This is a genomic window from Rathayibacter festucae DSM 15932, from assembly GCF_004011135.1.
Classification (GTDB): Bacteria; Actinomycetota; Actinomycetes; order Actinomycetales; family Microbacteriaceae; genus Rathayibacter; species Rathayibacter festucae.
Genome location: NZ_CP028137.1, coordinates 2485700 through 2543221, shown reverse-complemented (window position 1 = coordinate 2543221; position 57522 = coordinate 2485700). Strand labels below are relative to the sequence as shown.

Genomic DNA, 57522 nt, shown 5'->3' with positions numbered 1-57522 from the left:
CGCCGCTCGCTCCGGTGAAGTCGCTCGCGGTGCCGAGGACGTACCAGCCGGAGGCGGCCGGGCTCTGCGCGGGGTCGCGGGTGTCGGTGACCGTGACGGTGGGCAGGGCGCCGAGGAACCGCCGGCGCAGGGGGGTGGAGCCGGACTCGACGAGCGTGGCGGGCGAGTCGGCGACGGTCATCGAGAGGGCTCCGGGAGCGGTCGGCGGGTCGATGCTGACGCCCACGTCGACGCCGCCGGCGTCCTGCTGCTCGGGGAGGCGCTCGGGGTCCTGGGGCGCGGGAGTCGCGGTGGGGGTGGCGCCGTCGGAGGAGACGTCCGGGTCGTCGTCCTCCACCGGTGCGGCGGTGGCGGCGGTGCTCTCGGCCGGCGGGACCGTGCAGCAGGCGGTCGCCGCGTCCGTGTCGGAGTCGCGGCCGCTGCGCGTGGCGGACGACGGCCACGGCAGCGTCGTCGAGGAGGCGGTCGCCGTCGGGACGGGGACGGGCGCGGAGGTCGGCGTGCTCTCCGGTGCGTTGACCGCCTCCGGAGCGAGGGCCGCCGTGGCGAGGAGGACGCTCAGCGCGAGGGCGGCGGTGGGGACCGCGGTCGCGAGGACGGCGCGGGTGGTGCGGATCACTGAGGTTCCCGTTCTGCCGGCCGCGGCGGTGCGCCGACTCGAGATTCCTATCAGTGCGGGGACGGCGGGGGAGACCCCGCTTCCGGGTGCAGCCGGTGGGTGGGTCTCGATGCGCCGCGTGCCGCGGCTAATCGACCAGCATGGGTCCATGCTGATCGAGTAGCCCGCGGAGCGGGCGTACCGAGATCCACCACCGTCAGAACGCGAGTCTGCAGACCCGCCCTGTTGAGGGCGGTGGGTCTCGATACGCCCCTGCAGGGCTGCTCGACCAGCATGAGGGGCGCCGCTGCGCGGCTGCTCGACCAGCATGCGAGTGGGCTGCGGCTCAGCAGGCGAGGGCGGCAGTTCATGCTGATCGAGTAGCCCGCAGAGCGGGCGTATCGAGATCCACGCGCGTCAGCAGGACGAGTCTGCAGGCCTGCCTGTTAAGGGCGGTGGGTCTCGATACGCCGCTGCGCGGCTACTCGACCAGCATGGATGGGGCCGCTGCGCGGCTACTCGACCAGCATGGACGGGGCCGCTGCGCGGCTACTCGACCAGCATGCAAGCGGGCCGTCAGCAGGTGCGGGCCGGGTAGCTCACCTTCTGCTCGAGGGTGGACGGGCCGGACGTCGCGGTGACGGTGACCTCGCCGGACGGCATCGACGCCTGGCGGGTGGTCCAGCTGTGGCTGGCGTTCGCGCCCGCCGCGACGCTCGCGAAGGTCTTCTGCCCGTACGCCGACGAGACGGTGACGCCGATCGGCGCGGTCTCGCCGTTGGTCGCCGTCACCGACAGCACCGCCTTGCCGGCGATGCAGCGCGAGGACACGACGGCCGGGACCTTCAGAGCGGGAGCGGCCGCCTCGGGCACGACGATCTCGGTGATCTTCAAGTACGAGTTCGGCGTCGAGAAGCTGAGCTTCAGCCCCGTGGCGTCGACCGCGGTGAAGGGGATCGTCGTCAGCGCGCCGTTCGCCGCCGGAGCGACGTTCTGCGCGGACGTCGGGCGCCAGACGCCGTCGGTGCCGCGGTACGCGATGCTCACCGAGGCGAGCGTGCCCTCGGTGTTCGTGAACGACAGCCCGGCGACGCGGTGCGCCTCCGTGGTGGTCAGCGTGAAGTCCGCACTGCCGGCGAACGCCTGGTCGGTCCAGGTCGACCACGCCGTCGCGACGCTCCCGTCGCAGGCGTTGCCGGCGGGCAGGGTCGCCCACTTCGTCTGGCTGAACGACGCCGAGACGGCGGCGCCCTTCACGCGGCAGACGTTCACGGGCGGCGCGGTGCCCCAGATCTGCACCTCGGCGATCGACTGCCAGGTGTTCGCGGCGCTCGTCAGGTGCAGGCGGAGGCCGGTGGTGTCCGGCAGCGAGGACAGGTCGAGGGCGACCGTCGGCGCGGCGTCGGTCGCGGCCTGCGAGAGGGTCGCGGCGACGGTGCTCGTGGTCCAGGCGCCGTTCACCTGGTACTCGACCTCGATGCGCGAGGGCCAGGTGGCCGTCGCGCCGTCCTTGAAGGCGTGCACCGTCACCGAGTCGAGGTTCTGCGGGCTGCTCCAGGAGAAGGCGAGCCGGCTGTCGCGGGGATAGCCGGTGCCGGTCCAGTCGTCCCAGCCCTTCGCCTTCACGTTCCCGTCGATCAGCGTCGGCGCGAGGTCCGCGCGGCTCGAGACCGTCAGCGAGGCGCCGGGCGCGAGGTTCGCGATCCCGGGCTCCGCGACCTCGATCGTGCGGGTGAAGCTGCGGCCGCGCGCGAACTCGGAGTCGGCGGCGAGCGTGCCCGTCACCGTCAGCGTGCCGAGGAGTGCGGGGCCGGTCGGCGCCCAGGTGACCGCGACGTCGCGGGTGGCGGTGTCGGTCTTCACCGAGACCGTCGCGGGCAGGACGGCGGCGACGTCGGCGTTCCGGCGCACCGCATCGGGGAGGCGGTCGTCGACGACCGACCAGGTGCCGGCTCCGACGCCCTTGTCGTCCCAGTAGGACTCGTTCCAGCCCGCGGCCCAGCGCGCCGGGTCCTCGACGGCGGGGTTGCGCATCTCGAGGCGGCCGTTCTCGCCGATGGTCATCGGCAGCCAGACGTAGTTCGAGTTGGACTCGCCGTCGGCCCAGCGGTCGCCCATGTAGACGTACTTGCCGGGCGCGAGGGTGAGCACGTTGGTCGACTGCGAGCCGAAGGTGGTCTTCCGGGTGTCGCCGACGGAGAGGAGTCCGTCGCCGCCCTCGGGGATCGCGTTGTAGGCGACGTTCTCGTTGACGTCGCCCTTCTCCACTCCGCGGATCCACGAGCCGAGGATCGAGTCGGCCGTGTAGTAGGTCTGCGGGTTGGGGGCCCAGCCGGTCGCTCCGGACGCGATCGTGTAGTACTTCCCGCCGTTCGCGAAGATCGCCGGCGCCTCGAGGTGGCCGCACTCCTTCACGATCTGGAAGTCGGTGCCGCGGATCGGCGCTCCGGCCTTCCCGTCGGCGAAGACGTAGGGATACGTGCCGTCGGCCGAGTACTGGCCGGCGTCGAGGGTGTCCGTCGTGGTCGTGCGCTCGACGTTCGTGTAGTCCGCGTCGAGCTTCGCGATGTAGAGGGAGTAGTTCTCCTCGGAGGAGTAGGAGATGTACGCGGTGCCGTCCTCGTCCTGGAAGACGGTCATGTCGCGCGCCTGGCCGGGGACCGCGGAGGTGGTGCAGGCCTGGTAGTTCGAGCGGTTGTAGAGCCGGTAGACGCCCTGCATCGTGAAGGGGCCGGTCGGGCTGTCGGAGGTCGCGACTCCCGCCATCGACCGCGCGTAGGTGCTGCCGCCGGGGGTGATCCGGCCGTCGGAGTGCCACCACATGACCCACTTGCCGGTCTTCTCGTTGAAGAGCACCTTGGGCCGCTCGAAGATCGCGGTGTTCGGCGAGGACTGGGTGGTGTCCAGGTGGTAGTCGAGCTCGGCGATGCGGTCGGCGCGCGGCCGGCCGGCGTCGTCGACGGTGTCGTAGAGGGCGTCGAAGTAGGGGGATTTCAGGTCGTCGGGAGTGGCGACGCTGCGCAGCGCGACTCCCTTGTTCTCCCAGTTGTGGCCGTCGGTCGAGCGGTAGACGGCGACGCCGGGGCTGCTCCAGTAGCCCTTGGTGCGGTCCTCGCCGTACCAGTACTGCACCTCCTCGCCGTTCTCCTGCGCGGTGACGATCTGGCCGCCGTGCGCCTGGATGTGGCGCCCGTCGGTGTCGTACCAGGAGGGCTGGAAGTAGTCGGCGGCGGCGCGGCCCGGGTCCTGGATCGCGGGGTAGTCGGTGTAGACGGGCGGCGGACTCGTCCGCGGGACGCCGTCGTTCGGGTCGGTGACCACTCCGGAGGGGGCGGCCGCCGCGGGCGACACTCCCGCTCCGAGGAGGACCGCCGCGAGGAGGGCCGCCACTCCCGCCGCCACGGATCGCTGTCGAGGACTCATGCTGTGCTCCTTTGCACGCCGGACCGATGTTCACGCAAACACCGCTTCTCGACCGTACATGGCGACGTCAACATTAAGCGAGGGGTCGGCGCTGCTCCGCTGGTGGCCGTGGGTCTCGATACGCCGCTGCGGGGTTGCTCGACCAGCATGCGCGTGTGTCCCGAGGTCCGCCGACCAAGCGGCGGGGACTTCATGCTGATCGAGTAGCCCGCGGAGCGGGCGTATCGAGATCCACCACCGTCAGGGGTCGGGTCTGCAGGCCGGGGCTGCTGAGCGCGGCGGGTCCCGATACGCCCCGGCGGGGCTACTCGGCCAGCAGGGAGCGCGGGGCGCGCAGCTGCGCGAGCGGGCCGTCGTGCAGGGGCTCCGTCTCCCAGTGCGCCGCGAAGGTGCCGGCGGTGGGGTCGAGCACGAGGTGCAGGCGGTGCGGCGTCTCGAGGAAGAGCACGTCGACCAGGAGGGCCCCGCCCTCGCCGGCGCCGGCGCTCGCCGCGAACGCGTCCGTGACGGTCCACTCGCCGGAGCCGGGGGCCAGCAGCAACCGCTCCTCGCCCTCGATCAGCGCGAGGGTCCAGCCGGCCGTGTCGCCCGCGATCTCCAGCGCGGTCAGCGAGCGGATCGCCGATCCGGCCGCAGGCGAGAAGCGCCCGGGCTCGGGAGCCGTGGGCAGCGCGGGGAGCGGCGCGAGCCCGAGCGAGCCGAGGCGCTCGAGCAGTCGCGCGTCGGCCTCAGCGGTCGAGCCGAGGCCGACCGCGGGCAGCAGGTGCTCCCAGACCGCGGCGAGGAGTGCGCCGGTGTCGGTGCTCTGCCCGGTGATCGCGACGACGAGGTCGTGCTCGGGCAGGATCAGGCTGAACTGCCCGTAGGCGCCGTCGGCCCGGTAGCCGTGCAGCGAGCGCCAGAACTGGAAGCCGTAGCCCTGCTCCCAGTCGGGGGAGTCGGCCGGGGGAGTGGCGACGTGGGCGGTCGACGCCTCGGCGACCCACTCCGGCGAGAGGATCGCCGCGTCACCCCAGCGCCCGTCCTGGAGGTAGAGCTGACCGAGCGCGGCGGCCGCCTCCGTCGTGGTGTGCAGCCCGCTGAAGCCGATCTCGCGGTCGGAGGCGTCGCGGATCCAGGCGACCACGCCTATCCCCAGCGGGTCGAGCAGCCGCGGGCGGAGGTACTCGGTCAGCGGCAGACCGCTCACCCGCTGGACGATCGCGGCGGCGGCGAAGGTGCAGGGCTGGTTGTAGGCGAAGACGCTGCCCGGCTCCTGCTCCGGCGGCAGCAGCAGGAAGCCGCGCACCATGTCGACGGGATCGAGCTCTCGCGCCCGGTCGATGGTCTCGGCGGAGTGGCCGCTGGCCATCGCGAGGACGTCGCGGACGCGGATCGCCCGTGACCGCGGATCCGTGATCTCGGCCTCCAGCTCCGGGAAGAAGGAGAGGACGGTCGCGTCGAGATCGACGAGGCCCTCGCCCACCGCGAGGCCGACCGCCGCGGCGGTGAAGCTCTTGCTGAGCGAGTAGAGCAGGTGCAGCCGCTCGGCCGAGTACGGCGCCCACCAGCCCTCGGCGATCACGGCGCCGGCGTGCACGACCATCAGGCCGTGCAGCTCGACGCCGGGAGCGGCCTCGATCGCGTCGAGCAGATCGAGGACGCCACCGGCATCGAGGGCGTGGGCGGAGGGGGAGCTTCTCGGCAGTGAGGGCGTCATCCTCCGATGCTACGGCGGGCATCGACCGAGAATTCAGCTGCGCCAGTTCGCCGCGTCAAGCGATGTTTCGCGCCAAAAACCTTGAGTGGTTGCTTTGAGGACCATACGAGTATTCAATACCCGCAGGGCTGGTACGAGAAAGCCTCGGCCCACTCAGGCCGTCGAGGACGTCTTCCCCGATGGTCGACCCGTGTATGACCAGGAAGAGAGAGAAGTGTGACTGAACTGAAGATCGCCAGGCGGCGGAGCTTGTCGAAAATATGGACGGCGGTAGGCGCCTCTTTGCTAGCGATCGCGGGAGGGCTGGCGCTCAATGCGTCTCAGGCCGAAGCCGCGGGAGGTTCCGTGACCGTGACGCTCTACTACAACACTGAGACGAGCCAGTACGACTACAAGTGCGTCGGCACCGGCTTCCATCCCGTCAGGACGCGAACGTGGACATGTCGGCTCGAATCAGCTGACGGGGTGGAGCAGGAGTCTCACAGCGACACCTTCAAAGACACGTACTTCCGGACACGGCTGTTCGACTTCAAGCGAACCAACACGGTGATGTGCGTCGTCGGAACTGCGACCGGCGGCGCTTCTGATCGCAAGTGCAATTAGCGATGACTGCAGGGAAGTGGCAGTGCCATCGGGGTTTCATCCTCGGCGCGGCCGCTCTAGCTCTCCTGACGGGGTGCCTTCCGAGCCACGTCGCGGACATCGATGCAGACGTCTTCGGTTCGACCTGCGGTGCAGGCTCGCACGCTCTCACACGGACATTCGATGCTGGTTCGCAGTGGTCCCTCTGCTGGGCGGACGAGCCGATGGTCGGGCTGACGCTCTCGCGTGTCGAATTCACCGCTCCGGACGCGGATCGCCACACCGTCCTCGCCGAGGCGGCGTTAGCGCAGATCCACGTACCCTATGACGACGGAGAGCACGGCCAACTGGACATGCCCGCCTTCGGATCCCACACGGTGGATCTCCGCCCTTCAGACTGCCCGGATGGTGAGATCGAGAGCAACGGTCGACCGCTTCTCTGCGCGACGCTGATTCGAGACAATCTGCGGTACGCATGGTCCGACGATAGCTTCGACTCCGGGAATCATTCGCAGCCCGGGCAGTGTCTCGACCTTTTTACGATGACGCCGGTGGACTGGTACACCTACGTGAATCGCTGGACGCTCTGTGACGACGGCTCGATGCGTCCAAGCGTCGGAGCGGGCGGCAGACTCGCCCCGTCCTTCCTCGGCGACGATACGAACTCGGTTCCACTCGGTGAGGGTGTTAAGGACAAGCGTCTCGCCCACTTCCACAACATCTTCTGGCGCGTGCAATTCGATCTCGGTTCCCCGACTTCCCTGCGGCTGGACGAAATCAGCTATTCAATGCAAGGGTCGAAGGTAACGACGACCGCTTCGCCGATACGCGTCGAAACGGCGACGCGAAGCAGTCTGAGGCACTCCTGGCGGTTGACCAACGAGAAGGTCCTCAACTCTGATGCTCATGCGGTCGGATACGACATCGATCTGCAGAACAGGGACTCGTACCAGAGTGTCCCGGGAGCTGAATACGCGGAGCACGACCTGATCGTGACCCAGAATCGCCCGTGCGAGCTGCTGGCAGCGGGCAACACCACGCCGCACTGTGGCCGTTCTCTCATCGACTATGTGAATGAGGAGCAACTGACCGAGCCGATACTCTGGCTTCAAAGCAGCTTTCATCATCTTCCCCGCGATGAGGATCAGCCTGTCATGAACGAGCATTGGCAGGGATTGAGCTTCACTCCACGCGGATTGTCAGCGGAGAACCCGCTGACATCGGAAGGTCACGAAGCGTCGGACTCTCTCGCTTCGTCACCCGACCAGACGGGGTGATGGTTGCCGAGCTCGTCCGTTTCATGGAGGACGTAGAGCATCCGGTGGAAGAGATCCTCGAGCGCTTGACGGATGTCCATGTCGGCCGGATCTGTGACTTCCGTTCCGCCGAGGAGTCCACTGTCTCGTAGCGAGATCCTGATTCTGCCGACCGCGTGACTGTCGACGATCTCTGCCAACAGGAGCGAATGGAGAGTGTTGACGAGTCCGCGCAGTGCGAGGAGATCCTGACGGGAAAGGTTGCGGCTGCTCATGGAGTGCATTGTGCCACCTCTTGTGTATGGGTGTATCGTGGCGCGTCCCGTCTGCGTGCCGGGGACGGCAAGTGCCCAGCTCCTTCGTCGGATTCCTGCTCGCCTCGAAACCGTGATGCGAGGTGGCGAGCGCCTCTTCCTTCTTCGTATAGCGACGCCGGGTGGCTGAGCTCGAACGGGAAGAGGCTGAGCCCGAGCAGGCAAGGTCGGCCCCTGGTCAGCCGGACTGAGTGGGGAACGGCCCGAGATCGAGCAGGAAGCGAAGGATCTCGCCGGCCGGGGCGCGGACGGCGGGGCCGGAGCCGAGCGACCAGGAGGCGTCGGTCGGCACGAGCGAGCTGCCGCGGGCCGCCGCGCGGATGGCGAGCGGGGCGCGGAGGGAGCGGTCCAGCGCGACGGCGCCGGACACGCGCTCGGGGAGCACGGTCTCGGGGGCGAGGGCGAGCTCGACCCGGACCGCTTCGACCAGCTCGGCGACGCCGGTGGGGCCGCGGCCGGCGCGGCGGGCGGTGGCGAGGGCGGTGAGCGCCGCCGGCAGCGCTGCCGGGGCGGGAGGATCGGCGGCCTCGCGAGCGCCGAGGCGGGAGGCGAGCCGCTGCGTCGTGCTGCTGGAGAGCCGCACGACGAGGGCGCCGAGAAGAGGGGTGGAGACGGCACTGGCCGCCCCGCCCTCCGCGAAGGAGGGGGAGGCGGCCAGGACGGCGAGCCGGTCGAGCCGGTCCGCGACGAGCGGGCGCCAGTCGTTGCTGACCCCCGACTCGTCGACCGAGGCTCCGGAGCTGAGCGGCAGGAACCGCGACCAGTCGGCCACGACCGGAGCGGCTAGCGTCCGCCGGAGCGGCGCTTGTTGTAGACGTCGAAGGCGACCGCGAGCAGGAGCACGAGGCCCTTGACCGCCTGCTGCCACTCGATGCCGATGCCCATGATCGACATGCCGTTGTTCAGGACGCCGATGATCAGACCACCGAGGATCGCGCCGCCGATGGTGCCGACGCCGCCCTGGACGGCCGCGCCGCCGATGAACGCGGCCGAGATGGCCTCGAGCTCGAAGCCGTCGCCGGCCTTCGGGCCCGCCAGGTTGAGGCGGGCGGTGAAGACGAGGCCGGCCAGCGCCGCGAGGACGCCCATGTTGACGAACAGCCAGAAGGTGACGTTGCGCGTCTTGATGCCCGAGAGCTCCGCGGCGTGCAGGTTGCCGCCGATGGCGTAGACGTGGCGGCCGAAGACCGAGCGGTTCATCACGACGCCGTAGACGAGGACGAGGACGGCCAGGACGATCAGGGTCACCGGGATGCCCTTGAACGACGAGAGCGCGAAGGCGAACGCGGCGACGACGACGGCGATGAGGACGAGCTTGGTGACGAACCAGGCGCCGGGCTCGACACCCTGGTTGTACTTCTGGCGGCCGCGGCGGGTGCGCACCGACTGGACGGTGAACGCGACGATCGCGAGCGCGCCGACACCGAGCGACAGCGGGTCGAGACCGGTGGTCTCGCCGAACAGGTCGGTGAGGAAGCCGTTGCCCAGGGCGCGGTACTCGATCGGGAAGGAGCCGATGTTCGCGTTGCCGAGGACGACGAGCGCCAGGCCGCGGAAGATCAGCATGCCCGCCAGGGTCACGATGAACGCGGGTATCCCCACGAACGCGATCCAGAAGCCCTGCCAGGCGCCCACCAGAGCACCGATGAGCAGCGAGAGCACGATCGAGACGAACCACGGCAGGCCCATGTTGACGGCGAAGACACCGGACATGGCGCCGACGAATGCGGCGATCGAGCCGACCGAGAGGTCGATGTGCCCGGCCACGATGACCATCACCATGCCGATGGCGAGGATGAGGATGTAGCCGTTCTGGACGATCAGGTTCGAGATGTTCTGCGGACGCAGGAGGATCCCGTTGGTCATGATCTGGAACAGCAGCACCACCACGATCAGGGCGATGAAGATGCCGTTCTTGCCCAGGTCGCCCAGCACGTGGCTGAGGCGCTTGGTGAACGCGTTCTCGGTGGGGTTCACCTGCGCTCCCGCCGCCGTCGGCGGGGTGTTCTGCAGATCGGTCATCGTTGCTTCTCCTGGGTCATGAGGGTGAGGACGGCCTCGGGCGTGGCCTCGGCGATGGGCAGCTCGCCCGTGATGCGGCCCTCCGACAGCGCGTAGACGCGGTCGCAGATGCCGAGCAGCTCGGGCAGCTCGGAGGAGATGACGATGATCCCCTTTCCCTCCGCCGCGAGCTTGTTGATGATGGTGTAGATCTCGTACTTCGCACCCACGTCGATGCCGCGGGTGGGCTCGTCGAGGATCAGGACGTCCGGGTCGGAGTAGATCCACTTCGACAGGACGACCTTCTGCTGGTTGCCGCCGGAGAGCTTCCCGGTCTTGGCGAGCACGGTCGGCGACTTGATGTTCATGCTGCCGCGGTACTCGTTGGCGACCTCGAACTCGCGGTTGTCGTCGACGAGTCCGGCGCTGGACACCTTGGGCAGCGACGCGAGCGAGATGTTCCGCTTGATGTCGTCGATCAGGTTGAGGCCGTAGTGCTTGCGGTCCTCAGTCGCGTAGGCGAGGCCGTGGGCGATCGCCTCCGACACGTTGCGCATCCTGATCTCCTTGCCGGCCTTGAAGACCTGGCCGGAGATGCGGCTGCCGTAGGAGCGGCCGAAGAGGCTCATCGCGAACTCGGTGCGGCCGGCGCCCATCAGGCCCGCGATGCCGACGATCTCGCCGCGGTGCACGGTGAGGTTCACCTTGTCGACCATGACGCGGGTCGGGTCCTGCGGGTGGTGCGCGGTCCAGTCGACGACGCGGAGGATCTCCTCGCCGATGTGCGGCGTGTGGTCCGGGTAGCGGTGGTCGAGGTCGCGGCCGACCATGTCCTTGATGATCCGGTCCTCGGTCACGTCGTCGTGCGCGATCGTCTCGATCGTCTTGCCGTCCCGGATGACCGTGACGGTGTCGGCGATCTTCTTGATCTCGTTGAGCTTGTGGCTGATGATCAGCGAGGTGATGCCCTGCTCCTTGAGGTGCAGGATCAGGTCGAGCAGGTGGTCGGAGTCCTCGTCGTTGAGCGCCGCGGTGGGCTCGTCGAGGATGAGCAGCTTGACCCGCTTGGAGAGCGCCTTGGCGATCTCGACGAGCTGCTGCTTGCCGACTCCGATGTCCTGGATCTTGGTGGTGGGGTTCTCCTTCAGGCCGACCCGGGCGAGCAGCGAGGCCGCCTCCTGGTTGGTCTTGTTCCAGTCGATCAGACCGGCGAAGCCGCGGACCTCGTTGCCGAGGAAGATGTTCTCCGCGATGGAGAGGTAGGGGCTGAGGGCCAGCTCCTGGTGGATGATGACGATGCCCTTCGCCTCCGAGTCGCGGATGCTGGCGAACTGCATCACCTCGTCCTCGAAGACGATGTCGCCCTCGTACGTGCCGTGCGGGTACACGCCCGACAGCACCTTCATCAGCGTCGACTTGCCGGCGCCGTTCTCTCCGCAGATCGCGTGGACTTCGCCGCGCTCGGCGTTCAGCGTGACGTCCTGGAGCGCCTTCACGCCCGGGAACGTCTTGGTGATGCCGCGCATCTCGAGGATGTTCGTGGTCACGCGTGCCTCCCTTCCTTCGTAGTGGGGGAGGGCGCCCGATGGGCGCCCTCCCGGGGTAGTGCTGTGCGAGTGGAGGTCGGGCTTAGCCGTTGACCTCGGCGTCGGTGTAGTAGCCGCCGTCGACGAGGACCGACTGGATCTGGTCCTTGGTGACGATGACCGGCTCGAGCAGGAAGGACGGGACGACCTTCTCGCCGTTGTCGTAGGTCTCGGTGTCGTTGACCTCGGGCTCGGTGCCCTCGAGGACGGCCTGGGCCATGGAGACGGCCTCCTTGGCGAGCTCGCGGGTGTCCTTGTAGATGGTCGCGTACTGCTCACCCGAGATGATCGCCTTGACCGAGTCGAGCTCGGCGTCCTGACCGGTGATGATCGGGAAGTCGGTGCCCACGGTGTAGCCGGCATCCGTCAGCGCGGAGATGATGCCGCGGCTGAGGCCGTCGTAGGGCGAGAGGACGCCCTGGATCTTCGAGCCGTCGGAGTACGTCTTGGTGATGATGTCCTCCATGCGGCTCTGGGCGACCTCGGGGTCCCAGCGCAGCGTGGCGACGGTGTTGAACTCGGTCTCGCCCGACTTCACGACGAGGGTGCCCGCGTCGATGAAGGGCTCGAGGGTGTCCATCGCGCCGTTGAAGAAGAACGTGGCGTTGTTGTCGTCGGGGCTGCCGGCGAAGAGCTCGATGTTGAAGGGGCCGGCCGGGGCGCTCGCCGCGGCGGTGCCCTCGAGGTCGGTCAGGCCGAGGCCCGCGAGGAGCGAGGTGGCCTGCTGGACGCCGACCTTGTAGTTGTCGAACGTGGCGTAGTAGTCCACGTTCTCGGAGTCGCGGATGAGGCGGTCGTAGGCGATGACGGGGATGTCGTTCGCCGCGGCCTCCTCGAGGACGCTGGTGAGGGTGGTGCCGTCGATCGAGGCGACGATCAGGGCCTTGGCGCCCTTGGTGATCATGTTCTCGAGCTGCGAGACCTGGGTGGGGATGTCGTCCTCGGCGTACTGCAGGTCGACCTGGTAGCCGGCGTCCTCGAGCTGCGACTTGACGTTGTTGCCGTCGGCGATCCAGCGCTCGGAGGACTTGGTCGGCATCGCGACGCCGACGAGGCCGCCGTCGCCCGAGCCGGAGCCCGAGTCGCCGGAGCCGCTCGAGCAGGCGGCGAGGGAGAGGATCATCGCGCCACCGGCGATGCCGGCGATGAGAGCGCGCTTCATTGTGGTCACTGTGATTCCTTCGTCATTGAATGCAGCGGGTGCTGGGCTGCCGCGGGGTGCCAGCGGCGGCGGGACGCTCATGTGAGCGATCACATGGAGTGATGCTAGACCCGCTGGCGGCAATCGTGCCACCACGGATGTCTCGACTCGATAACGGCGCGGATCATCGGTGCGCCGCGCGCGCGGCGCTCGCGAGCGACCGGGGAACGGCGGTGGAGCCGCGGACCATCAGCTGCGGGTCGATCGGCGGGGACGCCTCGGGGCGCTCGCCCTCGATCAGGCTCAGCAGCGTGGCCACGCAGCGGCGGCCGAGCTCGGCGAAGTCCTGCCGCACGCTCGTCAGCGGCGGCCAGTAGTAGGCGGCCTCGGGGATGTCGTCGAAGCCGATGACGCTGACGTCCTCGGGGACGCGGATCCCGCGCTCGTGGAACGCGCTCATCACGCCCAGCGCCATCTGGTCGTTGGCGGCGAAGACCGCGGTGACGTCGAGGAGGCGGCTGAGCTCGAGGCCGACGTGGTGGCCGCGCTCGGCGCTCCAGTCGCCGAGGATCGGCGGGCGCAGCGGCAGGTTCCGGTCGCCGAGCTCCACGAGGTAGCCGCGCATCCTGGCCTCGGCCTCGATCCAGTCCTGCGGCCCGGAGAGGTGCACGATCTCGGTGTGGCCGAGCTCGATCAGGTGCGCGGTCGCCATCCGCGCGCCGGCCATCTGGTCGACGTAGAGCGCGTCGCCGCGCTCGGCGTCGGTGGTCTGCAGGGTGACGTTCGGGATCCGCAGCGCGACGCCGGAGAGGATGTCGAAGACGCGGATCTGCGGGGCGATGACCACCAGACCCTCGACCGCCTGGTTGAGCAGGTGCCGGATCCCGGCCTGAATGGAGTCGCCGTCGGTGCCGTCGACGTTGGCCGTGACGACGAGGTAGCCGGCGTCGCGGGCGGCGACTTCGATGGCCTGGATGCTCGACGCGGGGCCGAACTGCAGGCTCTGCGAGGAGAGCACGCCGATGGTGCGGGTGCGGCTGGTGACCAGCGCGCGGGCGGCGAGGTTGGGGCGGTAGTCGAGCTCGGCCATCACGCCGAGCACGCGCTTCTTGGTCTCGGCGCGCAGGCTCGGGTGGTCGTTGAGCACCCGGGAGACGGTCTGGTGCGACACTCCGGCGGCCCGGGCGACGTCGTAGATGCTCGGGGCCCGCGGCGCGGGCTTGTCTTCCGGCATCGGGCACCGTGGCTTCCTGTGATCGGGCGGCGCTTCGTCGCAGGGACGCGGGTGCCGCTGCGATGCGGGGCCCGCCCGTCCGCGGGCGCGTGTGAGCACACCTTACGTCTCCCGCGGGGCGGAACCCCTCTCAGGGGGACGCGGAGGCGGGCGGAGGTTCGGCTCGCGGGACGGGGTCGGGCTCGCGGGATTGTGCGGTTTCGGCGTGCCGGGGGTGGTTCCGCGTGCCGGAGGTGGGTGGGGCGGAGGTTCGGCTCGTGGGTCGTTCTGCGGCGCGGGTCCGGGGCGGGCGGCTCCTGTAGACTCCGGCTCGCCGAACGCCGTCCGGCTCGCGGGATCAGCGGGTTCCGGCGTGCCGGAGGTGTTTCCGCGTGCCGGAGGTGGGGCGTCGGAGGTTCGGCTCGCGGAACGGCGTCCGGCTCGCGGGATCGCGCGGTTCCTGCGTGCCGGAGGTGCTTCCGCGTGCCGGAGGTGCTTCCGCGTGCCGGAGGTGGGGCGTCGGAGCTTTGGCTCGTGGAACAACCTCGGGCTCGTCGTTTCGGGAGCTTTTCGCGTGCCGGAGACGGTTCCGCGTGCCGGAGGTGGGCGGGGGAGCGGCGGTGGGCGGGAGGGTAGGCGCTCGACGGCGGGATGGCCAGCACCTCGCCAGCGGAGCGGTGGTGGACCGACGATGAAGGAGCAGGCGAGACGCGCACCGGCGCACGACCGGCGCGACGGCCCGCCCGATCCGCACCGCTCCGCGTCACCGCGGGCACCGACGAGAGGACGACCGATGGGCTTCTGGGGACAGGACGACGACGACCCGCACGGCAGGCCGCGCCCGGTCGACGAGCCGCTGGGCGAGCTGGAGCTCGTGCACGAGTTCACCGAGGGGCCGATGCCGACGGGTGTGAGCGTGTCGCACACGGGCCGGATCTTCGTGAACTTCCCGAAGTGGGGCGACGAGGTGCCGGCGACGGTCGTCGAGCTGCGTGACGGCGTCGCGGTGCCGTTCCCGGACGAGGCGTGGAACTCGCCCGACGGGGACGACGACGCGGAGGCGCTGGTCTCGGTGCAGAGCATCGTGGTCGATCCGGCCGACCGGCTGTGGATCCTGGACACGGGCAGCCCGCTGTTCCAGCCGACGAAGCGCGGCGGCCCGAAGCTCGTCTGCGTCGACCTGGCGACGGACACGGTCGAGAAGGTGATCGTCCTCGAGCCGGACGTCGCGCTGCCGACGACCTACCTGAACGACATCCGCTTCGATCTGCGGCGCGGGATCGCCTACATCACCGACTCCGCCGATTCGGGGCCGAACGGGATCATCGTCGTGGACCTCGAGTCCGGCACCGCCTGGCGCCGCCTGCACGAGCACCCCAGCACCAAGGCGCTGACGCCGCCCGAGCTCGTGCCGATGGCCGAGGGTCGGGTGCTGATGAAGCGGCCGGCCGACGGCGACCCCGAGCCCGTGACGATGGGCGCGGACGGCATCGCGATCTCGGCCGACGGCGAGCGGCTCTGGTACTGCCCGCTCGCCTCACGGCGCTGGTACAGCGTGGCGACCGACGCGCTCGTCGACCGCGGCGTCTCCGACGAGGACGTCGCCGCGACGGTCGTCGACGAGGGCGACAAGGGCGGCGGGGCGGACGGACTCGAGACCGACGACCGGGGGCGGTACTACGCGACGAGCTACGAGAACAACGCGATCGTGCGCCGCCGCACCGACGGCACCCTCGAGACCCTCGTGCACGACGAGCGCCTGCTCTGGCCCGACACGATGTCGCTCGCGACCGACGGGCACCTCTACGTCACCGCCAACCAGCTGCACCGGCAGGCCGACTACCAGGGCGGGACGGACCTGCGGACGTACCCGTACTCGCTGTTCCGCCTCGCGGTCGACGCGGGGCCGGTGCTGCTGCGCTGAGCGGCGATGCGTGCCGGTCGCGGACAGGACCATGCCGGTCGCGCGCCGAACCATGCCGGTCGCGCGCCGAACCATGCTGGTCGAGTAGCCGTCCGCGGGACGGCGTATCGAGACCTCGCGTCCGCAGAACGGCGGATCTCGATACGCCCGCTGCGCGGGCTACTCGATCAGCATGAGACGCGGGCTACTCGATCAGCAGGAGGTGCGGGCTACTCGATCAGCAGGAGGCGGGCTTCTCAATGGAAGTGCCGCCTTTCATGCTGGTCGAGTAGCCCCGAAGGGGCGTATCGAGACCCCGCGTCTCCAGAAGGGTGGATCTCGATACGCCCGCTGCGCGGGCTACTCGATCAGCATGGGTGGGCCGCTGCGCGGGGTACTCGATCAGCATGGCCGGCCCGCTGCGCGGGCTGCTCGATCAGCATGAGCCGTCAGGCGACGCCGGCCGCGCGGCGCACGAGCTCGGCGACGGTCGCGCGGGTCGCGTCGTCGGCCGCGGTGAGCGCGTAGGCCGTCGGCCAGATCGTGCCGTCGTCGAGCTGCGCGCCGTCCTGGAAGCCGAGGGTCGAGTAGCGGGTGCCGAACTTGGCGCCCGGCTGGAAGAAGACGATCGCCTTGCCGTCGGCGCGCGCGTAGGCGGGGAAGCCGTACCAGGTCTTCGGCAGCAGCTCGGGGGCCTCGGCGGCCACGACCTCGTGCAGCATCTGCGCGATCGGACGCTCGACGTCCGTCATCGCCGCGATCGCCGCCTCCGCGTCGGCCTTCTCCGCGGCGGTCTTGTCGGCGCTCTTCTGGCGCTTCGCCTCCTCGCGCAGCTCGGCGGCGCGCTGCTTCATCGCGGCGCGCTCCTCTTTCGTGAAGCCGTCAGCCATGGGAGTCTCCTTCGCGCGGGCCCGGGCGGTCCGTCGGGGCTCATCGTCGCAGTCGGGGGCGATCGCGGCAACGGCGGAGGCGGCCGTCCGCCCAGCAGCCGTGTCGGCGGCCGCCGGTAGCGTGGACGGATGCGCCTCCTCCTGATCCGCCACGGCCAGACCCCCTCCAACGTCGACGGCATCCTCGACACCCGCATCCCCGGCCCCGGGCTCACCGAGCTCGGCCGCAGCCAGGCCGCGGCCCTGCCGACGACGCTCGCCGACGAGCCGATCGGCGCGCTCTTCGTCTCGACGATGAAGCGCACCCATGAGACGGCCGCGCCCCTGGCCGCCGCACTCGGGCTCGAACCGGTCGAGCGCGCGGGCATCCGCGAGATCGCGGCCGCGGGCCTGGAGATGCGCGGCGACGAGGCCGCGGTCGAGGAGTACATGGGCACGGTCTTCCGCTGGGCGGGTGGCGAGACCTCGCTGCGGCTGGCGGGCGGCGAGACCGGTGACGAGTTCGCCGCCCGCTACGACGCGGTGGTGGCGGAGGCGGAGGCGACCGGACACGACGTCGTCGCGCTCGTCAGCCACGGCGCCGCCATCCGCTGCTGGGCCGGGATGCGCTCGCTCGACCTCGACGCGGACTTCATCGCCGACCATCTGCTCGACAACACCGGCGTCGTGATCCTCGAGGGCTCGGGCTCGGAGTGGTCGCTCGTCTCCTGGGAGGGCGAGCCGATCAGCGGCGTCGGCGTCACGGCCCCGTCCGGGCCGGCGGGCGAGACGACGGACTGACGGCACCCATGCTGGTCGAGTAGCCGGCCGCAGGGCGGCGTATCGAGACCCGCCGTCTGCAGGTGGGTGGATCTCGATCCGCCCGCTGCGCGGGCTACTCGATCAGCATGAGAGGTCCGCTGCGCGGGCTGCTCGATCAGCATGCGCGGTCCGCTTGCCGTACATGCTGGTCGAGTAGCCCCGCAGGGGCGTATCGAGACCCGCCGTCATCAGCAGGGCGGGTCTGCAGACTCAGGTTCTGACGGTGGGTGGATCTCGATACGCCCGCTTCGCGGGCTACTCGATCAGCATGGGTCGTCCGCTTCGCGGGCTACTCGATCAGCATGAGGGGTCCGCTGCGCGGGCTGCTCGATCAGCATGAGGGGTCTGCTGCGCGGGCTGCTCGATCAGCATGAGGGGTCTGCTGCGCGGGCTGCTCGATCAGCATGAGAGGTCCGCTGCGCTGGCCGCTCGAACATCCGGGCGCAAGCGGGCATCCGAGGGTAACGATCGGGCAACGGTGTGGAAACCGGCCCTGACCAGCACGGACGTCACCGCATAGCCCGGCTCTGCGTCGTTGCAGAGTGCCTGATGCGAGGCCCGCCGTTTGTCCGGACGGACACCCGCGGCTACCGTGGACGGCGGTCCTCGAGACCCCGATGAATCGGTCCGCGCTCGTGCGGCGTCCTCCCCGACGTGCCGCGAGCGTACGGTCAACGGGTGCGCGAGGCGGCCCCGTGGCCGCCTCCCGGACGAACCGGAATCGCCTCCGCGCCCCCTCCGCTCACCGCGGCGGGACGCCCGCGGAGGCTGGAGAGACGGCGTCCCCCGCACCCGACCCGGCACCACGAGATGAGAGTGCAGGGATGCGTCCCTGCGCGCCGACGGAGTGCACGTGCAGCAGAATCAGCAGGACATCAGCGAGCCCGGGAACGGAGCCGCCACCGCCACCCTGGAGCGGGCCACAGCGACCCTCGAGCGGGAGGGCCCGGCCCTCGAGGCGAGGAACCTCTTCAAGGTCTTCGGCCGCCGGCCCGACGAGGTCGTGCGGCGGCTGCGCGAGGGTGCCGACCGCGCCGACCTCGCGGGCCAGGGCACCGCGGCCGTGATCGACTCCTCCTTCGAGGTGCGCCGCGGCGAGATCTTCGTCGTGATGGGGCTGTCCGGCTCCGGCAAGTCGACGCTCATCCGCATGCTCAACGGCCTGCAGGAGCCGACCGCGGGCGAGGTGCTGATCGAGGGCACCACGATCACCGGCGTCTCCGACAAGGAGCTCCGCCGCGTGCGCCGCTCCTCGATCTCGATGGTCTTCCAGCACTTCGCGCTGCTGCCGCACCGCACCGTGCTCGACAACGTGGCCTACCCGCTCGAGATCCAGGGCGTGCCGGCCGCCGAGCGCCGCGAGCGCGCGCTGCTCGCGGTCGAGCGGGCCGGCCTCGCCGGCTGGCACGAGAAGATGCCCGACGAGCTCTCCGGCGGCATGCGCCAGCGGGTCGGACTCGCCCGGGCGCTCGCCGCCGACACCGACATCGTGCTGATGGACGAGGCGTTCTCGGCGCTCGATCCGCTCATCCGCCGCGAGATGCAGGAGCAGCTGATCGAGCTGCAGCACGAGCTCGGCAAGACCATCGTCTTCATCACCCACGACCTCAACGAGGCCATGCTCCTCGGCGACCGGATCGCGGTCATGCGCGACGGCCGGATCGTCCAGATCGGCACCCCGGAGGAGATCCTCACCGACCCGGCGAACGACTACGTCGCGCAGTTCGTGCAGGACGTCGACCGCGCCCGCGTGCTCACCGCGTCCGCCGTGATGGAGCCGGCGCGCTCCGTGGTGACGCTCGCTGCCGGTCCCCGCGCCGCCCTGCGCACCATGCGCGACCAGCAGACCGCGGCGGCCTTCGTCGTCGGCGCCGGTCGCCGGCTGCTCGGCACCGTCCGCGACCGCGACGTGATCGAGCAGGTCCGCGCCGGCACCACCGACCTCTCGCTCGTCGTCACCGAGGCCGTCGTCAGCGTCGGCCCCGACACCGCGCTCAGCGAGATCATCGAGCCGGCCGTCGAGTCGGCGCTGCCGGTGGCCGTCGTCGACGAGGCGGGGCGGCTCCTCGGCGCGATCCCACGCGTGACGCTGCTCGCGGCCCTCGGCAATCTCGGCCCGCAGACCGGCGGCCTGCCGCTCGTCGAGCCGCCGGCCACGCTCCCGACCGAGCTGGTCACCGCGACCCTGCACGCGACCGGCGGCCCCGTCGACGACGCCGTGCTCGCGAGCGAGGGGGGCGTGCGATGAACCCGGACCTCCGCCTCCCGCTCGGCGCTGTCGCCGAGAACGTCGTCGACCTGCTGACGCAGACCTTCCAGCCGGTCTTCGACCTGCTCCGCACGGTCTTCGGCGCCGCCTACACCGGCGTCGACTTCGTGCTGGCGACCCCGCCGTTCTGGGTCGTCATCGCCCTGATCGCGGTGCTCGCCTACGCCGCGCGCGGCTGGGTCTTCGGGCTCGGCTCCGCGGTCGGGCTCCTGCTGATCGCGAGCGTCGACCAGTGGGACAACGCGATGGACTCGCTCGCCCTGGTGCTCGTCGCCTCCGCCGTCGCGATCGCGCTAAGCGTGCCGCTCGGGATCCTCGCGGCCCGCAACCGGACCGCTTCGATGATCCTGCGCCCGGTCCTCGACTTCATGCAGACCATGCCGGCGTTCGTGTATCTCATTCCGGCGCTGATCCTCTTCCGCGTCGGCGTCGTGCCCGGCATCGTCGCGACGATCGTCTTCGCGATGGCCCCGGGCGTCCGGCTGACCGAGCTGGGCGTCCGCGGTGTCGACTCCGAGCTGGTCGAGGCGGGCGAGTCGTTCGGCTCGTCGAAGTGGCGCATCCTCCGGCAGATCCAGCTGCCGCTCGCGCTGCCGTCGATCCTGGCCGGCCTCAACCAGGTCATCATGCTGTCGCTCTCGATGGTCGTCATCGCGGGCATGGTCGGCGCGGGCGGTCTCGGCGGGGACGTCGTGGCCAGCATCGGCCGGATCGACGTGGCGCTCGGCTTCGAAGCGGGCATCGCGGTGGTGATCCTGGCGATCATCCTCGACCGGATGACGAGCGCCCTCGGCGCCCCGTCGCCGGCCCGCGTCGCCCGGGCGAGCAGCCGCAAGGCCGTCGTCGCGACCCGCACGGCCATCGCCGCGGTGTCGGTCGGCGTCGTCGCGTCGCTCGGCGCGTCGGCCGTCGCCGGCCCGGCGACCACCGCGTCCGTCGACAACGGCGACCGCACCGACGTCACCCTCGCCGTCTTCCAGGGCTGGGACGAGGGCATCGCCGCATCGCGGCTCTGGGGCGCGGTGCTCGAGGAGGAAGGCTACGACGTGACGCTGCAGAGCATCGACGTGGCGCCCGGCTTTTCGGGCCTCGCCAGCGGCGACTACGACCTGGCGCTGGACATCTGGCTGCCGATCACCCACGGCGACTACCTCGACGAGTACGGCGACCGCATCGTCGACCTCGGCGCCTGGAACGACGACGCGAAGCTCACCATCGCGGTGAACGAGGACGCGCCGATCGACACCCTCGAGGAGCTCGCGGCGAACCCCGAGGTCGTCGGGAACCGCCTGGTCGGCATCGAGCCCGGCTCGGGGCTCAACGGGATCACGACCGATGCGGTCATCCCCGGCTACGGCCTGGAGGGCATGGAGTACCTCACCTCGTCCACGCCCGCGATGCTGCAGGAGCTCTCCAGCGCGACGGCGGCCGGCGAGAACATCGCGGTGACGCTGTGGCGCCCGCACTGGGCCTACGACGCGTTCCCGGTGAAGGACCTCGAGGACCCGAAGGGACTGCTCGGCGAGGCCGAGGGGATCCACGCCTTCGGCTCCGCGTCGTTCGACAGCGAGTTCCCGACGCTGAGCAGCTGGCTGCGCGACTTCCGCATGGACTCGGACACGCTGTACTCGCTCGAGAACGCGCTGTTCAACGAGGGCGCCGACGACCAGGACGCGGCCCTCGAGTCGTGGCTGGCGGAGAACCGGGAGTACGTCGACGGGCTGACGAGCTGACGGCGGGATCTCGATACGGGCGCTGCGCGCCCTGCTCGATCAGCATGATGCGGCTGTGCCGTCTGCGTGAGGGGAGCGGACGCCCGATGGGCGACAGCTCTCTCCCCATGCTGGTCGAGGAGCGCGCAGCGCTTATCGAGACCCACGTTCTGCAGAGGGGCGGATCTCGATACGCCCGCTGCGCGGGCTACTCGATCAGCATGGCGGACGCCCGTCGGGCGGCAGCCTTCTCATGCTGGTCGAGTAGCGCGCAGCGCGTATCGAGACCCGCCCGCTGCACGCGATTCAGGCGCGGGCCGCCGCGTACTGCTCGCGGATGACCGGGCGGTGGTCCGGCGTCGGCTCGGCGAGGGAGGTGACCTCCCAGGTCGGGCGCGCGCCGGTCAGCGCCCAGGCGGCCTGCACCGCGGCGCCGTCGGCGACGTACTCGCCGGGCGTCGGCACGACCACGGGCACATCGAAGACCTGTGAGGCCGCCAGCTGCACGGCGCTGTTCTGCGCCGCCCCGCCGATCAGCAGGATCCGCCGCGCCTCGACGCCCTGCGCCCGCACGGCGTCCAGGCCGTCGGCGAGGCCGCAGAGCATGCCCTCGATCGCCGCGCGCGCCAGATTCGGCCGCGTGGTCGACGCGATCGTCATCCCGTGCAGGCTCGCCGTCGCGTCGGGCAGGTTCGGCGTCCGCTCGCCCTCGAAGTAGGGCACGAGCACGAGGCCGCCGGAGCCCGGCTCCGCCTCGAGCGCGAGCGCCGAGAAGGCGTCGAAGTCGCTGCCGAGCAGCCCGGCCGTCGAGGCGAGCACCCGTGCCGCGTTCAGCGTCGCGACCAGCGGCAGGAACCGTCCGCTCGCGTCCGCGAATCCGGCGACGGTCCCCGACGCGTCGCGCACCGGGTCGTCCGTCACCGCGAAGACGGTGCCGCTGGTGCCGATGCTCACCACGACGTCGCCGGGCCCCGCGCCGAGCCCGAGCGCCGCGCCGGCGTTGTCGCCGGCGCCGGGACCGACGACGAGACCGCTCTCGGTCGTGCCCGCCTGCTCCGAGGGACCGAGCACGCGGGGGAGGAGCGCCCGGTGCCCGAGTGCGCGCTCGAAGAGGTCGAGGTCGTAGCCGTCGGCGCCCCAGTAAGAGGTGCCGGAGGCGTCGGAGCGGTCGGTCGTCAGCGCGTCCAGCTGCGGTCCGCGCGCGGAGTCGGGGCCGTAGCCGAGCAGGCGCCAGGTCAGCCAGTCGTGCGGGAGCGCCACGGCCGCGACGCGCGCGGCGTTCTCCGGCTCGGCGTCGCGCAGCCAGCGCAGCTTGGTGGCGGTGAAGGACGCGACCGGGACGCTGCCGGTGCGCTGGGCCCACGCCTCCGCGCCGAGCTCCTCGATCAGGTCGCGCGCCGCGCCGGCGCTGCGGGTGTCGTTCCAGAGCAGCGCGGGCCGGACGACCTGCCCGTCGGCGTCGAGCACGACCATGCCGTGCTGCTGCCCGCCGACCGAGATCGCGGCGACGTCGTCGAGTCCGCCCGCGTCCGCGAGCGCGATCTGCAGCGCCTCCCACCACGCGGCCGGGTCGACCTCGGTCCGGTCCGGGTGCGAGGCGCGGCCGGTGCGGACCACGGCTCCCGTGTCGAGGTCGCGGACGACCACCTTGCAGCTCTGGGTGGACGAGTCGATCCCTGCGACGAGCGTCATCGCCGTCTCCGTTCGTTGTGGCGGGTGCGGAGGCGCGGCCTCCGCTGAAGTCGGGGTGCGGTGGCGGTGCCACCGTCGAGTGGAAGGGCGGGGGCGGTGCCTCCGCGAAGGAGAGGCGGGGGGGCCGGAGCCGTCACCCCGGCATGCGAGAACGGACGAGACCCCCTGCCGAGGCAGAGGATCCCGTCCGTCTCAGGACGTCCCGCGGCGCACCGCGGGAGCGGCCGGGTGGGTCAGCCGCGCGCGCCGAGCAGGTGCTCGGTCGCGAGCTGCTGCAGGCGGACGAAGCCGAAGCCCTTGCCGCCGAGGTACGCGTCGGTGTCGAACGACTCGTAGGAGGCGGTGTCCGCGAGCAGGTCGTCGTAGGACTCGCCCTCGTTCAGCGTCGGGGTCGACAGCTCGCCGACCTTCGACGCCGCGAGCGCCTCCTGGACCTCGGGGTCGGCGCGGAAGGCCGCGGCGCGCTCCTTGAGCAGCAGGTAGGTGCGCATGTTGGCGGCGGCCGAGTCCCAGACTCCGGTCTCGTCCTCGGTGCGCGAGGGCTTGTAGTCGAAGTGGCGCGGGCCGTCGTAGGCCGGGACGCCGCCGGGGCCGCCGTTCTCCAGCAGGTCGACGAGCGAGAACGCGTTGTGCAGGTCGCCGTGACCGAAGACGAGGTCCTGGTCGTACTTGATGCCGCGCTGGCCGTTGAGGTCGATGTGGAAGAGCTTGCCGTGGTACAGCGCCTGGGCGATGCCGGCCGTGAAGTTCAGGCCCGCCATCTGCTCGTGGCCGACCTCGGGGTTCACGCCGACGAGCTCGGGGCGCTCGAGCGAGTCGATGAAGGCGATCGCGTGGCCGAGGGTCGGCAGCAGGATGTCGCCGCGGGGCTCGTTGGGCTTGGGCTCGATCGCGAAGCGGATGTCGTAGCCCTTGTCGGTGACGTAGTCGCCGAGCAGGTTGACGGCCTCGCGGTAGCGCTCGAGGGCCGCGCGGATGTCCTTGGCGGAGTCGTACTCGGCGCCCTCGCGGCCGCCCCACATCACGAAGGTCTGCGCGCCGAGCTCGGCGGCGAGGTCGATGTTGCGGAGGACCTTGCGCAGCGCGAAGCGGCGCACGTCGCGGTCGTTCGAGGTGAAGCCGCCGTCCTTGAAGACCGGGGCGCTGAAGAGGTTGGTGGTGACCATCGGGACGATCAGGCCGGTGGACTCGAGCGCGCCCTTCAGGCGGTCGATCTCGGTCTGGCGCTCGGCGTCGGTCGAGCCGAACGCGAAGAGGTCGTCGTCGTGGAAGGTGAGGCCGTAGGCGCCGAGCTCGCTCAGCTTCTCGACCGCGTGCACGGTGTCGAGAGGCTTGCGGGTCGGGCCGCCGAACGGGTCCGTCCCGTTGTAGCCGATGGTCCAGAGGCCGAACGAGAACTTGTCGGCGCGGGTGGGGGTCAGGGACATTGATCCGAATCCTTTCCGGCGACGTCGCCGAATTGTTGTTGCGCCCAACATATCGATCGGGGGCGTGCGGCGCAACGGTCGTCGCGACGTGTCGCGCGGTGGTGCTCCTCGATCGGCGCGACGTCTCGCGTCGATATGTGGCGCGGCCCGACGAATTCCTTGCGGAAGCGTTTCGACTGTGCGTACAGTGCTCAGCAGCAACCCGGTCGAAGCGCTTCGAAGCACTGCTCTCCCGAGCAGGGCGGAGCGGCCGGGCACCGACGACGAGGTCCGGCAGGAGGAACGATGGCGAGCATCCACGACGTCGCCCGCGTGGCCGGAGTCTCGATCAGCACCGTCTCCTACGCCCTCTCCGGCAAGCGATCGATCGCCGCCTCCACCCGCCAGCGGGTCGACGAGGCCGTCCGGCAGCTGGGCTACCGGCCGCACGCCGGCGCCCGCATGCTCGCCGGAGCGCGGACCCACATCCTCGCCCTCTCGGCGCCGATGCGCGGCGAGCTGCACCTGCCCACCCACATGCGCTTCGTCACCGAGGTGCTCGAGCGGGCCCGGGAGTCCGACTACGACGTCCTCCTCCTCGTCACGGACGAGGCCTCCAGCGGCATCGCCCGCGTCTCCTCCTCCTCGCTCGTCGACGGCGTCGTCCTGATGGGCGTCGACGACGAGGACGACCGCGCGGCCCTCATCCGCGCGGCCGGTGTCCCAGCGACCTTCATCGGCGTCCCGGCCGACGCGCACGACCTCGCCTGCGTCGACCTCGACTTCGCCGAGGCTGCCCGCCGCAGCGTCCGCCTGCTCGCCGAGCAGGGTCACCGCTCGATCGGCCTGATCGAGCACCCGCAGTCGTACACCGACCGCAACGCCGGCTTCGTCCGCCGCTTCGACGACGCCTTCGAGGCGGAGTGCGCGGCCCTCGGCCTCGCCCTCAGCGTCGAGCGCCCGCACATCGGCCGCGCGAGCGCGTCGGCGGCGGTCGACGCGCTGCTCACCGCCCCGGTCTCCGCCCTCGTGCTGCACTGCAACGAGCCGGTGGCGGAGGCGGCGATCGAGCGCCTCGTCGAGCGCGGCCTCTCGATCCCCGGCGACCTCTCGGTCCTCGCGGCCTGCGCGAGCTACGACGGCGCGGCGCTCCCGGTGCCGGTCAGCAGCATCCCCCTCCCGTTCGACGCGATGTGCCGCGCGGCCGTCGCCCGCACCCTCCAGCAGATCGACTCCGGCCGCACCACCGGCGTCGACCTCCTCCCGCCCCACTACGTCGACCGCGGCTCCCTAGCGCTCGCCGCGACCGGCGCCCCGGTGCCGGCCGCTCCCTGACCCTTTTCAGTCCTCTTCGCCTCCGCGCTCTCCACGCCGATCGTCGAAACGCTTCGACAGCTCGGCCGGTCTCAGAGAGCGCTCTTCGACTCGCACGATCCACCACTCACAGCCCTCGTCCACAGCCCCGCGGCACCGTTTGAAGGAGAACTCCCGCTATGTCGCTTCGTCCCCGCACCACCTTCCACCGCCCCTCCGCCGCCACCGTCGGCTCGCTGAGCCGCCGCGGCCTGATCGCCGGCGGTGTCGGCATCGGCGCGATGTTCGCGCTCGCCGCCTGCTCCGGAGGCGGCTCCGACGCCGGCTCCGACGCCCTCGCCACCGACGTCGACGGCGCTGGCCGCACCCTCACCATGTGGGACTTCGAGACCCCCGACAGCGACCGCGGCATCGCCTGGCTCGCCGCCCGCGACATCTTCACCAAGGAGACCGGCGCCGAGATCGCCTACGAGTTCAAGGCCTTCGAGCAGCTGCGCACCGGTGCCAGCCAGATCTTCAACTCCAACTCCGCGCCCGACGTCGTCGAGTACAACAAGGGCAACGCGACCAGCGGTCTGCTCTCCAGCCAGGGCCTGCTCACCAACCTCGACGAGGCCGTCGAGTTCTACGGCTGGGACAAGCTGATCCCCGGCGCTCTGCAGACCACGGCCAAGTACGACGACAAGGGCATCATGGGCTCCGGCTCCTGGTACGGCATCCCCAACTACGGCGAGTTCACCTTCGTCTACTACAACAAGGACGTCTTCGCGGCGAACGGCCTCGAGGTCCCGACGACCTACGACGAGTTCACCGCCGTGCTCGACGCCTTCGTCGCGAAGGGGATCACCCCGCTCGCCGAGGCCGGCGCGGAGTACCCGCTGCAGCAGCTCTTCTACCAGCTCGCGCTGCTGAAGGCCGATCGCCAGTGGATCACCGACTACCAGACCTACACCGGCGAGGTCGACTTCGAGGACGCGGCCTGGAGCTACGCGGCCGACCAGCTGCAGACCTACGTGGACAAGGGCTACTTCTCCGCCGACGCCTCCGGGCTCAAGGCCGAGGACGCGGGCACCGCCTTCATCTCCGGCGAGTACCCGATCTTCTTCTCGGGCTCGTGGTGGTTCGGCCGCTTCAAGACCGAGATCACCGGCTTCGAGTGGGACACCTTCCTCTTCCCGGGCGCCGAGTTCACGATGGGCTCGGCGGGCAACCACTGGGTCATCCCCGAGACGGCGAAGAACAAGGACCTCGCCTTCAAGTGGATCGACATCACGATGCGCCCCGAGATCCAGAACCTCATCGGCAACAACGGCGGCATCCCGCTGGTCGTCGACGAAACCGCGATCACGGATGAGAAGAGCAAGGCGCTGCTGTCGCAGTGGAAGACGGTCGTCGACCAGGACCAGCTCTCCTTCTACCCCGACTGGCCCACCGCCACCTTCTACGACGACCTCGTCGCCGCCTCGCAGGAGCTCATCAACGGCTCGGTCGACCCCAGCGGAATGCTCACCGAACTGCAGGGCAAGTACGACGACGGCGTGGCCGACATCAAGTAACTGCAAGGTCGCCCCCTTCCGCGAGATGCCACTTGTGCACGCGACACGCCGTGAAAGCCGTGCACAAGTGGCATCTCGCGGACACCCTCAGGCCCGCCGCCCCCCACATATCGCCCACACGTTCAAGGAGTACCCATGACGACGACCGTTCCGCGTCGCGCGGAGAGCGCCCCGCCGCCTCCCACGGCGGAGAAGCCGCCGCGCGAGAAGCGCTCCGGCGGCTACTGGCTGTACCTGATCCCGGGCTTCGTGCTCTTCGTGTTCATCGTGCTGATCCCGCTGATCTGGAACATCTACATCAGCTTCACCTCGTGGCGCGGCATCAAGCCGCCGATCTTCATCGGCCTCGACAACTGGATCGAGCTGATGGGCGACGACCAGTTCTGGACGTCGTTCCTCAATTCCGTCTACATGATCATCGCAATGGTGATCGTCCCGACGATCCTCGGCCTCCTCCTCGCCGCGATCCTCTTCGATCTGGTCGGCAAGAAGTTCGGCGGGAGGATCGCCTCCTTCCTCCGCGCGACCTACTACCTCCCGCAGATCCTGCCGACGGTCATCGCCGCCATCGTGATCGGCTGGATCCTCCGCCCGGACAACGGCGCCCTCAATTCGATCCTCGAGGCGGTCGGCCTCGGCTCGCTCGCGCACGACTGGCTCGGCAAGCCCGACACGGCAATGCTCTCGATCATGGTCGTGATGATCTGGGTGCAGCTCGGCTACCCGGTCGTCATCTTCATGGCGGCGCTGCAGCGCGTGGACCCCGAGCTCTACGAGGCCGCCGAGCTCGACGGCGCGAACTGGTTCCAGCGCTTCCGCTGGATCACCATCTCGATCATCCGCCCCGAGGTCTTCGTCGTCACCCTCACCTGCACCATCGCGGCGCTCAAGGTCTTCGGCCCGATCTACGCGCTGACCCGCGGCGGCCCGGGCGACTCGACCATCGTGCCGAGCTACTACTCCTACACCGAGTTCTTCCAGAAGCAGCAGGTGGGCTACGGCGCCACCATCGCGACCGCGCTGACCATCGTCATCGTGATCCTGGCCGTCCTCTTCATCCGCGCCCAGGAGCGCGTCGAGCGCAGCGAAGGAGCCCGCTGATGTCGGCCATCGAAGCCCTGCCGTTCACCCAGGCCGGAACCGACGACACCGATCTGACCACGCCGAAGAAGGCGCCCAAGGCCTCGAAGGGCGCGACCAAGCGCACCTTCGGCGACTGGGCGATCCTGATCGTGGCGGTCGTGATCGGACTCGTCATCATCAGCCCGGTGCTGCTGATCCTGCTCAACTCGTTCAAGACCCCGGCCGAGTACTCGGTCGGCGGTCCGCTCGCCTTCCCGACCGGCCTCTCCTTCGACGGCCTCTCGACCTTCTGGGAGCGGGTGAACTTCCCGGAGAAGCTCGGCAACTCGATCCTGATCTCGGGCTCCGTCGCGATCCTCGCGGTCGCCCTCTCGGTGCTCAACGCCTATGCCATCGGCATCGGCCGGGTGAAGGGCCGCAGCTGGATCATCATCCTGTTCCTGCTGGCGAACATGCTGCCGCAGGAGGCCCTGCTCTACCCGCTGTACTACATGTTCAAGGCGGTCGGGATCTACGACAGCCAGCTCTCGGTGATCATCATCTTCACCGTGATCCAGTCGGCGTTCGGCACCTATCTGCTCTCCAGCGTCTACGGCACCTTCCCGAAGGAGATCCTCGAGGCCGCGGCGCTCGACGGCGCCTCGAAGTGGCAGGTGCTCACCCGGGTGATCGTGCCGATCTCGCGGCCGACGCTCTCGGTGCTGATGATCTTCTTCTTCATCTGGACCTGGAACGAGTTCCTCATCCCGCTGGTCTTCCTGGTGAGCGATGCGACGCAGACCGTCCCGATCGCCATCTCCAGCCTCCAGGGCGACAAGATCATGGACGTCACGACGACCAGCGCGAGCGCCCTGCTCGGACTGCTGCCGACGCTGATCTTCTTCCTGATCTTCCAGCGCACCCTGACCCGCGGCATCACCGCCGGCGCGGTCAAGTAGCCCCTTCTCACCGCGGCGCGGGTCCTTCCACAGGGGCCCGCGCCGCTGATCCCCTCGGCGCGCCCGGCCGGGAATCGAAGCGCTTCGACCTCGCTCCCGGCATCGGCCTCCCCATCAGAAAGGCACCACCCCATGAAGTTCACCGACGGGTTCTGGCAGACGAGGGCCGGATTCACGCCCCTCTTCGCGCAGGAGGCGTACGACATCCGCTCCCACGGCTCATCGCTCGAGGTGATCGCGCCGACGAAGGTGATCCAGGGCCGCGGCGACGTGCTGAACCGGCCGACGCTGACCGTCACCGTGTCCTCGCCGGCCGAGGGCGTCGCGAAGATCCGGATCGAGCACTGGCGCGGCACCGCGACCCGCCGCGGCTTCGACCTGGTCGACGACGCGGTCGGCGAGGCGAGCCTGACGGAGACCGGCGGCGTGCTGCGCACCGGCGACCTCGAGGTCCGCGTCGCGCAGGGCGCGCCCTGGTCGCTCGAGTTCTGGGACACCGCGACGAACACCCGCCTCACCGGCTCCGGCCACAAGGCCGAGGGCTACCTCACCGGCCCCGACGGGGAGGCCTACCTGCACGAGCAGCTCGACCTCGGCGTCGGCGAGCTCGTCTACGGCCTGGGGGAGCGCTTCGGCCCGTTCGTGAAGAACGGCCAGACCGTCGACGTCTGGAACGCCGACGGCGGCACCTCCTCCGAGCAGGCCTACAAGAACGTCCCCTTCTACCTCTCCAGCCGCGGCTACGGCGTCCTCGTCAACGACCCCGGACTGGTCTCCTTCGAGATCGGCTCCGAGACCGTCGAGCGCGTGCAGTTCTCCGTCGGCGGCGAGGCGCTGGAGTACCTGGTGATCCAGGGCCCGACCAAGAAGGACGTGCTCCGGCGCTACACCGGGCTGGCCGGCCGCCCCGCGATCGTCCCCGCCTGGAGCTACGGCCTCTGGCTCACCACGAGCTTCACCACCAGCTACGACGAGGAGACGGTCAACTCCTTCATCGACGGCTTCGCCGAGCGCGAGCTGCCGCTGTCGGCGTTCCACTTCGACTGCTTCTGGATGCGCGAGTTCCAGTGGACCGATCTCGAGTGGGACCCGCGCACGTTCCCCGACCCGGAGGGGATCCTCGCCCGCCTGCACGAGCGCGGCCTGCACACCTGCGTCTGGATCAACCCCTACATCGCCCAGGCCTCGGCGCTGTTCGAGGAGGGCGGCGAGAAGGGCTACCTGCTGCGCACCACCGCGGGCGACGTCTGGCAGTGGGACCTGTGGGTGGCCGGCATGGCCCTGATCGACTTCACCAACCCGGAGGCGACCCGCTGGTTCCAGGACAAGCTGCGCGTCCTGGTGCGCCAGGGCGTCGACTCGTTCAAGACCGACTTCGGCGAGCGCATCCCGTCCGAGGGCGTCGCGTGGTTCGACGGCTCCGACCCCGAGGGCATGCACAACTGGTACACCCAGCTCTACAACCGCGCGGTGTTCGAGGTGCTGGAGGAGGAGCTCGGCGAGGGACGCGCGGCGCTCTTCGCCCGCAGCGCCACCGTCGGCGGCCAGGCGCTGCCGGTGCACTGGGGCGGCGACAACACCTCCTCCTACGTCTCGATGGCCGAGACCCTGCGAGGCGGGCTCTCGCTCGCACTCGGCGGCTTCGGCTTCTGGGCGCACGACATCGGCGGCTTCGAGGGCACGCCCGACCCGGGCGTCTTCAAGCGCTGGCTCGCCTTCGGCCTGCTCTCCTCGCACTCGCGGCTGCACGGCTCGTCGTCGGTGCGGGTGCCGTGGGCGTTCGACGAGGAGGCGGTGGACGTCACCCGGCTGTTCACCCGGCTGAAGCTCTCGCTGATGCCCTATCTCTACGCGGCGGGGGCGGAGGCGGCGCGCACCGGCACCCCGGTGATGCGGCCGATGACGCTCGAGTTCGAGGACGACCGCAACGCGGCGCACCTCGACACGCAGTACATGCTCGGCCACGACCTGCTGGTCGCGCCGGTGTTCACCCCCGACGGCTCGGTCGAGTTCTACCTGCCGCGCGGGCGCTGGACGAACTGGTGGACCGGCGAGAGCACGGACTCGGCGGGGGAGTGGTGCCGCGAGGTGCACGGCTTCGACTCGCTGCCGCTCTACGTCCGGGAGGGCGCGGTGATCCCGGTCGGCGCGCGCAGCGACGTCGCCGAGTACGACTACGTCGACGGGCTCGAGCTGCGGGTGTTCCCGGGCGCGGACGGCGAGACGGTCGTCCGGGTGCCGGCGCACGACTCCGGTGCGGAGACCGTGTTCACGGTGACCCGCGCGGGCGGCGACGTGAGCGTCGACGCGCCCGCCGGCAGCTGGACCTGGACCCGCGCGGGGTCCTGACCGGCGAGGTCCGCGCATACATCAGCTGAGAGAGGGGTCCCTCCTCTGTGGAGGGAGGGACCCCCTTCTCAGCTGATGTCGTGCGGCCGGAAGCGCCCGCACCCGCGGATAGGCTGGCCCCGGAGAGCAGAGGAGACCGCGGAATGGCCGAGAACGCGACGCGCGGCAACAACCTCGACCGGGTCCGCCGGCACAATCTGTCCGCGCTCCTGCGCCTCGTGCACCGCGGCGGCCCGCGGTCCCGCTCGCAGCTCACCCGCTTCACCGGCCTCAACCGCTCCACCATCGCCGCCCTCGTCGGCGAGCTGGTCGAGCTGGGCGTCGTGCGCGAGCTGCAGCCCGAGACCCTCAACCAGGTCGGACGGCCGAGCCCGATCGTCGAGACCGATCCGCGGGTCGTCGCGATCGCGGTGAACCCGGAGATCGACGCCGTCACCGTCGCGATCGTCGGCCTGGACGCCGAGGTGCGCCGCCGCATCCGCCGCACCGCCGCCGTGCCGAGCGCCGAGGCCGCGGCGGCGCTCGCGGCCGGCGCCATCGCCGAGCTGGTCGCCGAGCTTCCCGTCGACGCCCGTACGGTCGGCATCGGCGTCGCGGTCCCCGGCCTCGTCCGGGACGCCGACGGCCTGGTCCGGGTCGGCCCGCACCTCGGCTGGACCGACGAGCCGTTCTCCCGGATGCTCGCCGAGGCGACCGGGCTCCCGGTGCTCTCGGCCAACGACGCGAATCTCGGCGCGCTCGCCGAGAGCGTCCTCGGCGCCGGCCGCGAGGTCTCGCACCTCGTCTACCTCAACGGCGGCGCGAGCGGCGTCGGCGCCGGCGTGATCGTCGGCGGCACCCCGCTGCACGGGATCGACGGCTACGCGGGCGAGATCGGCCACACCCTCGTCAACAGCGCCGGCGTCGACTGCCACTGCGGCGCGGTCGGCTGCCTCGAGACCGAGGTCGGCCGCGCCGAGCTGCTGCGGGTGCTCGGCCTCGACGAGAGCGCCGACGTGAGCGAGCGGCTCGAGGAGGCGCTCGCCGCCTCGAGCGATCCCGCGGTGCGCGCGGAGGTGGAGCGGCAGCTCGGGCACCTCGCCGTGGCGCTGCGCAACGTCGTCAACATCTTCAACCCGCAGCTGGTCGTGCTCGGCGGGTTCCTCGGCGCGCTCGTCGGCGTCGCACCGGGCTTCCTCGAGGAGCGGCTCGGCCGCGGCGGGCCGTTCCGGGTGGCGCTCGACTCCGTGCGCATCGCCCGCACCGAGCTCGGCGCCGACCTGCTGATGCTCGGCGCGGCCGAGCTGGCCTTCGAGCGCCTGCTCGCCGATCCGCTCACCGCCGAGCTGCACCCCGCCGGCGGCGCGCGGCCGGCGGCCTGAGCCGCTCCCACCGCGCCGCCCGATCGGGCCGTCGTCCGCCGCGGCCCCCCGCCGCTCCGTCTCCGCGCGCCCACCCGATGCGCGCTCCCGTCCACGGGCTCGGCTCAGACCCTTGCGCGACACCCGGTCGAATTGATTCGATAGTCGGGGAATGAATCCGGTCTCCCGTCGCTTGGCGGTAGAGGCGGTGCCCTTCCGCACGCCCCTCTCCCTTCTCCGCTCTGCGCTCCGCAGGAAGGCTCCGTGACCTCTCTCGCCCCGACCCCCACCGGCTCGATCCCCGTGCACCGGCACGCCGGCGACGCCCTGACCAACCGTCAGCGCCTCGTCTACGTGATCGTGCTCGGCGCGCTCACCGCGCTCGGCCCGTTCACGATCGACCTCTACCTCCCCGCCTTCCCGGCGCTGCAGAGCGAGCTGAACGTGTCGGAGGCGGCGGTGCAGCTGACCCTCACCGGCACGACGCTCGGCTTCGCGCTCGGGCAGCTGGTCGTCGGGCCGTGGAGCGACGTGGTCGGGCGGAGGCTGCCGATCCTGCTCGCGACCTCGCTGCACGTGCTGGCCTGCGTCGGAGCGGCGTTCGCCCCCGAGATCGTCTCGCTCGGCGTCTTCCGCTTCCTGATGGGAGCCGGCGCCGCCGCGGGCGGTGTCGTCGCGATGGCGATGGTCCGCGACCTGTTCGGCGGGCGTCCGCTGGTGAAGATGCTGTCGCGTCTCGCACTCGTCTCCGGCCTCGCGCCCGTGCTCGCCCCGGTGATCGGCTCGCAGCTGCTGCTGGTGATGGACTGGCGCGGCATCTTCGTCTTCCTCGCCGCCTACGGCCTGCTGGTGATGCTGGCGGTCGCGCTGCTGATCGTCGAGACGCGCCCCCGGGTGGCGCGCGCCGACCGCGACTCCCGCTCGCTCGTGCAGCGCTACCGCGCGGTGCTCTCCGACCGGGTCTTCGTCGGCGTCGCGATCATCGGCGGCATGACCTTCGGCGGTCTGTTCACCTACCTCTCCAGCTCGTCGTTCCTCTTCCAGGGGCTCTACGGACTCGACGCGCAGCAGTACGGCCTGCTCTTCGCGGTGAACTCGCTCGGCGTGGTCTCGGGCGTCCAGGCGTCCTCGTACCTCAGCCGCCGCGGCGTCGGCCCGCAGTGGATCCTCGCCATCACCACGGTCACGCTCTTCGTCACCGCCGGGCTGATCGCGCTCTTCGACGGCCTGGGCTTCGGCATCTGGGGCACGCTCGTGCCGCTCTGGTTCTTCATCGCGGCCTGCGGCTTCAGCTTCCCCTGCGTGCAGGTGCTCGGCCTGGTCAACCACGGCCGCGAGGCGGGCACCGCCGCGTCGCTCCTCGGCGCGGTGAACTTCGGCACCGCCGGCATCCTCTCGCCGATCTCCGGTCTCTTCGGCGCCGAGTCGGCCGTGCCGATGGCCGGCGTGATGATGGCCACCGCCGCCGTCTCGATCCTGGCGCTCTGGCTCGTCGTCCGCCCCCGCACGGTCCCGGCCCTGCAGGACTGACCCGCCGGGCCGGAGGTGCCCGACCTGCGCGACCCGCCCGCAACCCCCAGCGCGTGAACGGCCGGCGACGGCATCATGTCCGGATGGATCCTCGCCACGACCCCCTGAAGACCGAGCCCGGCGTCGCCCAGCCCGACGCCGTGCAGCGCGAGCGCCTGCACCGGCGCGCCCCCTCGGACGACGTCGTCTCGAAGGTCCTCACCACGGAGGCCGCCCGGCACGTCTCGCGCCGCTGGCCGCTGATCTCCGCCTCGATCGCGCTGGCCGTGACGATCGTCCTCGCCGTGATCATCGCCTTCCGCCCCACCAGCGCGTTCTCGTTCGACGTCGAGTGGATGGACGAGATCGTCGAGCACCGCTCGAGCGTCTGGGACGTCCCGGCGCTCATCATGAACACCGTCGGCGCCGGCATCGTCGGCACGGCGATCATCCCGGTCGCGATCATCATCGTGCTGCTGGTCTTCCGTCGGCGCTGGGCCGCGCTCTACTACGCGCTCGCCGCCCTCGTCAGCGTCGGCGCCACCCAGCTCGTGAAGGAGCTGGTCGGCCGCGCCCGCCCCGAGGACATGCTGGTCACCAGCGACTACGGCTCCTTCCCCTCCGGCCACACCGCGAACGCCTCGACCACCGCGATGGTGCTCGCCCTGGTCTTCCCGCTGCTCTGGGTCTGGATCGCCGGCTTCCTCTACAGCGTCGCGATGATGGCCAGCCGCACCTACCTCGGCGCGCACTGGCTCACCGACACCATCGGCGGCCTGCTGCTCGGCCTCGCCGTCGCCCTGATCGTCTGGGCCCCCCTGGCCGGCCGCCTCCGCACCGAGTCCGAGCTCCCCCACCCGCCCATCTGGGTCCGCACCTCGCGCTGATCCCCGCCGCCGCGAGATGCCACTTGTGAGCGCGACACGCCGTGGAAAGCGCTCATAAGTGGCATCTCGCGGAGAGGGTCAGAACGCGCGCAGGCCGTCGAGCTCGTTGAAGGTGTAGACGTGCAGGCCGGCGAGGCGGTCGCCCGCGGCGGCTTCCAGCCGGCCGACGAACGCGGCGGGGTCGAAGCGGCGGCCGCGCAGCAGCCCGCCCGCCACCGAGGAGCTCCGCTTGAGGAAGCCGAGCGACGACCCGACGCCGATCCGCGCCCCGAGCGACAGCAGCCGCGTCCGCTCGACCGGCCCCGGCACCCCGGCCCACAGCTCCGCGTCGATCCCGTCCGCGCGCAGCCGGTCGGCGTAGCGGACCACCGCGTCCACGTCGAAGCACATCTGCGTGACGATCCCGCGGATATAGGGAGCCCGCTCACGCAGGTGCGTCGCGATGCTCTCGTCCGAGAGGTGCGGGTGCCCCTCCGGGTAGCCGGCGATGTCGACGGCCAGCTCGGGCCGCAGCTCGCGGGCGTCGCGGATGAGCTCGAGCGAGGTGGAGTAGCTGCCGGCGGCGCTTCTGGCATCGCCCGAGATCACGAACGCCTCGTCGATCCCCGCGTCCCGCATCCGCCCGAGCGCGCGCTCCAGCGCCTCGCGCCCCTCCACGTTCCGCGCCGCGAGGTGCGGAACGACCCGGAAGCCCCGGCCGGCCAGCTCGACCGCGGCGTCGATCGTCCGCTCCGTCCCGTGGTTCGGCAGGCTCGTCACGGTCAGCGTCACCGCGGCCGGATCGGGGAACGCCCGCTCCGCCTTCTCCCCGATGCCGTCCGACGGGATGATCTCGAAGCGCGCCCTGGTCACCCGCCCAGCCTCGCACGCGCCGGTGTCGGAGGGTCGCCCTACCCTGGAGGCGGTCGTCGCCCGGCGGCCCGGGAGGGAGTCGCGTGTATCTCGAGGACGACCGCAGCGGAGGAGTCCGCCTCGTCACGAGCCCGACCGACCTCTCCTCCTGGTCGGCCTGCGAGTGGGCGGTGCTGCGCCGGCTCGACGCGACCCTCGGCCGAGCGCCCCGCGTCGTCGTCGAGGAGGACGCGATGCTGCAGCGCACCGTCGTGCTCGGCGACGAGCACGAGGTCGCCTTCCTCGCCGAGCTGAAGCGCACCCACGAGGTCCTCGAGTTCGCCCGCCCCGAGTGCGCCGACTACGCGCGGGCCGCGGACGAGGCGGTCGAGGCGATGCGCGCGGGAGTCGACGTGCTCTACCAGGCCACCTTCTACGACGGCACCTTCATCGGCTTCTCCGACTTCCTGCTCCGCACCGAGGACGGCGCCTACGAGGTCTACGACACCAAGCTCGCCCGGCACGCGAAGATCCCGGCGCTGCTGCAGCTCGCCGCGTACGCCGAGCAGATGGCGGCGCGGGGGATCCGCGTGGGCGAGAAGGTCCACCTGGTCCTCGGCGACGGCACGACCACCAGCCACGACCTCGCGATGATCGCCCCCGTGCAGCGGGTCCAGCGGGCGCGCCTGCGCGCGGTGCTCGAGGAGCACCTCGCCGCGACCGAGCCGGTGGCCTGGGGCGATCCGCGCTTCACCGCCTGCGGCCGCTGCGGCCTCTGCGCCCCCGAGGTGCAGGCCCACCGGGACCCGATCCTGGTCGCGGGCATGCGCCTCGACCAGCGCGCGAAGCTCGCCGCCGCCGGCATCACCACCCTCGACGCGCTCGCGGTCAGCGCGGGGCCGGTCCCCGGGATGAGCGCCGGCGCCGCCGAGACGCTGCGCGCCCAGGCCCGCCTGCAGATCGCCACCGAGGCCTCGGCCGACCACGTCCCCGTCGTCGAGGTCGTCGACGCCTCCGTGCTGACCGCCCTGCCCGCCCCCGACCCGGGCGACCTCTTCTTCGACTTCGAGGGCGACCCGCTGCACGCGGAGGACGGCCAGTGGGGCCTCGACTACCTCTTCGGCATGGTCGACCAGGACGAGGTCTTCACCGCGTTCTGGGCGCACGATCTGGCGGCCGAGCGCCGCGCCCTCGTCGACTTCCTCGCCCTCCTGCGCGAGCGGCGGGCGCGCTTCCCGCGGATGCACGTCTACCACTACGCCTCCTACGAGCGCAGCCACCTGCTCTCGCTCGCGCAGCGGCACGGCACGGGGGAGGAGGAGGTCGACGCGCTCCTGCGCGACGGCGTCCTCGTCGACCTCTACCCCGTCGTCCGCCGGGCGCTGCGCGTCGGCTCGCGCAGCTACTCGATCAAGAAGCTCGAGCCGCTCTACATGGGCGAGGAGGCGCGCGACACCGAGGGAGTGACGAACGCGGCCGACAGCATCACCGAGTACGTCGAGGCGCGGGCGCTGCTGCAGTCGGCCGATCGGGACGCCGCGTCGGCGGAGAGGGACCCGGCGAAGGCCGAGGCCGACCGCCGCGAGGGCGAGCGCCGCCTCGCCGAGATCGGCGAGTACAACGCCTACGACTGCCGCAGCACCCTGCGCCTGCGCGACTGGCTGCGCTCGCTCGTCCCCGCCCGCGAGGAGGAGCCGCTCCCGCTCGTCGACGTCGACCTGCCCGTCCCGCGCGAGCCGGACCCGGTCGCCGTCGCCCTCCTCGCCGAGGTCGAGGGGATCGAGCCGCGCGAGCGCACCCCCGACCAGACCGCCCTCGCCCTCGCCGGCGCGGCGATCGACTACCACCGCCGCGAGGCGAAGACCTTCTGGCAGGAGCACTTCGACCGGCTGCGGCAGCCGCTCGACGACTGGGCCGACGCCCGCGACGTGGTCGTCGTCGAGCGGGTCGAGGTCGTCCGCGACTGGTCGACGCCGGCCCGGGCGCGCACCCTCTCCCGCGAGCTGCGGATCCTCGGCCGCCTCGCCCCGGGCAGCCGGCTGAGCATCGGCGCCAAGCCGTTCCTCGTCTACGACTCCCCGGCGCCGCCCGGGGCGCCCTCGCCCGGCCCGGGGATGCGCGGAGCCTCCGACCGCTCCGAGATCCTCGCCGCGTCCGACGACGGCGAGCGGATAGTCCTGCTCCTCAAGGAGGGCCTGCGCGTGGGGGAGGACCCGCACGACGACGTCCCGATCGCCCTGGCGCCCGCACCGCCGCCCCGGGCCGCCCCGCAGCCCGAGGCGATCGCGGAGTGGGGCGGCCAGGTGCTCGACGCCCTGCCCGAGATGCTCGCCGACCCCGCCCTCGACGTGCTCCGGCGCGTGCCGCCGGCCGTCGTCGCGCCGGTCGAGGGCGACGACGTGATCGGCGCGGTCGTCGAGACCCTGCTCGGTCTCGAGCGCGCGACGCTCGCCGTCCAGGGCCCGCCCGGCACCGGCAAGACCTACGTCGGCTCGCACGTCATCGCCCGGCTCGTCACCGAGCACGGCTGGCGGGTCGGCGTCGTCGGGCAGTCGCACTCCGTCGTCGAGAACGTGCTGACCGCGGTCGTCGCGAAGGGCGTCGACCGCGCCCGGGTCGCGAAGGTGCCCAAGGCCGGCAGCTCCGCGGAGGCGCTCGCCGCCGTCGCCTGGACGCCGGTGAAGAACGGCGCCGCCCTCGCGGCGCTCGCCGAGGGCGGCGGCTGCGTCGTCGGCGGCACCGCCTGGACCTTCGCCAACGCGGGCAGCGTCCCGCGCCGCTCCCTCGACCTGCTGGTGATCGACGAGGCCGGCCAGTTCTCGCTCGCGCCGACCATCGCCTCCGCGATCGCCGCCGAGCGCGTGCTCCTCCTCGGCGACCCGCAGCAGCTCCCGCAGGTCAGCCAGGGCTCGCACCCCGAGCCGGTCGACGAGTCGGCGCTCGGCTGGCTCGCCGACGGCCACGACGTCCTGCCGCCCGCCTACGGCTACTTCCTCGCGCAGACCTACCGGATGCACCCCGCGCTCGCCGCCGCCGTCTCCGAGCTCTCCTACGAGGGCGCCCTCTCCTCCCGCGCCCCGGAGCAGCGCCGGCTCGACGGCGTCGCGCCCGGACTGCACGCGGTGCCGGTCGTGCACGCCGGCGACACCACGTCCTCCCCGGACGAGGCGCGCCGCGTCGTCGAGATCGCGCTGACCATGGTCGGCCGCGCCTGGCGGGACGAGCACGGCGAGCGCTCGCTCACCGCCGCGGACGTCATCGTCGTCGCCCCCTACAACGCGCAGGGCGCCCTGCTCCGCGAGGCCCTCGACGCGGCCGGGCTCGAGGAGACGCTGGTCGGCACGGTCGACCTCTTCCAGGGCCGGGAGGCGGTCGTCGCGATCGTCTCGCTCGCCGCCTCCTCCGGCGCCGACGTCCCGCGCGGCCTCGAGTTCCTGCTGCTGCCCAACCGGCTGAACGTCGCGATCTCGCGGGCGAAGTGGGCCGCGTTCCTCGTGCACTCGCCGGCGCTCGCCGCGTCGCCGCCCACCTCGATGGCGGCGCTCGAGCGGCTCTCGCGCTTCATCCGCCTCCTCGAGATCGCGGAGGAGACGGCGCAGGAGTGACGGATTCCGTCGTGCGGATCCGCTCCGCCTCCCGATTTCCACAGTCCGGGCCTTGAACCACGAGTGATTCCGTCGCTACGGTGGCCGCATGAGAATCCTCCTGGTCGGCGCCGGCGGCGTCGGCGACGCCTTCGCGAAGATCGCCGCCCGCCGCTCCTTCTTCGAGCAGATCATCGTCTGCGACTACGAGCTCGCCCGAGCGGAGCGCACCGTCGCCTGGATCCTCGAGCGGCACGGCGCCGACGGCGTCGAGAACCGCTTCGTCGCCGCGCGCATCGACGCCTCCGACGCCGAGAACGTCGAGACCGTCGCCCGCGCGCACGGCGCCACCCACGTGATGAACGCGGTCGAGCCGTCCTTCGTGCCGACGATCTTCGCGGGCGCCCTCGCCGCCGGCGCCGACTACGTCGACATGGCGATGAGCCTCTCCCGGCCGCACCCCGAGGAGCCGCACGCGAAGACCGGCCTGAAGCTCGGCGACGAGCAGTTCGCCGCCGCGCCCACGTGGGAATCCGCCGGCCGCCTCGCCCTGGTCGGGATGGGCGTCGAGCCCGGGCTCTCCGACGTCTTCGCCCGCTACGCCGCCGACCACCTCTTCGACGAGATCGACGAGCTGGGCGTCCGCGACGGCGCGAACCTCGTCGTCCGCGACGACTCCGGCGCCGAGATCTTCGCGCCCTCCTTCTCGATCTGGACGACCATCGAGGAGTGCCTGAACCCGCCGGTGATCTTCGAGAAGGACCGCGGCTGGTTCACGACGCCGCCGTTCTCCGAGCCGGAGGTGTTCGAGTTCCCCGAGGGGATCGGCCCCGTCGAGTGCGTCAACGTCGAGCACGAGGAGGTGCTGCTGATGCCGCGCTGGCTCGATGCGAAGCGGGTCACCTTCAAGTACGGCCTCGGCGCCGAGTTCATCGGGGTCCTCCGCACGCTGAACCTGCTCGGACTCGACCGCACCGAGCCGGTCCGGGTCCGCTCCGCCGACGGGCCGGTGCTGGTCGCGCCCCGCGACGTGGTCGCCGCGGGCCTGCCCGACCCGGCGAGCATCGGCCCGCGGATGACCGGCAAGACCTGCGCGGGCCTCTGGGTCTCCGGCGCCAAGGACGGCGAGCGCCGCGAGGTGTACCTGTACCACGTGAGCGACAACGAGTGGACGATGGCCGAGTACGGCACCCAGTGCGTCGTCTGGCAGACCGCGCTCAACCCGGTGATCGCCCTCGAGCTGCTCGCGACGGGCGCCTGGTCCGGCGCCGGCGTGCTCGGGCCGGAGGCGTTCGACGCCGAGCCGTTCCTCGAGCTGATGGCCCGCCCGCTCGAGGAGGGCGGCTACGGCCAGTCGTGGCACGTCCGCGAGGACTGAGCGGGGCCGGGCGCGGATCCGGGCCGGGATGTCGCGCCGTCGCGACCCTAGGCTGACCCCATGAGCAACGACGACGGGCTCGCCTCGGCGAGGGACGACGCACGCACGGCCCTCGAGGCCGCCCGACGACTGCAGGCCCAGGCCGCGGAGGCGCTGGCCCGCGCCGAGGCTGCTGCCGCGGCCCTCGAGACGGTCGCCGGTCCGGAGGAGGCGGCCGCGGTCGTCGACGACGTGCGGCTGGTCGACGTCGGGCCGGGGGAGGGGCCCGCGCCCGCCGCTGCACCCGCACCGGTCGAGGCGCCCGCGTCCGCCGCGGCACCCGCACCCGTACCGTCCGCCGCCCCCACGCCCGGACCGCTCGCCGAGTCCGCCGTCGACGCCGTCCGTGCCGGCTACGCCTTCACCGGCTCCGCCCTCGAGATCGGCGCCCTCGTCAACGGCGACGCCCGCGCCGACGTCCCCGTCCGCATCCCGCTCGGGATGCTCAACCGCCACGGCCTCGTCGTCGGCGCGACAGGCACCGGCAAGACCAAGACGCTCCAGGTCCTCGCCGAGCAGCTCTCCGCGCACGGCGTCCCCGTCTTCGCCGCCGACATCAAGGGCGACCTCTCCGGACTCGCGACCGCCGGCACCGCCGATGAGAAGCTGCTCGCCCGCACCCGCACCATCGGCCAGGACTGGACCCCCGAGGCCGCCCCCGCCGAGTACTTCGCCCTCGGCGGCGTCGGCACCGGCGTCCCCGTCCGCGCGACCGTCACCGGCTTCGGCGCCCTGCTGCTGGCGAAGGTCCTCGGCCTCAACCACACCCAGGAGTCGAGCCTCGGCCTGGTCTTCCACTACGCCGAGAGCGCCGGGCTGCCGCTCGTCGACCTCTCCGACCTGCGCGCCGTGCTCACCTACCTCGTCGGCGACGAGGGCAAGGCCGAGCTGGCCGAGCTCGGCGGGCTCTCCAAGGCCACCGCCGGCGTCATCCTGCGCGAGCTGATCGCCTTCGCCGACCAGGGCGCCGACGTCTTCTTCGGCGAGCCCGAGATCGACACGGCCGAGTTCCTCCGCCTCGCGCCCGACGGCCGCGGCGTGGTCAGCCTGCTCGAGGTCCCCGGAGTCGCGGACAAGCCCGCGCTGTTCTCGACGTTCCTGATGTGGCTGCTCGCCGACCTCTTCAACGACCTGCCCGAGGTCGGCGACCTCGACCGGCCCAAGCTGGTCTTCTTCTTCGACGAGGCGCACCTGCTCTTCCGCGACGCCTCGAAGGACTTCCTCGCCGCCGTCACGCAGACCGTGCGGCTGATCCGCTCGAAGGGCGTCGGCATCGTCTTCGTGACGCAGACCCCCAAGGACGTGCCGAGCGACGTCCTCGCCCAGCTCGGCTCGCGGATCCAGCACCAGCTGCGCGCGCACACCCCCGACGACGCGAAGGCCCTGCGCGCCACGGTCTCGACCTACCCCGAGAGCGACTACGACCTCGGCGAGGTGCTGCAGGCGCTCCCCATCGGCGAGGCGATCGTCACGGTGATGAACGAGCGCGGCGCGCCGACCCCGGTCGCCTGGACCCGGCTCCGGGCCCCCCGCGGCTCGATGGCGCCGACCCCCGAGGCCGAGCGGGAGGCGGCCGTCCAGCGCTCCCCGCTGCTCGCCCGCTACGGCACCCCGCTCGACCGCGACTCCGCCCGCGAGATCCTCACCCGCCGCCTCGACGCGGCCGCCGACGCCGAGGAGGCCCGCGCCGCCGCCGAGGAGCAGGCGGAGGAGGAGTCCCGCCGCGCGAAGGAGCAGGCCGCCGAGGCCGCCCGCAGCGCCAAGGAGCAGGCCGCCGACGACTCCCGCCGCGCCAAGGAGGACGCCCGCGCCGCCACCCAGCGGGCCAAGGACCGCGCCGCCGCCGAGCGCCGCGCCGACCAGGCCGCCGAGCGCTCCCGCCGCCGCACCGCGCCCACCACCCGCTCCCGCTCCACCCGCCGCGACAAGACCGTCGTCGAGGAGGTCCTCGGCTCCTCGGTCGGGAAGACCTTGTTGCGCGAAGTCGTCCGAGGCATCTTCGGCACGGCCCGCCGCGGGCGCTGACGGGGCGATCTGCGGCGTTGTCGTCAGTCGCGATACCGCCGGTATCGCTCCCTCCTCCGCCTTGCAGCTCACCCCGTCAGCGCCCGCGGCGACTGCTGACCACTGCTGATCGAGTAGCGCACGCCGTTGAAGTCCATGCTGATCGAGTAGCCCGCGAAGCGGGCGTATCGAGATCCACCGTGGCCGGCCGGGCGGGTCTCGATACGCCGCCCTGCGGGCGCCTACTCGACCAGCATGGAGCGCTGATCGCGCCCTCGCCTTCGCTGATCGAGCAGCCCGCTCCGCGGAAGCCCCTGCTGATCGAGCAGCCCACTCCGCGGAGGTCCATGCTGATCGAGTAGCCCGCGAAGCGGGATTCCATGCTGATCGAGTAGCCCGCGCAGCGGGCGTATCGAGATCCGCCGTGCCCAGCCGGGCGGGTCTCGATACGCCGCCCTCCGGCCGGCTACTCGACCAGCATGTGCCGCCGCCCCTCGTGCTGGTGGTGGAGCCGGCCCCGCCGCCCTTCATGCTGATCGAGTAGCCCGCGCAGCGGGCGTATCGAGATCCACGTCACCAGCACTCCCCGTGCAGGGCCGCTAACGCCGCCGTGTTAGCGTCGATACTCGTGACCGAGAGCCCGACGACCCGCGACCGCATCCTCAGCGCCACCGCGGCGCTGCTCGCGGAGGGCGGCCGCGACGCCGTCTCCACCCGGGCGATCAGCTCGGCGGCGGGCGTCCAGGCGCCCACCATCTACCGCACCTTCGGCGACCTCCGCGGCCTGCTCGACTCGGTCGCCGCCGCGGGCTTCGCCTCCGCCCAGGCCGAGTTCGACGCCGTCGACGCACCCGCCGACCCCGTCGACGCCCTGCGCGCCGCCTGGGACCACCACATCGCCTTCGGCCTCGCCGAGCCGCACCTCTACGCCCTGATGTTCACCGGGCGCCCGGGGGAGGAGTCGGAGGCGGCCCGCCTCGCCCGCGGCGTCCTCGCCGCCCACGTCCGCGCCGTCGCCGAGGCCGGCCGCCTGACCGTCGAGGTCGAGCACGCCGCGCGCCTGCTCCAGTCCGCCGCTCTCGGCTGCACGCTGACGCTGGCGTCCGCGCCGGACGACGAGCTCTCCGCCCGCTCCCGCGAGGCCGTCCTCGCCGCGATCACCACGGCGGAGGCGGGCCCGACCGACCCCGCGGCCCGCGCCTTCGCCGCCCACGCGGTCGCCCTGCGGACCGCGCTGCCCGGCGTCGACGGCCTCACCGCCGCCGAGTCCGCCCTCCTCGACGAGTGGCTCCTGCGCCTCACCCGCTGACGAGCGCACTGAGTCGCCCGAGAAGGCTCGTTCTCCACCCCGGGAACGAGCCTTCTCGGGCGACTCGAGTGCCGTCTCGGGCGACTCGGCGGGGGAGGCGCCGTGCGCCGGGAAACACCACGCGCCGGGAAACACCATGCGCCGGGAAACAGAGAACGGCGCCGCAGCTGGCGAGAGCGTGCGGCGCCGTTCGGCGGAGGATGGGGGATTCGAACTCTCCCAGTCGAGCGGTCAAGTTGGGTCCGATCGCTGCAATTGCGGCCTAGTAGTACGCGGGTGCAGTGGCACAGTGAGCGGTCCGGAACGGTTGATGTCGGTTCGATACGGGTCGGAATGTGCCCGCTGGTGTGCCACTTGTCGGAACTGATGCCGTCACTTCCGGCAGATCATCGAGTGTCACCGCCGCCCCCGCTCATAGGGTCCGAGCATGAACGATGCGCTGCACCCCGATCCTGGAACCGCTGTCGTCATCGACGCCGTGAACCGCAGCCATCGCTCGCACGCGTCAATCGCACGGAGTCTCGGGATCTCGGACAGCACGATGCACCGGAAGATGACGTGCAAGTCGCCCATGACCGTTGCGGAAGCGGACCGGATCTGTCGGACGCTCAGGACGACGTTTTCGGCGGAGCTGCGGAGAGCTCAGGTCTGACGCCGCTTCCATGCCAGAAACGCCTCTGCAGCGTCCCTGAGCGTGTCGCCGCCGCCGACGACCCATTCGCCGCGGGTGACGCACACGTAGGTCGGCCGGCCCTGGTACTGCACGAGCCTGATCCAGCCCAGATCCTCACGCTTGTCTGCCATCCGCCATTCGTGCGAAACGACGGACCGCGAGACCATCGAGAGCGGGGTCCAGTGGTGCGACATGCGCCGATCGTGGCGGTGACCACCGACACGCGGGCTCAGCTCTGGTCGGCCTTCCGCTCGATTGTGCCGCGCACTCCTTCAGGCAACATTGAGTAGAAGAGATCGGCCTGCGCGGGCTTGGCCACCAGTTCCTCAGTCACGTCATTGAGGGCGGCGAAGAGGAGTTCAATTATGCCGTTGTCAATTTCACCGAGGTAAAGCGCGACAAAGTCGTCGGGCTCGTCGTCCACGTGCAACGACTTGTTGCCAACGTGCCTCAAGGCGCTAAGGAGACGAGCAGTTGATGTGCTCAAATCGGGCGTAACGTGGGCGATTAGGTCGTCAAGCCGGCCGCGAAAGTCGGGGCGGACCGATCGGAGAAGTCTCTCCAGGGCAGCCCGGGCAAGCGCGGCTGCTGCGCGACGGGAGATCGCCACTACGGCCCTAGCTTCGTCGTACAGCTCGCCCGCTTCAGGCGGCATCTGGGGATGTGCTGGAGGCAGTACTGAAGGGGCAGGCCATATCAACAGGTCCCCCCGCCAGACGCTCGACTTTTTGCAGGAGTAGCACTTACTCATAGCCCAAGTCGGGCGTTCGACGCGACCGTTGGCCGTCGCTCGAGGAGGCTCGTCGATTGCTGGCGTCGATCTCGCAGTGAGTTCGGTCCACGCTTGACCAGTGTGTGCGTGGCACCGAGGGCAGACGAAAGACGGTGCTCCACGTCGCGGTATGACGCTCGACGGCGCCTGCTGGTCGGTCATCCGCGGTTGATCCCCCTGCTGGTGACGATGGCAGGACTTCGGGCTATGACTGCCTGCTGTACGCGAGCGCACAGCAAGTCGGTTGGGCTCGTTCTCAATCTGGGCGTCTCTTCCTCTTCGAACACCGAACACTTCCCGTCAGACTACGGAGATGGCTCGACTTTTCTCGACGTTGAACGCAAAGCAGATCGAGATCCTGCGCTGGGCAGCTAAGGGAGCCCACGCGGACCGCTACCCCGACGGCTTCGCTCACCGGATCACGGCGCGTGCGCTCGAGGCGCGCGGCTACGTGAAGATCGACGGTCGTGGCGCCACGTGGAAGTGCTCAATTACGACGAGCGGGACAGCTTGGCTGCACGAGCATTTCGACATATCGGATGTGCCAGCTCCACCGCTGCTGACAACCTCATCGAGCGGGTGCAGGCTGCGGACGGTTCGCTCCGCGTCGGCCGGCAGGAGGCGGCAGACCTCGGTTCACTCATCGCGGAGAGCATGCGGTCGCTCGGGCGGCCCACCGGCCAGATGCTGATCACGCGGCCGGAAGGCCTCCTGTCCGACTTCGTTCGCGTCGAGCTCGCGCCCCACTACGAGGAAGTCGTGCCGACACGTACGATCACGATCTCGAACACGGCTGCGATTCTGCGGCCCCACGCCAAGGCTCTCCTCAAGAACCGCGAGTGGAGCTTCGTCAGTCCTGACCACCTGCGGCGGGCCGCTCGGGCTCTGCAAGCACTTGAGATTGAGTTCGACCAGCGGGGTTGGATCACTTCCGAACCGCACAACGACCTCACCAGTCGAGGAGTGCATTGGCGTGAGCGGCATGCTCACATGCACATCGAGACGGAGCGCACAGCGTTCCTGCTGCAGGTAGCTGAAGTCTCACGATCAGGGGGTGCGAAGATCCCGTTCGCCGAAAGAGGCAGCCCCGAACACGGTCACCCTCCACAGGGCCGACCGCCGTGGATCGGCAGCCGCAGTACCGAGTTCATTCCGTCCGGTCGACTAGAAGTGCGGCTCTGGGGGTTCTTGCAGAACCGTGAGGGTACGCCCTTCCGTGAGTCGATGCAGACCAACACGAGGCTCTCGGACGCTCTTGGTCAGCTCGTGCGGGCGATGGCAATCGCCGACCTCAAGTTCGGGGAGCGGCAGAGGATCGACGAGAGACGGGGCGAGGAACGGGTAGAGCAGTGGGAGCAGACGCGGGAGCGAGCTGTCGCGCGATTCTTCGAGACGCGAAGGGCTGAGGCACTCGCGTCACAGATCCGAAAGTGGAGGGAGGCCGAGGAGGTGCGCGCCTACAGTGCGGCGGCAAGAGCACGTCTTGAACCTGCCGCGATGGCGTCGAGCGAAAAATGGTTCGAGTGGGTCGATCGTCATGCCGATTCACTTGACCCTCTGGCGCGTCCTAGCTCCCTCTCGCCAGCCATCCCCGCGCCAACGCCAGACGACTTGGCACCATTCATGGGGATGTTTGATCCGCGAGATCCGCATCGCGGCTTCGCCTGACCCGATCATTGCCGGCGCCCGCCACGACCTCGCGCGTCAGCTTCCGCGCAAACCTCACTGTCGTACATGTACCGCCCTGTCTCGCATGTACCGCCCTGTCTCGGGATCGGTCATGACCTGGCCGTTCTTCCAGGCGAGCAACCACGGCGCTTCGTCGCCGAGCTCTCGGTAGGCGTCGACCGCGGAGCCGAGCTAGCCGCGTGGCCGGTGGGGGTGGTTCGGGTCGAAGCGCGTCATCCTGCGAGCGTGGATGGGACCACCGACACGAGCCCGGTAGTGCCCAGTTACGATCGTCCGGTGAAGTTTGAGCGGTGGGTCGACGCGGCGTTGCCCTACTACGGCATCTTTCAGCTGATCCTGTCGTGGCTGCTGCTCGCCCGGGCGATCATGCGGCTCGAGATCTCGGACGGCTACATCGCCGGCTTCATCTTCTTCCTCAGCCTGTGCATCGTTGGCGGATCTTCAGCTGCGAAGCGTGAACCCGCCGCCACAGGCATCGAGGTCACTGCCCGAGGCGGCGGTCCTGCGTCGGCGTCACGTTGAACGACTGGACGTGCCCGCACCCGCTACACACGCCTGTGAACTGGTGCTGGCCGAGGCGTCGATCAGCAGGAGGATTGAACTTCGCGTCGATCGTCGCGCGGCACTCTGTGCAGATGACATCCATGCGGCAACGCTACGCCCGTGAAGGCTGCCGATAGCCCGGCCCACGTGGCAGTAGGGGCAGTACCCCCTAGGGGGTGCGGGGGCGGCGACCCCGGGGGGATAGCGCCAATCTCTCCCCGGCTTTTTTCTTTCTGGCCGGCGGTGGTGCCGGGCGAAGCCTGCTCGCTACAGCAGGTCGCTATGCTCACCCCATGAAGCGCCTTCTACCGGTACTTGCACTCGTCGTCGTCCTCTCGAGCTGCACGTCGGCACCGCAGCCCGCCGAGCAGACATCGCTCGCGTCGTCTAGTCCCTCAGCGGCGGCTGAAGTCGCTCCCGAGTCTCCCGCTCCGACACCTTCCGTCTTGACGACTGAGCAGGCCGCCGCTGCATATCTCGACGGCGTATGCCCCTCGAACATTGCTGCCGAGAACTACAACGCGCAATACGACGCACTGGTCGCCGCCGGGAGTGGAGCGGACATCGCACCGATGCAGACGGCTGCCGTCGCCATGCGTGACGCGAACCAAGCGTCTGCGGTCGCGTTCTCGGCGCCAGATACCCCGTGGCCTACCGAGGTCCAGTCGGACATTGCGGTCATCGCGGCGTCCTACTTCAAAGACCTTGCAGACCTTGATCGCCTGATCCAGGCGGACAGCGCCGACTCTGTCCTTGCCGTGCGATTCAGCGAGCGGACAGCCGAGGAAAAGGCTGCCGGCCCGCGTGTGCGAACACTCCTCGGGCTCGGACTCGACACCCAGGCGAGCTGCGCAGGCCGCTGACCGGCCATCATCCCGACTTGCACCGTAGTGTCCGCTACTCGCTACGTTTCCACTTCTGCACGGTGTTGGTGGAGATCTCGGCTGCGGCTGCGAGTTCGCGGATGGATGCGCCTTCGTTGAGGAGGTCGCGGACGACGTCGTGCAGCTCGGCCTCAGCGTCCTCGAGGGAGCGCTGTGCGGCTCTGAGGCGCGTTGTCTGCTCGTCGCTGAGCGTCTGCTTGACCCGGGGCATCCTGCAACGGTAGCTAGCCTGAAGGGCCTACGACGTTACGAGCTTCACACCGCTGCTGATCTAGCCGGGTGCCCTCAGTAGGGGAAACCGGTACGGTTCGTCTCATGTCGGACATCATTGGCGCTGTTGGCGGGACCGCGATGGGCGCGACTGCGCTCGGCTACGGCATCAAGTTCCTGCATACGGTGATTGGTCCGGGAGCTGCCAACCTCGGGGAGGTCTACCGCGACTGGCAGGACTACCGGCTTCGAAACTGGCTCAAGATCGGGGAAGCCGCCGAACGCCTCGGTGCCGCTGAACTAGGTGGATCTGTCAATCTCAGAGTGGCGCAACGCGCACTCGACGATTCCACGATGCTCTCCGATCCCGTCATGCAGGCTTACGCAGCGGGTGTGCTCGTCGGTGCGAAGTCCGACGATCGGGAGGACGACGAAGCGCTGCCGGTACTCGACCTCCTCAATCAACTCACGCGACGAGAGACAACTCTGCACTTTCAGGTTTATGCGGCTCTTCACCGGGCCGCGCGCGCTGAAGACTTCCCACAAGAACAATGGGCAGAAGTGGAGGTTGAGCTTCCCCTGATGCCCGTGCTCGAAGAGCTGAAGATCCCCGCGATCGATGACGGATCAGAGACAGCATCCATTTTGCGCGTCCTCGCGGGATTGGCGCGGCAATCACTGATCGACCCCAATAGGGGTTACGGCGCGGTGGTCCGTGACCGAACGTTGAACTCTGGGCCGCTAGAGGATTTTGTGGTCTACTGCCGGCCGACAATTCAAGGCATGACTCTTCACGCTTGGGCACACGGAGTCAAGGACGGCGCTCCCCGGCAGCTACTTAGACGAGATCTTCCCGATATCGGAATTCCTACTCTGGGTGGAACCTCTGTCTTCCTCAAGCACTGACGCGGCTGCGGCCGCGACTTTTAGTAGCGCGACGCGATGCTTCTCCGCAGCTCGGAGGGCCCGTCGATGCTGGTATTGGTGCCACCTGCCCTTGATCTCGATCAGTGCGAAACGGTGGATGGTCGGACGGAGACGGCGCATTTGTTCTCCTTCGGTGTGAAGACCAGACCAGTGAAATGCGCAACTACTGACAGGACCCGGCCGCGCATTCTGGTCAGGGTGTTCGAGCGTGTAGGTTGCAACCGTGCGCGATTGGGACGTCGTAAGTCCTACCGCTAGAGCCCGTTCATACTGAGCGCGTTCCAGCTGCCGCGGCGCGCGTTCTGCTGGTACCGCTGCAGCGCCTCGTTGACGATGATCGATGCGTCGCCGTTGGCCTGCTCGCGGAGGACTCCGAAGATACGGCCGTCCATGAGGATCGGACGGTCATTCGGCACGAGCTGCGCTGCGGGTGCGGCGGGCGCCGCGGTCTGCTGCGTCATCCTGCGTTCGACGATGGTGCGCTCGAGGACCGCGGGGCTGCTGCCGCCGACCTGCCAGGTGGAGGCAGGAACTGCGACCTGGCCGCCGTCCGCGAAGCCCTGGAAGCCGCCACTGTCGAGCATCTGCCGGAAGCGATATACGGCTGCCTGCCCGCCCATCCGGCGTACGTCCTCCGAGTCGAGGACGTGCTCACCGTTAGAAAGTCGGAACAGGCCCGCCTTGTCGTCGCGCGGGCCGCCCGGGCCGTAGATCGCGCCGCCGTTCGCGCGACCGTCGCCGAGACCGAACCCGATGTTGGGATTCGTGGCGTTGACGGTGATCGTCGCCGACCGGCTGTTCACGTAGCGGAGGTAGGCGTCGGTCGCCGCATACGCCTGGGAGGTGTCCGCGGTCACGGCAGTCTCGACGAGCGACGGGACCGCGCCGTAGGTGGCGATGAGGTCCCGTGCTTCCTGCTCGGTAAGGCCCATCTGCGTGAGCTGGTTCACGAGCGCCGCGGTGCCTTCGTCGAAGCGTCCGCGCAGGGCCGACTGAGACTCACCCGTCGCGGCTGCTGCACCGATCTGCTCGCCGAGCGCGCCGATCGATGCGCGGATCTGCCCCTCGAGCGCCGCGTTGGCCTGCACGGACCCATCGGTGGCACGGGTGTACGCGTCGACAAGCGGGGCGCCCGTCTCGACGGACACGCCGACCGTGTCGACCGCAGAGGCGAGAGCGAGAGTCGTGTCGGAGAGCGTGGCGATGTCGATCTGAGGGTCGAAGAAGTCGTGGAACTGGTCACGGCCGTCTTCGAGGTTGCCGCTGAGCTGGCGGACGTTGTCGGCGACGGACGACGTCTTCTCGTCGAAGGACTCCATGTCAGTAATGACCTCCTCGAGCCCGGACGTGTCGTGGCCGAGGAAGTACATCACCTGCCCAATGGACTTGAGGATGTCGACGCCGGCACCGGACACGAACTCTCCGAGCGCCTCCGTGCCGCCCGCGACCGACTCGATGATGGCCTGTCCGAAGTCGATTCCGCCGTCGATGAGATCGGAGAGGAACTGCAGGACGGGTCCGCGGTTCTCGGTCACGAAGGTTGCGAGCTGGCCGAGACCGTCACCGAAGGCTCCCGCGAGGGCACCCTTCACCGCGTCGCCCGCGACCTCGATGCTGCGCAGAGCGCCCTCGATCTTCGAGGCGTCGTTGCTGGCGAGGGTGTCGAACATGCGCTGGGCGGAGCCCTGGACGCCGTTGAGCTGCTCTTCCGCGTTGGACAGGTCGATCGTGGAGAGGTCGAACTGCAGGTCCTCGTACTGGGTGCCGAGGAGTCCGACTGCGACGGCGTTCTGCGTCAGCGGGTCCGTGTCGCGCAGCTTGTCGAAGAGCTCGTCGAGAGCGGCGCCGGCTTCGGGTCCGCCGTTGACGAACGCGGCCTGCAGCTCGGAGGGTACGAGGCCGAGCTGCTCGACGAAGCCGCTGGTCGCGTCGTCGCCGTCGCGCAGGCGGATGCCGAGCTCGCGGAGGGAGTCGGCGAAGAAGTCGGTGTTGGGTGCGCCGGCCTTGAGCCCCTGGTTGAGGATGCCGAGGGTCTGCCCGCCGGTGAACCCGAGGGCGGCGAAGGTCGAGCCGTACTCGCCGAGGGTGTCGAGGAGGTCTTCGCCGAGGTTGACGCCCTCGCGGGCGCCCGTCGCGAGGATGTCGAACGCGTCCTGCGCGGATGCGGCGAGCCCGGTGCGGAGCAGCTGCGTCACGGTCTTCGCGACCGGCTGCACATCCTCCTCGAGAACGTCGGCGATGCCAGCGATCCCCTCGATGACCTTCTGAGAGTCGCGGTTCGTCGCCTGCGGGTCGATGAGGTCGAACTGCAGCCCGAGCCGGGCGGTGTTCATGTTCTGCTCGATCGAATCGCCGAAGCCGTTCGCGTACGCCTCCGAGGACGTGCGGCCGATGGCTGCCGCCTCCGCCTCCGTGATGCCCGTGAGCGCCTGCAGACGGTCCCGGCTCACTTCCTGCTGCAGGCCGTCCCTCACGCCGTCAGCGAGCGCCTGACCGATGGCGACCCCGACGCCGACAACAGCGCCCGCGATCGGAATGGTTGCAAGGGCGGAGATGACGCTCCCGCTGAACTTCGAGCCGGCGTCGTCGCCCGCGTCGCCCACCGTGTCGGCGAGATCCCCGATGGCCTTGTCGGCGCTCGACGTGTCTGCGTCGATCTCGACCTTCGTGCGGGCGCTGCGCAGAGCGTCGAGGTTCCGCTGCATGCGCTGCAGGTTCGCCTCCGCCCGGGAGATGTCGGCCTTGACGTCGAGATCTGTCTCCACCGACCGGAGGTAGTCGAGGCGCTCCTTGACCGAGTCCGTCGCCTTCGCCGCCTTCTCAATGTTCGCGTCGATCGTGGCAACCGTCTTCTGCGACACGAGCTTCTTGGCGGCGGTCTCGACGCTCTCCATGCCCTCGAGCGCGGGCTTCGCGTTGGCGTCGACTTTCGCGGTCGTCTTCTGCTTCTCGATGCGCTGGCCGGCGGACTTCACGTCCTTCTCGGCCTTCGCGACGTCGTCGGTGTTCGCGGTGAAGAGGACTTCGAGCTCGGCTGCCTTCATGTGAGGCTCCTTCGGGTCTTGGAAAAAACGCTATGGGTGTAAGGGCGCTATCCCCCCGGGGGCGCCGTCCCCCAGGGGGGAGGGGGGTGGTGGCCCGTCTCGAGGTGCAGGCCGCGTCTCATTGGCCCGTCAGCTGAACCAGGCATAGGAAAGGGTTCGCTCGAGCCCGTTAGCGCTGTACTGCTGGAGCTGCTTGAGGTCGGCGACCGTCTCCGCAGCCTGCGGGTACTCGGCGAGGAAGATGTCACGGACGCCGGGCCACGCCTTGTCGAGACCTGCGCGGAAGACAGCGAACGCGAGGCTCTTGTCGCCGACTCGGATCGCCTGGGAGAGCAGGCGCTTGGCGTCGTCCTCTTCCTCGAGTCGATCGGCTCGGTCCTGGGCGTCGCGGAACGCGATGATGTCGGCGCCCCCGTCGCCGACAGTCGCGTCGAGGGCCCGCTCGAGCTCCTGCGTCTTCGCCTTCACCAGGGCGTTCTCCTGCGAGCGAAGGTCTGCGAGAGCTCCCTTCGTCTGGTTAACGTAGTCCTGCTTCTGCTCTTCCTTCCCCTGGTCGCTGAGCGTGGGGTCCTGGTCGATCGCGTTCTGCGTGTCCCGGAGACCAGACGACATCTCGGCTGCTCGCGCGCGGAGAGCTTCGATCTGCTTGTTGAGCTGGGTGAGCGCCATGAGTGTTCTACCTTCTTCGCCCTCGGGCGATATACGTATCGGCTTCTGCCTGTTCGATGATCCAGTTGTTGCCCTGCTTCGTCGCCGGCAGGTAACCCTGTTGGCAGTCGAGGCGGACCTTTCTCTCGGATAGTCCCGCAGCTATCGCTACCCGGTGGACTGTCCATAGACCATGTTCCAAGAATGCCGAGGGATGCCGAGTGAGAGTGCCGGTATCGGCAGGAACGGTGAAAGCCGCCATGCTTATTGCGCTGAGTAGTTCATAGATCGCCGTATCGCCGACACGGTATTGCTGCCGAAGGTCACCCAGCTTTGCCGCCTGGTAGAGGGCTCGCGCGTCCTGCGGGGTCAAGATCAGCGAGCCGAAGGGAATGAGATGAGTCAAAGCTGCAGTCCTCTCGGTTTTTTTCTACGCGGGGAGATATTGGCGCTATCCCCTCGGGGTCGCCGTTCCCCTGCCCCCCCGGGGGTGGGGGGCAGGGGGTGACAGGTGGGGTGCGGTTCAGCCGTCGCCGGCTGCGTCCTGCTCGAGCCTCAGCGCCCACTGCGCGGCTACGAGCTGCAGGTGTGCGTTGACGGCCTCGAAACCTTCGCGATTGCGAAGGTCCTGCAGAATGTAGGCGCCTGTGCCGAACGCCTGAAGGATGATCTCGGGCATGAGGTCCCGGTCTTCCTGCGTGAGCGTCGGGTCAGCGAACACGCTCTTCAGGTGGTCGTAGATCTCCGCCGCGGTGCCGTTGAACGTGAGCATCGTCATCGTCAGCTCGACGACCAGGGAGTCCTGCTTCCTCGTGAACACGGTCATCAGCTGTCCTCCCTGTTCTGGTAGCGACGCAGGGCGTTCTCCTTGCCTGCGGCCTTCCGGCGCCACCTATCCCGGTCCAGGCGCAACTCAGTGTTCTCCCTCTCGAGAGTCGCGAGCCGCGCCAACAACGGCGAAGCGGTCGTAGTGGTGTCGGTCATTAGTCCTCCTTGAATTGCAGGAATTCGATATCGCAGGTCGGGCAGGTGGTCTTGCCCGGAACCTCAGCTGCGGGGTGGATGGGGAGCGCGCACACAGTGCACGTGATCCACTCATCCGGAACAGCGCCGAGAGAGAGGCGCCAGTAGTACACGCACTCAGGGCAGACGCCGAGACCGTCCGTCTTGATCCGGTGCTTCAGGCACGTCGGAGCGGGTCGCTCCATTGCGAGGTCGAGCAGCCACCGGTACGGCCGGCCCGGCTCCTGCGTCGGCCAGAACGACACCGCCGCGGTCACGATGCCTCCCTCGGGCGAAAGCGAGTCACTGCGCCGTCACGCTGGGGGACGCCGGGGATGACGTCTGTAACCTCGCCCGTAGCCTGGTTGACGATCTGCTGAGGAGGGGGATTGTCAGCCGTTTTCGCTTCAACCTGAGCTTCTAGATCTTGGCCTGTCCTTGCACTTGCCTTTCCTCCGGGGTGACCGGTCATGTCCTCGGTCACCTGACCGGTCATGCTGTCCTCGGTGAAGGATGGTGTGCGGGCTCGAGATTTCTCACGCTCCCGTTCTCGCAACGCCTTGTTCTTGTTGCGGTTCCGCTCCCGCTGCCACTCCACGTCGACGGCGAGGCTCTGGGTCTGTTCCCAGTTGAGAACCTGCACGTGATCGGTCTGCCGCTCCCACACCTTCGCGTCGATCAACTCGTTGACCGCGCTGGTGTCGGTGCCGTCCGGGTGAAGCAGCCGCAGAGATCGGATCGGGATCTGTCCGTCCGTTCCTTGCTCGGCCGACCACATCAGTGCACCGGTCATCATTCGATAAGCCTTGTCCGAAAGCCCTTCGACTATTGGGTCGGTAAGCCACCGCCCTGGGAGTCTTGCATCAGTCATAAGCGCCTCCTTTCTTGATATGAGGCGAGCCGATCACGTTTCCACGCCGCGATCGGCTCGCCTGGTTTGTTAGAGCTGTGTGAGTGCGTGCGAGCCGGACTCGTGATCTTCGAGTAGCCAGTCGTCGAGCTTCGGGTTCTCGGCGCGATGGGCTGCGGCGATGAGTTCGACCGCGAGGCGAACGGCCTCGTCTGGGGCCAGCGGCACGGTGAGTCCGGGGACGTCGACCCGCACGACGATCTGCTCGTCGTACTCGTCGGGTTCAATAGCGATGGAGCCGCCCGCCCATCGGGTTTCCACGAGCGCCGCGGTCATCGAGCGCCCCCTGCCTTGAGCGCGTCGGCGTACAGCTTCGACAGCACGAAGACCTCGCGGACCGTCAACAAGCGGCAGTCGCCGTCCTCAGCCCTGTGCAGTGATGGGACGCATACGCCGACTGCGTGCGCGGCATCGCAGAGCGCGACACCGGCAAGCCGGCGCAGCTTGCGAAGCGAGCGGCCGGGACCGTCAGGGGCGCCGACGATCTCCGCGGGGGTCATGCGTGCACCGCCTTGCGCGCCTGGTTGCGGAGGGTCTTGCTGAGGCGCTCGAACTGGTCCGCCATTTCCAACAACTCGGTCTTCGCGAGGGAGTAGTCGAACGTCTCGGGCATGAAGATCGCGGTGCGGTCGATCATGGTGCCGTCTTCGGCGGCGTAGCTCACCCGATAGGCGGTGACGGTGCCACCGTTGATCGTGCCAATCGTCTCGCGAGTTCCCTCGTGCCACTCGGGCTCGAGCAGTCCGGCCGTGTCGTCGAGCTCGTGGCCGATGCACCAGTCGAAGTCGATGCAGGAAATGGGGGACAACAGCCGGAGATCCGCTGTGCCGAGCTTGATGCCCTCGAGCTCGTACATCCCCAGGAACGTCCACGGGGCGCCGTGCTCGTCGGTGTAGGGAGTGCCGGCGACGGTCGAGTACAACAACCCAGCGGGGAGGCGGGAGCCGTAGCAGATCAAACCGTGGGCGTCGGCGGTCACGACGACCTCTGCTCCGGCGATCATCTGTGCGCTGAGCGCGGCCGGGGGAACTCGGCGGTAGCGCTCGGGTTCAATGTCGGTGTTCGGTGTTACTGTCACTGGGAAGTCTCCTTCGTTCTGTGTGGTAGCGGTTCGGTTGGAGTTCTGGCTCTCAGCGGTGCAAACGCTGGGGGCCTTCTTCTTTGCGGTCACGATGCCGCGCGCTCGTCCTCGACGATCCCGAACACTCGGAGCAGCGCGGCTCGGGGGATCATCCGGCGGGCACCGAGCTGGATGCTCGGGATGGTCCCGTTTTTGACGGCCGCGCTGATCTTGCGCTGGTCGATCTGGACCAGGGCGGCGGCTTCCTTGAAAGTCAGGGCGGCTGGCCCTGCGGACGTGATGGTCACGGTGACCCTTCTTGTCGGTTGGTGTTGGTTGGTCGTCTTGCCTCGCCCATACGGCGCATCTCGCGCAGTCGGTTCGAGGGCATTGCTCAAGACCCGCGAGTCGGTCTCGCGTGAGCCTTCCCCCGTCGCCGGGTCTTACCCGGTAGGAGGCTCTTCGTGGAGTTGCATACCGACGTCACTTGCGCGCCACCGGCACTGATATGTAACCACATGTTGCTCATCGATGACAACCGCCCGCAATTGCA

Annotated in this window: 49 protein-coding genes and 1 pseudogene (1 of these 50 running past the window's edge); 22 read left to right on the top strand and 28 right to left on the bottom strand. The window is 69.9% G+C overall.

Annotated elements, in window-relative coordinates; all coding sequences use genetic code 11:
* From C1I64_RS11755 to C1I64_RS11745, 3 genes are all read right to left on the bottom strand, one after another.
* Positions 1-619 carry the 5' portion of a hypothetical protein gene (locus C1I64_RS11755; RefSeq protein ID WP_127887332.1) on the bottom strand. It extends 257 nt beyond the left edge of the window, so only the first 619 of its 876 coding nucleotides appear in the window; its start codon is at positions 617-619; its stop codon lies off the left edge, out of view.
* A gap of 555 nt (positions 620-1174) precedes the next feature.
* Positions 1175-4021, bottom strand: coding sequence for a glycoside hydrolase family 43 protein (locus tag C1I64_RS11750; RefSeq protein WP_127887331.1), 2847 nt, complete (start codon positions 4019-4021; stop codon positions 1175-1177).
* 304 nt (positions 4022-4325) lie between these two features.
* Positions 4326-5720: a serine hydrolase domain-containing protein gene (locus C1I64_RS11745; protein WP_127887330.1), complete on the bottom strand. Its 1395-nt coding sequence runs from the start codon at positions 5718-5720 to the stop codon at positions 4326-4328.
* A 216-nt stretch (positions 5721-5936) separates the two neighbouring features.
* On the opposite strand from C1I64_RS11745, the gene C1I64_RS11740 reads away from it, so the two are divergent.
* Positions 5937-6323, top strand: coding sequence for a hypothetical protein (locus C1I64_RS11740; protein ID WP_127887329.1), 387 nt, complete (start codon positions 5937-5939; stop codon positions 6321-6323).
* Between the two features lie 203 nt (positions 6324-6526).
* Entirely contained in the window at positions 6527-7579 is a 1053-nt protein-coding gene (locus C1I64_RS11735) for a copper amine oxidase (protein WP_164874528.1), read from the top strand.
* Here the strand turns inward: C1I64_RS11735 and C1I64_RS11730 are convergent.
* The 6 genes from C1I64_RS11730 to C1I64_RS11705 all read right to left on the bottom strand — a co-directional run bounded on the left by C1I64_RS11730 (position 7531) and on the right by C1I64_RS11705 (position 13834).
* Entirely contained in the window at positions 7531-7833 is a 303-nt protein-coding gene (locus tag C1I64_RS11730) for a hypothetical protein (protein WP_127887327.1), read from the bottom strand. The genes C1I64_RS11735 and C1I64_RS11730 overlap by 49 nt on opposite strands.
* A gap of 217 nt (positions 7834-8050) precedes the next feature.
* The gene (locus C1I64_RS11725; RefSeq protein ID WP_127887326.1) at positions 8051-8644 is read right to left on the bottom strand and encodes a hypothetical protein; all 594 of its coding nucleotides are present in this window, start codon (positions 8642-8644) and stop codon (positions 8051-8053) included.
* An 11-nt stretch (positions 8645-8655) separates the two neighbouring features.
* The gene (mmsB, locus tag C1I64_RS11720; protein WP_123447756.1) at positions 8656-9894 is read right to left on the bottom strand and encodes a multiple monosaccharide ABC transporter permease; all 1239 of its coding nucleotides are present in this window, start codon (positions 9892-9894) and stop codon (positions 8656-8658) included.
* Positions 9891-11420: a multiple monosaccharide ABC transporter ATP-binding protein gene (gene mmsA / locus C1I64_RS11715; protein ID WP_123447755.1), complete on the bottom strand. Its 1530-nt coding sequence runs from the start codon at positions 11418-11420 to the stop codon at positions 9891-9893. Before mmsA ends, mmsB begins: the two co-directional genes overlap by 4 nt.
* An 82-nt stretch (positions 11421-11502) precedes the next feature.
* The gene (gene chvE / locus C1I64_RS11710) at positions 11503-12621 is read right to left on the bottom strand and encodes a multiple monosaccharide ABC transporter substrate-binding protein (RefSeq protein WP_123447754.1); all 1119 of its coding nucleotides are present in this window, start codon (positions 12619-12621) and stop codon (positions 11503-11505) included.
* A gap of 163 nt (positions 12622-12784) precedes the next feature.
* Positions 12785-13834, bottom strand: a complete 1050-nt coding sequence (locus tag C1I64_RS11705) for a LacI family DNA-binding transcriptional regulator (RefSeq protein ID WP_127887325.1) — start codon at positions 13832-13834, stop codon at positions 12785-12787.
* Positions 13835-14606: 772 nt separating this feature from the next.
* On the opposite strand from C1I64_RS11705, the gene C1I64_RS11700 reads away from it, so the two are divergent.
* Positions 14607-15737 carry an L-dopachrome tautomerase-related protein gene (locus C1I64_RS11700; protein ID WP_127887324.1) on the top strand — a complete coding sequence of 377 codons (1131 nt, stop codon included), beginning with the start codon at positions 14607-14609 and terminating at the stop codon, positions 15735-15737.
* Positions 15738-16165: 428 nt separating this feature from the next.
* Here C1I64_RS11700 and C1I64_RS11695 read toward each other — a convergent pair whose 3' ends face one another.
* Positions 16166-16606, bottom strand: coding sequence for a hypothetical protein (locus tag C1I64_RS11695; RefSeq protein WP_123447751.1), 441 nt, complete (start codon positions 16604-16606; stop codon positions 16166-16168).
* Between the two features lie 129 nt (positions 16607-16735).
* Between C1I64_RS11695 and C1I64_RS11690 the strand changes: the two genes are divergently transcribed.
* The 3 genes from C1I64_RS11690 (at position 16736) to C1I64_RS11680 (ending at position 21409) form a co-directional block, all read left to right on the top strand.
* On the top strand, positions 16736-17386 hold the full coding sequence (locus tag C1I64_RS11690) for a histidine phosphatase family protein (RefSeq protein ID WP_127887323.1): 651 nt from the start codon (positions 16736-16738) through the stop codon (positions 17384-17386).
* Positions 17387-18317: 931 nt separating this feature from the next.
* Positions 18318-19655: a quaternary amine ABC transporter ATP-binding protein gene (locus tag C1I64_RS11685; protein WP_164874619.1), complete on the top strand. Its 1338-nt coding sequence runs from the start codon at positions 18318-18320 to the stop codon at positions 19653-19655.
* Entirely contained in the window at positions 19652-21409 is a 1758-nt protein-coding gene (locus tag C1I64_RS11680) for an ABC transporter permease/substrate binding protein (protein WP_127887322.1), read from the top strand. The genes C1I64_RS11685 and C1I64_RS11680 overlap by 4 nt, the downstream gene beginning before the upstream one ends.
* 285 nt (positions 21410-21694) lie before the next feature.
* Here C1I64_RS11680 and xylB read toward each other — a convergent pair whose 3' ends face one another.
* Both xylB and xylA read right to left on the bottom strand, forming a co-directional pair.
* The gene (gene xylB, locus C1I64_RS11675; protein WP_127887321.1) at positions 21695-23080 is read right to left on the bottom strand and encodes a xylulokinase; all 1386 of its coding nucleotides are present in this window, start codon (positions 23078-23080) and stop codon (positions 21695-21697) included.
* A 233-nt stretch (positions 23081-23313) separates the two neighbouring features.
* The gene (xylA, locus tag C1I64_RS11670) at positions 23314-24507 is read right to left on the bottom strand and encodes a xylose isomerase (RefSeq protein ID WP_123447721.1); all 1194 of its coding nucleotides are present in this window, start codon (positions 24505-24507) and stop codon (positions 23314-23316) included.
* A gap of 285 nt (positions 24508-24792) precedes the next feature.
* Between xylA and C1I64_RS11665 the strand changes: the two genes are divergently transcribed.
* The 8 genes from C1I64_RS11665 (at position 24793) to C1I64_RS11630 (ending at position 35462) form a co-directional block, all read left to right on the top strand.
* Positions 24793-25821 carry a LacI family DNA-binding transcriptional regulator gene (locus C1I64_RS11665; protein ID WP_164874527.1) on the top strand — a complete coding sequence of 343 codons (1029 nt, stop codon included), beginning with the start codon at positions 24793-24795 and terminating at the stop codon, positions 25819-25821.
* 158 nt (positions 25822-25979) lie between these two features.
* Positions 25980-27356: an ABC transporter substrate-binding protein gene (locus C1I64_RS11660; protein WP_244209458.1), complete on the top strand. Its 1377-nt coding sequence runs from the start codon at positions 25980-25982 to the stop codon at positions 27354-27356.
* 135 nt (positions 27357-27491) lie between these two features.
* Positions 27492-28457, top strand: a complete 966-nt coding sequence (locus C1I64_RS11655) for a carbohydrate ABC transporter permease (protein ID WP_123447720.1) — start codon at positions 27492-27494, stop codon at positions 28455-28457.
* Positions 28457-29377 (top strand): carbohydrate ABC transporter permease, encoded by a 921-nt coding sequence (locus tag C1I64_RS11650; RefSeq protein ID WP_127887319.1) that lies wholly within the window; start codon positions 28457-28459, stop codon positions 29375-29377. Before C1I64_RS11655 ends, C1I64_RS11650 begins: the two co-directional genes overlap by 1 nt.
* 132 nt (positions 29378-29509) lie before the next feature.
* Positions 29510-31726: an alpha-xylosidase gene (gene yicI / locus C1I64_RS11645; RefSeq protein ID WP_127887318.1), complete on the top strand. Its 2217-nt coding sequence runs from the start codon at positions 29510-29512 to the stop codon at positions 31724-31726.
* A gap of 143 nt (positions 31727-31869) precedes the next feature.
* Complete coding sequence (locus C1I64_RS11640) at positions 31870-33087, top strand: ROK family protein (RefSeq protein ID WP_127887317.1); 1218 nt, start codon at positions 31870-31872, stop codon at positions 33085-33087.
* A 243-nt stretch (positions 33088-33330) separates the two neighbouring features.
* Positions 33331-34596, top strand: coding sequence for a multidrug effflux MFS transporter (locus C1I64_RS11635; protein WP_185020004.1), 1266 nt, complete (start codon positions 33331-33333; stop codon positions 34594-34596).
* 83 nt (positions 34597-34679) lie between these two features.
* Positions 34680-35462 carry a phosphatase PAP2 family protein gene (locus tag C1I64_RS11630; RefSeq protein ID WP_123447716.1) on the top strand — a complete coding sequence of 261 codons (783 nt, stop codon included), beginning with the start codon at positions 34680-34682 and terminating at the stop codon, positions 35460-35462.
* A gap of 78 nt (positions 35463-35540) precedes the next feature.
* On the opposite strand, the gene C1I64_RS11625 is transcribed toward C1I64_RS11630, so the two are convergent.
* Entirely contained in the window at positions 35541-36314 is a 774-nt protein-coding gene (locus tag C1I64_RS11625) for a methylenetetrahydrofolate reductase (protein WP_127887316.1), read from the bottom strand.
* 83 nt (positions 36315-36397) lie between these two features.
* Between C1I64_RS11625 and C1I64_RS11620 the strand changes: the two genes are divergently transcribed.
* From C1I64_RS11620 to C1I64_RS11605, 4 genes are all read left to right on the top strand, one after another.
* A complete protein-coding gene (locus C1I64_RS11620) occupies positions 36398-39898 on the top strand; it encodes a TM0106 family RecB-like putative nuclease (RefSeq protein WP_127887315.1) in 3501 nt (1166 codons plus the stop codon).
* Between the two features lie 88 nt (positions 39899-39986).
* On the top strand, positions 39987-41255 hold the full coding sequence (locus C1I64_RS11615; RefSeq protein WP_127887314.1) for a saccharopine dehydrogenase family protein: 1269 nt from the start codon (positions 39987-39989) through the stop codon (positions 41253-41255).
* A gap of 60 nt (positions 41256-41315) precedes the next feature.
* Positions 41316-43319 (top strand): helicase HerA-like domain-containing protein, encoded by a 2004-nt coding sequence (locus tag C1I64_RS11610; protein ID WP_127887313.1) that lies wholly within the window; start codon positions 41316-41318, stop codon positions 43317-43319.
* A gap of 607 nt (positions 43320-43926) precedes the next feature.
* Positions 43927-44607, top strand: a complete 681-nt coding sequence (locus C1I64_RS11605; protein WP_208645117.1) for a TetR/AcrR family transcriptional regulator — start codon at positions 43927-43929, stop codon at positions 44605-44607.
* Positions 44608-45249: 642 nt separating this feature from the next.
* Here the strand turns inward: C1I64_RS11605 and C1I64_RS11600 are convergent.
* The 3 genes and pseudogenes from C1I64_RS11600 to C1I64_RS20875 all read right to left on the bottom strand — a co-directional run.
* Positions 45250-45474: a hypothetical protein gene (locus C1I64_RS11600; RefSeq protein ID WP_127887312.1), complete on the bottom strand. Its 225-nt coding sequence runs from the start codon at positions 45472-45474 to the stop codon at positions 45250-45252.
* Between the two features lie 35 nt (positions 45475-45509).
* The gene (locus C1I64_RS20570; RefSeq protein ID WP_244209457.1) at positions 45510-45704 is read right to left on the bottom strand and encodes a hypothetical protein; all 195 of its coding nucleotides are present in this window, start codon (positions 45702-45704) and stop codon (positions 45510-45512) included.
* A gap of 9 nt (positions 45705-45713) precedes the next feature.
* Positions 45714-45935, bottom strand: a pseudogene (locus C1I64_RS20875) (DUF4145 domain-containing protein); the annotation flags it as partial.
* Positions 45936-46529: 594 nt separating this feature from the next.
* Between C1I64_RS20875 and C1I64_RS11590 the strand changes: the two are divergent.
* The 3 genes from C1I64_RS11590 to C1I64_RS11580 all read left to right on the top strand — a co-directional run bounded on the left by C1I64_RS11590 (position 46530) and on the right by C1I64_RS11580 (position 49147).
* Complete coding sequence (locus C1I64_RS11590; protein ID WP_127887310.1) at positions 46530-47720, top strand: hypothetical protein; 1191 nt, start codon at positions 46530-46532, stop codon at positions 47718-47720.
* Positions 47721-47966: 246 nt separating this feature from the next.
* Positions 47967-48263 carry a hypothetical protein gene (locus tag C1I64_RS11585; RefSeq protein WP_127887309.1) on the top strand — a complete coding sequence of 99 codons (297 nt, stop codon included), beginning with the start codon at positions 47967-47969 and terminating at the stop codon, positions 48261-48263.
* Positions 48264-48730: 467 nt separating this feature from the next.
* Positions 48731-49147, top strand: coding sequence for a hypothetical protein (locus C1I64_RS11580; protein WP_127887308.1), 417 nt, complete (start codon positions 48731-48733; stop codon positions 49145-49147).
* A 34-nt stretch (positions 49148-49181) separates the two neighbouring features.
* Here C1I64_RS11580 and C1I64_RS11575 read toward each other — a convergent pair whose 3' ends face one another.
* The gene (locus C1I64_RS11575; protein ID WP_127887307.1) at positions 49182-49379 is read right to left on the bottom strand and encodes a hypothetical protein; all 198 of its coding nucleotides are present in this window, start codon (positions 49377-49379) and stop codon (positions 49182-49184) included.
* A 104-nt stretch (positions 49380-49483) separates the two neighbouring features.
* Between C1I64_RS11575 and C1I64_RS11570 the strand changes: the two genes are divergently transcribed.
* A complete protein-coding gene (locus C1I64_RS11570) occupies positions 49484-50284 on the top strand; it encodes a hypothetical protein (RefSeq protein ID WP_127887306.1) in 801 nt (266 codons plus the stop codon).
* 275 nt (positions 50285-50559) lie between these two features.
* On the opposite strand, the gene C1I64_RS11565 is transcribed toward C1I64_RS11570, so the two are convergent.
* From C1I64_RS11565 to C1I64_RS11520, 11 genes are all read right to left on the bottom strand, one after another.
* Positions 50560-53349 (bottom strand): phage tail tape measure protein, encoded by a 2790-nt coding sequence (locus tag C1I64_RS11565; RefSeq protein ID WP_127887305.1) that lies wholly within the window; start codon positions 53347-53349, stop codon positions 50560-50562.
* Positions 53350-53478: 129 nt separating this feature from the next.
* Complete coding sequence (locus C1I64_RS11560) at positions 53479-54018, bottom strand: hypothetical protein (RefSeq protein WP_127887304.1); 540 nt, start codon at positions 54016-54018, stop codon at positions 53479-53481.
* 7 nt (positions 54019-54025) lie between these two features.
* Positions 54026-54403, bottom strand: coding sequence for a hypothetical protein (locus C1I64_RS11555; RefSeq protein ID WP_127887303.1), 378 nt, complete (start codon positions 54401-54403; stop codon positions 54026-54028).
* A 117-nt stretch (positions 54404-54520) separates the two neighbouring features.
* Complete coding sequence (locus tag C1I64_RS11550) at positions 54521-54823, bottom strand: hypothetical protein (RefSeq protein WP_127887302.1); 303 nt, start codon at positions 54821-54823, stop codon at positions 54521-54523.
* The gene (locus C1I64_RS20105; protein ID WP_164874525.1) at positions 54823-54981 is read right to left on the bottom strand and encodes a hypothetical protein; all 159 of its coding nucleotides are present in this window, start codon (positions 54979-54981) and stop codon (positions 54823-54825) included. The genes C1I64_RS11550 and C1I64_RS20105 overlap by 1 nt, the downstream gene beginning before the upstream one ends.
* Positions 54981-55277: a hypothetical protein gene (locus tag C1I64_RS11545; protein WP_127887301.1), complete on the bottom strand. Its 297-nt coding sequence runs from the start codon at positions 55275-55277 to the stop codon at positions 54981-54983. Before C1I64_RS11545 ends, C1I64_RS20105 begins: the two co-directional genes overlap by 1 nt.
* Positions 55274-55870, bottom strand: coding sequence for a hypothetical protein (locus tag C1I64_RS11540; RefSeq protein ID WP_127887300.1), 597 nt, complete (start codon positions 55868-55870; stop codon positions 55274-55276). Before C1I64_RS11540 ends, C1I64_RS11545 begins: the two co-directional genes overlap by 4 nt.
* 69 nt (positions 55871-55939) lie before the next feature.
* Positions 55940-56185, bottom strand: coding sequence for a hypothetical protein (locus tag C1I64_RS11535; RefSeq protein WP_127887299.1), 246 nt, complete (start codon positions 56183-56185; stop codon positions 55940-55942).
* Positions 56182-56409 carry a hypothetical protein gene (locus C1I64_RS11530; RefSeq protein ID WP_127887298.1) on the bottom strand — a complete coding sequence of 76 codons (228 nt, stop codon included), beginning with the start codon at positions 56407-56409 and terminating at the stop codon, positions 56182-56184. The genes C1I64_RS11535 and C1I64_RS11530 overlap by 4 nt, the downstream gene beginning before the upstream one ends.
* On the bottom strand, positions 56406-57080 hold the full coding sequence (locus tag C1I64_RS11525; protein ID WP_127887297.1) for a hypothetical protein: 675 nt from the start codon (positions 57078-57080) through the stop codon (positions 56406-56408). Before C1I64_RS11525 ends, C1I64_RS11530 begins: the two co-directional genes overlap by 4 nt.
* Positions 57077-57277: a helix-turn-helix domain-containing protein gene (locus C1I64_RS11520; protein WP_244209456.1), complete on the bottom strand. Its 201-nt coding sequence runs from the start codon at positions 57275-57277 to the stop codon at positions 57077-57079. Before C1I64_RS11520 ends, C1I64_RS11525 begins: the two co-directional genes overlap by 4 nt.
* Positions 57278-57522: the final 245 nt, after the last annotated feature.

Coding starts and splice junctions, on each gene's coding strand:
- C1I64_RS11660 (WP_244209458.1), top strand. CDS start 25,980: ATGTCGCTTCGTCCCCGCACCACCTTCCACCGCCCCTCCGCCGCCACC.
- xylA (WP_123447721.1), bottom strand. CDS start 24,507: ATGTCCCTGACCCCCACCCGCGCCGACAAGTTCTCGTTCGGCCTCTGG.
- chvE (WP_123447754.1), bottom strand. CDS start 12,621: ATGAAGCGCGCTCTCATCGCCGGCATCGCCGGTGGCGCGATGATCCTC.
- C1I64_RS11655 (WP_123447720.1), top strand. CDS start 27,492: ATGACGACGACCGTTCCGCGTCGCGCGGAGAGCGCCCCGCCGCCTCCC.
- C1I64_RS11570 (WP_127887306.1), top strand. CDS start 49,484: ATGTCGGACATCATTGGCGCTGTTGGCGGGACCGCGATGGGCGCGACT.
- C1I64_RS11615 (WP_127887314.1), top strand. CDS start 39,987: ATGAGAATCCTCCTGGTCGGCGCCGGCGGCGTCGGCGACGCCTTCGCG.
- C1I64_RS11695 (WP_123447751.1), bottom strand. CDS start 16,606: ATGGCTGACGGCTTCACGAAAGAGGAGCGCGCCGCGATGAAGCAGCGC.
- C1I64_RS11540 (WP_127887300.1), bottom strand. CDS start 55,870: ATGACTGATGCAAGACTCCCAGGGCGGTGGCTTACCGACCCAATAGTC.
- C1I64_RS11640 (WP_127887317.1), top strand. CDS start 31,870: ATGGCCGAGAACGCGACGCGCGGCAACAACCTCGACCGGGTCCGCCGG.
- C1I64_RS11565 (WP_127887305.1), bottom strand. CDS start 53,349: ATGAAGGCAGCCGAGCTCGAAGTCCTCTTCACCGCGAACACCGACGAC.
- yicI (WP_127887318.1), top strand. CDS start 29,510: ATGAAGTTCACCGACGGGTTCTGGCAGACGAGGGCCGGATTCACGCCC.
- C1I64_RS11665 (WP_164874527.1), top strand. CDS start 24,793: ATGGCGAGCATCCACGACGTCGCCCGCGTGGCCGGAGTCTCGATCAGC.
- C1I64_RS11745 (WP_127887330.1), bottom strand. CDS start 5,720: ATGACGCCCTCACTGCCGAGAAGCTCCCCCTCCGCCCACGCCCTCGAT.
- C1I64_RS11705 (WP_127887325.1), bottom strand. CDS start 13,834: ATGCCGGAAGACAAGCCCGCGCCGCGGGCCCCGAGCATCTACGACGTC.
- C1I64_RS11680 (WP_127887322.1), top strand. CDS start 19,652: ATGAACCCGGACCTCCGCCTCCCGCTCGGCGCTGTCGCCGAGAACGTC.
- C1I64_RS11750 (WP_127887331.1), bottom strand. CDS start 4,021: ATGAGTCCTCGACAGCGATCCGTGGCGGCGGGAGTGGCGGCCCTCCTC.
- C1I64_RS11610 (WP_127887313.1), top strand. CDS start 41,316: ATGAGCAACGACGACGGGCTCGCCTCGGCGAGGGACGACGCACGCACG.
- C1I64_RS11550 (WP_127887302.1), bottom strand. CDS start 54,823: ATGACCGTGTTCACGAGGAAGCAGGACTCCCTGGTCGTCGAGCTGACG.
- C1I64_RS11530 (WP_127887298.1), bottom strand. CDS start 56,409: ATGACCCCCGCGGAGATCGTCGGCGCCCCTGACGGTCCCGGCCGCTCG.
- C1I64_RS20105 (WP_164874525.1), bottom strand. CDS start 54,981: ATGACCGACACCACTACGACCGCTTCGCCGTTGTTGGCGCGGCTCGCG.
- C1I64_RS11600 (WP_127887312.1), bottom strand. CDS start 45,474: ATGTCGCACCACTGGACCCCGCTCTCGATGGTCTCGCGGTCCGTCGTT.
- C1I64_RS11690 (WP_127887323.1), top strand. CDS start 16,736: ATGCGCCTCCTCCTGATCCGCCACGGCCAGACCCCCTCCAACGTCGAC.
- C1I64_RS11560 (WP_127887304.1), bottom strand. CDS start 54,018: ATGGCGCTCACCCAGCTCAACAAGCAGATCGAAGCTCTCCGCGCGCGA.
- C1I64_RS11535 (WP_127887299.1), bottom strand. CDS start 56,185: ATGACCGCGGCGCTCGTGGAAACCCGATGGGCGGGCGGCTCCATCGCT.
- C1I64_RS11630 (WP_123447716.1), top strand. CDS start 34,680: ATGGATCCTCGCCACGACCCCCTGAAGACCGAGCCCGGCGTCGCCCAG.
- C1I64_RS11730 (WP_127887327.1), bottom strand. CDS start 7,833: ATGAGCAGCCGCAACCTTTCCCGTCAGGATCTCCTCGCACTGCGCGGA.
- C1I64_RS11700 (WP_127887324.1), top strand. CDS start 14,607: ATGGGCTTCTGGGGACAGGACGACGACGACCCGCACGGCAGGCCGCGC.
- xylB (WP_127887321.1), bottom strand. CDS start 23,080: ATGACGCTCGTCGCAGGGATCGACTCGTCCACCCAGAGCTGCAAGGTG.
- C1I64_RS11650 (WP_127887319.1), top strand. CDS start 28,457: ATGTCGGCCATCGAAGCCCTGCCGTTCACCCAGGCCGGAACCGACGAC.
- mmsB (WP_123447756.1), bottom strand. CDS start 9,894: ATGACCGATCTGCAGAACACCCCGCCGACGGCGGCGGGAGCGCAGGTG.
- C1I64_RS11735 (WP_164874528.1), top strand. CDS start 6,527: ATGGTCGGGCTGACGCTCTCGCGTGTCGAATTCACCGCTCCGGACGCG.
- C1I64_RS11575 (WP_127887307.1), bottom strand. CDS start 49,379: ATGCCCCGGGTCAAGCAGACGCTCAGCGACGAGCAGACAACGCGCCTC.